Here is a 50,854-nt window from a genome sequence, read left to right on the forward strand (position 1 = left end):
TCTTTAAACTCTGGAAAATCTTCTAATTTATTATTTATATATTCAATTAGATTTGGTCTTAAAAAATTCTTAAAATATTTTCTTTTTATTTTTAAAAGATTTACATATCCACTTTTACCTTCTATTTCTGCGCCTGCAAAAAGGTTCTCAAGAATATCCCAAAATCTTTTTTCATAAATTTCTTTTTGTTCCATAAATTTATTATATTATATGGAACTGATATAAGTTTCCCTTCTATATCTACCAAATCTTGCATAGAATACAGGTTTCCTTAATTTTTGCGGCTATTGTCTTATCTCTTTTTATTAACTGTCCTGTGCTTTTAAGTATCCTGAAAATGTAATTTTTCAAAAACAGAACATTTTAAAATAAACTAAGCAGCAATAGGATAATCTTTATAAAGTTCTTCTGCCTGCTTGTAGATAAAATTAACTAATTTTGATGTTGCTTTAAATTTGTGTTTCCTTAATATTCTTTTTATTGCAGTTCTTACTTTTGCTTTATGTTGCTCACTTTTTGTCCAGTCAATAATAAGCTGTGATTTTATTTTTTCTGTTAGTTCCTTTGCTACATTTATAATTCTTTCATCATATTTACAGTCTGAAGTTCCAATTAAAAGGTCATAAAAAGCTTCTTCTTCCTCTGAAAGTCCTAATTTTTCTCTACATGCGTTTATATTTTTAAGCTCTTTTGCTAAATCCTGAAGTTGATTTATTACTTCTTCTACCGTTAGTATTCTGTTGTTATATTTTTTTATCAGTTCATCAATTCTTTCTTGAAATGATTTTCTTTTAGCTTTATTCCTTTTTAATCTTACTTTTATCTGGTCTTTTAAAAGACTTTCAAAAACTTTTATTCTCGCTTCTTTATTAGAAATATTATTTAGATATTTAATAAAATCAGGATCAAAAATTGAAACCTCTTCCTGCGTAGTATCTATTCCAAATATATTTTTTATCTTTGAAGCTTTAACTGATTTATCTACAAGATGTTTAACTGCATTTTCTATTTCATCTGAAATATCCAGTTCTTTATGGGGATTATATTTTCTTATTATTCTTGCTACATTCTGGAAAAACTCTAAATCATCTTTTATCTCTATTGCTTCTTTTTCTGTGCTAACCAGAGCAAAGGCTTTGGTTAATGCTGAAACTTGTTTTAAAAACTCTTTCATTTCGTTGGGGTCTTTTGTGATTTTAGTATATATTTCTTGAAGAAGTCTTGCTTGTTCAGTATTTGATAGCTTTTTCCAGTTTTCAAAATTTATTCTCCCAAGGTAAGACTTTACAATTTCATACTTTTCCAGCATTAGTTTTACAGCATCTTCTATTGGAATAACTGCATCCTTGATAATATCCTGTGTATAGACTGATAAGGATTTCTTTAAGTCATCTGTTATTCCTATGTAGTCAACTATAAGACCACCTGTTTTACCGGGATAAACTCTGTTTACTCTGGCTATTGCCTGTAAAAGAGAATGATTTTTCATAGGTTTGTCTATATACATTGTAGAAACAACAGGAGCATCAAAACCTGTTAACCACATATCAACGACAATTACTATTTTTAACGGGTCATCTGGATTTTTAAATCTTGTTGCAAGTTCTTTTATCTCTTGCTGGCTTCTTGTGTGCGGCCAAAATTCCTGCGGGTCATGGCTTTTGCTTCCTGACATAACAACAGCTATTTCTGGGCAGTTTGGTTGTTTTTTCATAAGATTATACATCTCTACTGCTGCCGCTCTACTTACGCAAACAACCATAGCCTTTGTATCAAGTTCTAATGAGTTAAAATGCCTGACTATATCTTTTGCTATTTTTTCCAATCTGTCTGGATTTCTTATAAGCATTTCAAGGGTTGAAAATCTTTTCTTCAGTCCTTCTTTTTTCTCTTCCTCAATGGCTTTTGTAATATCTTCAAACTCAAGGTCTAAAAAATGCTCTGCAAGGTGTAGCTCTGTAAATCTTGCCTCATAGTAAATGGGAACTATAGTTCCATCTTCAACGGCATTTTTAATCGTATAAACTCCTGCATAATCTCCAAAGACGGCAGTTGTTGACCTGTCATCTGTTTCTATAGGTGTTCCTGTAAATCCTATAAACATAGCATTTGGAAGGGCAAGTCTTACATTCTGGGCAAATTTTTTATACTGTGAGCGGTGGGCTTCGTCTGCAATTATAATTATGTTTTCCCTTTCTGATATGGTAGGAAATTTTTTGCCTTCTTTTCTTTCTTCATCTGTTAGCTGGAATTTTTGGATTGTTGTAAATATTATTCCACCGGATTTTTTATCTAATTTTTCCCTTAAATCTTTTATACTGTCTGCTATTTCTACATACTCTTTTAGCTCGGTTTTTAAAAATGTTTTTGATAGCTGGTCGTCAAGTTCTGTTCTATCTGTTAGCATCACAACTGTCGGGTTTTTTAGCTCTTTAGACTTAATAGCTTTCCTGACATAAAAAACCATAGACAAAGACTTTCCGCTTCCCTGTGTATGCCAGAAAGTTCCTATTCTTTTGTCAGTGGAATTTAAAGCTTTTAATGTATTTTTAATTGCTTTTCTTACATCGTAAAATTGATGATACATAGCAATTTTTTTAATGATAGTTTCTCCGTCTTTCTCAAATACTACAAAATCCTTTATGTATTCTAAAAGCCTTTCTTTATTAAATAATCCTTTTATTAAAACTTCTAAAGATGGTATTGTATCTTCTTGATAATCGTATTTATCTTTAATCCCTCTCCATTTTGAAAATCTATCGTAAGAAGCTGTTAGACTTCCTATTCTTGTTTCAAGTAGATTACTGATTACTAAAATTTCGTTGTAATAAAAGATTTGAGGTGCAAGTTCTTTATAGTTTTGTATTTGTCTGTAAGCTTCTTTTAAGGATCTATCAAGATTTTTTAATTCAAACAAAGCTATCGGAAGACCATTTATAAACAAAACAATATCAAATCTAACTCCATCTTTATTAACTTCTTTAACTACAAACTGATTAGCTACTAAGAACTGGTTATTTTCAGGGTTTTTAAAATCTATTAGTTTTACGATGTCTGTTTTTATGTTTCCCTTACTGTCTTTATACTCAACAGGAACGCCATTTATAAGTAATTTGTGGAAATTTAAATTTGTATGTTCTAAACTTGGCTGAGCTATTGATAAAAGTCTTTTGTAAACCTCTTCTAATGTAGTTTCTGGTATATGTGGATTTATTTTTTTTAGGCTTTCTAAAAATCTATTTTTCAGTATTACGCTTGATAGGTTTTCTCTTTCTTGATTTTCAGGAATTAACTGGCTTCCATGAATATAATCCCAACCTTCCCCTTCTAACCAATCTAAAGCTGGTTGTTCTACTAACTTGTCTTCTGTTATATTGCTCATATTAGTTTCTCTATAAAATCTTTTGTGCTTATCTTTTTTATATCCGATGAGTAAAAATTATCATCGTTAGATAAAATTAAATCACACTCATTTTCTTTCTAAAAGAAGAGTATTTTCTAAATCTTTAAAGTTTTTGTCTTTTTGCATTATTTCTATTGCTTTTTCTGAATATTCGCTAATTACATTACCATCTACAAATACTCTTTTATAGTTCACTTCCCATTTGCTCCTTGATTTTTTGAATAATGAGATTTGGGTCTATTCCTTTAAAATACTTTCTTCTTTCTTTTATTCTTTTTAAAGCTTCTAACTTTTTCTTTTTTTCTATTTCTTTATAGACATTTTCTATAAGCTCTTATATTATCTTGCTTTGTGATTTATTCTCTATTTTTGCAAGTTCTTTTAGTTTTTCTTCAGTTTCTTTGAATAAAGTTATATTTTTTCTAACTTTGCTTTGTTTTTTACTTTTTAGTTTTATCTTTGCACCTTTTAAATTTTTGTTATACGCATAAATTTATACATAAACTAAATTGCGTCAACTTGGATTTATAGGCTTTGATATTTTTCAAAACTATCAATTAATATTTTTTTGTTTGCTATAAATTCGTTAAACAGTTTAAGTTGCTTTTCGTTTAATTTTCTTCCATATTTTACTTCAATAAGAGTTTTATCATCTGTTAGAAAATCAAGTTCTATGCCATCTTGTAAAACATAACAAGGATTTTTATTTTTGATTTTTAGAAAAACTAAATTCTCAAAGACTGCTCCTAAATCCCTAAACCCTGTAATAACATTTCTTATTCCAACATCTCCAGCATATATTTTTTTGGGAGATTTTAGCCTTTCATTCAGTTTTCCACATCTTTCTATTGCATATATAATGTATGTGTCTAAAAAATATTCAAAAAATCTTTTTGCTGTATCTGGGCTTATGTCTAACACTTTTGATATTTTATTTAAACTTATCTGTTTCCCCGCTCTTTCCATTAGTAAGAAGAAAAATTCTTTTAAAGCTGTTTTTTCTTTTATGTTGTGCATAGCTATTATATCTTTATAAAGGATATCATCAATAAGCCGTTTTACGTATTCTAAATCCTCTGTTAAAACATATTCTGGAATTCCTCCAATTTTCATATAATCCTCAAAATAAGCTTTTAATAAGTGTTTATCTGCTTTTTTAATTTTTATTCCTTTAAAGTTTAAGAATTCGTAAAAATCAAGTGGCAAAATTTCTGTAATTTTTTCTCTTCCTGTTAAAAAAGCTTTTTTGTCTTTTAGAACAGATGCTGAAGATGAAGAAACAAATATTTTTGCATTGTAAAGGTCGTATAGATTTTTTAACTGCACTGAAAAATCTTTTTTATATGTAATTTCATCTAAAAACAGATAAATTTTTTCTGAAAAAGGTATTTTTTGAAGCTTTAAATACTCTTCTATAATGTCTAATATGCTTAAATTTTCTAACTTATAGAAATCCAATGATATAAAGAATATACAATTTGGTAATACATTTTTTTCTTTTATCAATTTACTTATAAGTATTTTCATTATTGATGTTTTACCTATACGGCGAAGTCCTGTAATTATTTCAATAGATGGATTATCTATAGATGATATTAAAGGTATTGTATATTTAGGTCTATCAATGAAATCTGTTTTAAATTCTCCTTCCCACCATGGATTAAATCTGTAAAAAATCTCTTCCAATTTATTTGTCCTTAGCTTAATAATTTATGTATAAATATACGACACCATCGTATATAAATCAAGAATTTTATACGATACTATCGTATAGTTTAAACTTTAACTCTGATTTGTCCTGTTATTAGCTTTGGTAGTAGTGTGTCTCGCAATTGGGTTAGAGTTTGGATTTGATTGTTTTGTTTTTTATTCATAATATTTTTAGCAAAATTTGAAAATTTATTTTGTAATTCTTTGGGCGGAATATAAATTTTAAATGTTTTTAAAAAAGATTTTAATTGAAAATTACTAATTCCTGTGCTTTCTGTTTGATAATTAGCCATAACTCCTTTTGAGTAAAGATATTTCCAATAAAAATAAATAAATTCTGGTCTCGCACTTTTATTTACTATTAACTTACGGCAAAAATTGGAAAATACTAAAGGATATGTGGAGTTTTCTATTATGGATTTAGAAACATAAAAAATTCTACCTGTTGGTTGACCTTTAGTCCCGCCAGATAACTCAATCAAAAGTTCTCCTTCTTTTAACTTCCTTTTTTCTAAAGATGATGACTTTATATATCTTATTGGAAGGTTATCATACAACCCTATATCCAAATTTTTAAAATCTGTTCCTCTTATAGCATATACTTTTTTATTAAATTTACCTTTTACAGTTTCTTTTCCCCAATCTCCACCGATTGTATCTTTAATTAGCTCCCCAAAAGTTCCAACTCTCCATCCTTTAGGGATTTTTCCAAGTTCACTGTCTATAAATTCACCACCACTTGATTTATAGGGTTTTCCCTCTTCATTTGGAAACTCAAAATCTATAAACCATCTCTTAAAAATAGTTTTTGCTATTTCTTCAAGGGTTTTATTTTGCTCCATTAAATTTTCTATCTGGTCGTCTATACTTCCTAAAATATCTGCAATTTTTTCTTGTTCGGGTATAGGTGGGAGGAATATTTCCAATTGTTTTAAAGCAGAACCTGAAACTTCTTTAAAAGTTGAACCAGACGCTATACTTTCTAATTTAGGTTTATTTAGTTTTAACCAATAATATAAAAATTCATTGTTAAGCTTATTCTTTTCTTTAATAATAAAAGAACGAAATCCTTGATTTGTAGCTAATTCCTTACCCGCAATAGCAACATAACCAATAGGTGCTCTTGAAGATAATAAAACTGTTCCTCTAGGTAAAAGTTTAGCTGATGATTTTTTTAATCCAAGTTCTGTGATATTTTTACTTCCCCTATAGATATATCTATATCGAAAATTTGATAAATCTTTAGGGGTTATCCAAGATATATTTCCATTCCAATATTTAGGATTTTTTGTTGAAGGAGTTCCACCACCTACAATTTCTGCAATCTCCCCCAACTTCCTAATTTCCCAACCTTCAGGGATTTTTATATTCATTATTTCCATCTATATATTCAATGTTTGGTTTATCCTTTCCTAAAATCACAAATAAAGCAAGTTTATATCTGTATTTTCCATTAGGATTTATAAAATCTTTTAGTTTCCTAATATCATCTTTAAACTGTTTTTTATCACTCCACCATGTTTTAAATTCAATTGCTAACAAATTATATTCATTGCTTCCTCTTTTATGCAAAATAATATCTGGGTATGTTCCATTAACAGAATGCTCTGTTCTTTTAACATCATCAAAATTTCTGTTGTATTCAAAATCCAAATCATAACCTTTAAACTCAGAATTTTTTAAAAGCTCATAAAAATAAATACCAAACCAAAAAACAATACTTCTTTCATGAACTCTATTTTCTATAAGATATTTTTGTTCCTGATAAACTTTATCCAAAGCTTTTTTTACAAGTTCAATTAAATTTTCATTCAATCTTAAACCCCAGCTCTGCCAAATTTTGTTTTATCTTTTCCTCAAGCTCCCTTGACTTTTTAAATTGCTCTGATAATTCTTTTGTTAACCTTGCCATTTTTTCTTCAAAAGGTTCGCTGTCTTCTTCTATTTCTGCAATTCCAACATAACGACCGGGAGTTAATATATAATCATGTTCTTTAATTTCATCTATCGTTGCAACTTTACAAAAGCCTTCTATATCTTTATACTCTGGATAGCCTTTTTCTCCTCTGTAGCTTCTATAAGTGCTTGCTATTTTCTGAATATGTTCATCTGTAAACTCATTTAAATTTCTTGACACTGGATTATAAAGCTCCCTTGCATCTATAAATAGAGTTTCCCCTTTTCTGTTCCTAAATCTTTTATCTGCTTTATTTTTTGTTAAAATCCATATACAAGCTGGAATTTGCACGGTATAAAACATTTTAGGTGGCAGGGCAATTATACAATCTACAAGGTCATCTTCAATGATAGCTTTTCTTATTTCTCCTTCTTTTCCACCGGCAGATAAAGAACCATTAGCCATAACTGTTGCACAAATTCCGTTATCTGCTAAATGATAAATAAAATGCTGTATCCATAAAAAATTAGCATTTCCACTTTTTGCTTTGTTAGGGTCTTTAGGAACTACTCCATATTTAAATCTTACATCTCCTTCAAGCTCTTGTGAGTTGTAGTTGTTATAGTTAAAAGGTGGATTAGTCAATATATAATCAGCTTTTAATGCTTTGTGTAAATCATTTGCTAAAGTATCACCTTGTTTGATATTTTCAAAAGGTAATCCATGAATAGCAAGGTTCATTTTACATATTCTAACTGTTGCAGGGTTGCTTTCCTGTCCATATATACTTAAAGGTTTTCCTTTATGCCTTTTTACAAATTTTGCACTTTGAACAAACATTCCACCACTTCCACAGGCAGGGTCATAAATCCTTCCTTCCATAGGCTCTATAAGTTCAACCATCAGTTTAACTATGCTTTCAGGTGTAAAAAATTCACCGCCTTTTTGCCCAAGTTTCTGTGAAAACTTACGCATAAAATATCCATAAATAGTTCCGAATACATCACCAATGCTCTCATCTTTGTTTTCTATATATTCTTCATAATGGATATTATTAAAAATATTTAATAGCCTTCCTAATTTTTCAGGTGGTATTTCAGAGCGGACAAACTCTTTAGGTAAAACACCTTTTAAGGAAGGATTTTCATTTTCTATTTCAATCATAGCTTCATCTAAAAGCTTTGGTATATCCTCAGAAGTTGCATTGTTTATTAGATATTCCCATCTTGCCTTTTCCGGAATATAAAAAATCCCTTGTGATATATACTCGTCTTTATCCTCTAAAATTTCTTTTTTTTCTTTTTCATCTTCAGTGAAATACTCACTTTCAGGGTCTTGTATTTCTTCTAATAACTGCTTTCTTCTTTTTTCAAAAGCATCAGAAACATACTTCAAAAATAAAATTCCCAAAACAATATCTTTATACTTTGCTGGATCTATACTCCCCCATAACTCTGTTGCACTTTCCCAGAGTTTATTTTCAAGTTCTTTAAGTTTTTCCACTTTGGGCATATTATTCTCCATATAAAAAATTAGGGAAAATTGAACAAGGACTGGATTTAGTATTAATGCCCGAGGCGGGAGTCGAACCCGCACGCCCTTGCGGGCAGGGGATTTTGAGTCCCCCGCGTCTGCCAATTCCGCCACTCGGGCTCTTACATTATTATATTATGAAATTGGCAGACAGGGATATAAGCTTTCCGCTTTACCGTCTAATTTTCTTCCCCCTTCCTCAAGGAAATATCTAATCATTCCCTTTGGAGTTCCTTCTATTTTTATTGAGTAGCCATTACCATCTTTATATATTTTGTCTGTTTTTAGATTAATTACCATTTCTCCTGCTTTATTATCATTTTCATCAAAAACTTCAATTAACATATGTTCTTTTCCCAGCTGATAAACCATTACACAGCCATTTTGGATATCTGGATATTCTTTTTTGACCAGTTCTTTTACAAATTCCGGAATGTTTTCTATCTTCTTCATGGCCGCTCTCCTTTAGATATTGTATTTTTCTTTTATTAACTGCCTTATTATTGATTTCAAAACCTTTTCTGCCTCTATATTTGTCAATATAAATTCTTTTTTTAGTTTTTCTATAGCTTTTTTCTGGAGAGCCTTTTTTTCCTCAGTTGGCATCTGTTTCCACAGATAGTTAATGACTTTTGTTTCTATGGCTATTTCTTGTAGTTCTTCTGGAATGTTTTCTATGTTTAATACTTCTTCTGGAATATTCAGCCTGTAAACTATTTCTTGCCAGTTTTTCTGTAGAGTATTTACAGTTTTAAGTGTTTCTTCTTTTGGTTTAACAGGTTTCTTAATATATTCTCTTAAAAAGGATAAATTCATTTTTTTCCTTTTTTCCGGAGGATATCTGGAAGCCTCTTTCCTTATAAGTTCCTTTAAGGTCTCAATAGGTATCTCTTTTTTTATACATTCTTTTAAGATTTGTTTATCTGTAGCTGAAAGGGAAATATTATAACCAGTTACCCTTTTGATAAAGTTAGAGACTTTTCTAATATAAGCTGTTTCTGAAAGTTTTTGAGCCATAAGATTTTTTCGGATTAAAGGCAATAAAGCTAAATATTTGATAAATCAAAACCTATAACAGAAATACCGTATTTTTGGGCTAATTTTTTAAATTCTTCCCTTTCCACTAAAAATGTTTTCCCTGCCTCTATGGCAAGAAGTTTTGCCTTAGCTTTTTTCATAGATTTAAGGGTTTTAGTTCCAATAACAGGAACATCATATCTCATATCTTGATTTTTCCTTGCGACTTTACAAACGACTGTGTTTTCTCCTGCAAGCTCTCCGCCTCTTATTATGCACTTGTCTGTGCCTTCTAATCCCTCTACAGCAACTACTATTTTGTCTTTGACAACAACCGTCTGGCCAATATCAAGCTCTGCCACTTCTTTTGCTATTTTTAAACCAAATTCTGCATCTTCTATAAAGTGTTTTTCCGGATATTCTCCTGCAATTAAGCCTTCAGGAACCAAAAGGGAAGATAGATACGGCGTTGGGTCAATTGGATTAAATCCTTCTTTCTGAAGCTCTTTTAAAACTGCCTCAAGGATAGATTTTGCTCTTTTGTCCATTAATTGATTAAAAAATGTTCGTGCCCTTTTATCAAATCTGTGGATAGATTTTATAAGGTGAAAATGCTCTATTTTTCCCAGCATTACAACATCAGATATATTATCTGCTTTCATACTGTCTATTAGCTTTTGACCTTCACCTAAATAAAGCCATTGAGTTGGTGCTATATTCTGAATTTTTTTGTCTGTAATTCCTTTGATTGCATAGATTTTTAAGGATTTGCCTTGATTTACAGCTGACTTTGCAAATTCTACAGGAAGTTCTCCTGCACCTGCTATGAGACCAATTTTGCTCATTTCTTTTTCTTGGATGCTTCCGGAGCTATTCCTCTTTTTGAGGTTTTAATAAAATCAAGTAGCATTTTTATTTCTGGAGTTTGAGGAAGTTTTTGTTCTACTTCTTTGATACCTTCCTCCAGTGTTGGTGCTGTTCTGAATATTATTCTATAGGCTTCTTTAATCAATTTAATCTGTTCAGGGGTAAATCCCCTTCTTTTGAGCCCAACCAGATTTAATCCATATAACATAGCGTGGTTTTTTGAAGCTCTTGTAAAAGGTGGAATATCTTTATCTACTGCTGATGCCCCGCCTACCATTGCATAATCACCAACTCTGCAGAACTGATGAATTGGTGTAAGTCCACCTATAAAAACATAGTTACCAATTTTCACATGACCTGCGAGGGTTACAGCATTTGCAAGTATAGTATCATGACCAACTTTGCAATCATGGGCTATATGGACATAAGCCATAAGATAAGTATTATCTCCTATTCTTGTTATACCATCATCAAAGGAAGTTCCTCTATGAATAGTGGTATATTCTCTTATAGTTACATTATTACCTATTTCCACATAGGTTTCTTCCCCTTTAAATCCAAGGTGCTGGGGAATACCTCCTATGACAACTCCTTCAGAAATATTACAATTTTCACCGATTGTAGTGAAATTTTTGATTTTTACATTTGAAGAAATTTCTGTGTTATCACCAATCTTTACATGATCTTCAATAATAGAAAAGGGGCCAACTTTTACGTTGACCCCTAATTCTGCTTTATCTGAAACAATTGCTGTTGGATGGATTTCTACGCTCAATTATCCACCTTATACAAGGAGACTTTTAAGAACTTCTTTAGGTTGAACACCTACTTTTGTATCAACAACCTGTCCGTTTTTGAATACCATAATTGTTGGTATAGCTCTAATACCATATTTCATGGCAATATTTGGATTTTCATCTGTGTTAAGTTTACAAATCTTAGCTTTTCCTTCTAACTCTTCAGCTAATTCCTCAATTACAGGTGCAATTAATCTACATGGTCCACACCATGGAGCCCAGAAATCAACTAATACTGGTAAATCAGAATTTAAAACCTCCTGTTCCCAGTTAGATTCGTTAACTATGCATACTTTGCCAGCCATATTTTATTCCTCCTTTAGTAGTAGCTTATATATTTCCAGCGCTTTTTTGTTCTTTATATAGTAACAAACAATAGAACCCTGTCTTTTATATCCTAATATACCCTTATTTCTTAAAACAGACAAGTGTTGTGATACATTAGGTTGTGGTAAATCCAGTGCTTCCCAGATATGTTTTACACATTTTTTTCCGGAGCTTAAAAATCCTATGATTTTTAGTCTATTTGGATGGGCAAGAGCTTTTAAAAGCTCAGCATTTTCTTCTAAGAACTCTTCGTCTTTCCATCTTTCTTTCTCATCATAAACAATTTCTTCCATGATATTCCCCACCTATATACGTAATGATATTAGAATAATTATATATCAATTTGTGGTATAAATAAAGATGTTTTTGATATGTTTGATTAAATAAAAAAAAAGAGGGCATTAATGCCCTCTTTTTTATGCTACTTTTCTGATAATATTTTCAGTTGATATAACGTGCTTATTAAGACCAAGTTCTTCCGGTTTTAGACCTATTGCAAGGCCTATCATTTGAGGAAGGTGCAATACAGGCATTCCTATAGTAACACCAATTCTTTCTTCTGCTTCTTCTTGCATCGCATCAAGCTGTGTATGGCAAAGTGGACAAGGTGTTACCATAAAGTCTGCTTTTTCTTCTTTTGCAGATTCTGCATCCATTGCTGTCAGTTTCAGAGTTACTTTATCTTCAGCTGACCAGAAAGAGTGGAATCCACAACAAGCAAGTCTTGCTGTGTGGTCAACTGGATTTCCACCGAGTGCTTCTATAACCATCTCTATTGATTTTGGATTATCAGGGTCTTCATATCCGATGAGATATGGAGGTCTTATGATGTGGCAGCCATAAAATGGTGCTATATTAAAGTCTTTAAGTGGTCTTACAACCATTTCTTTGAGTTTATCCAGACCAACACCATCAATCACTTCCCATAAAAAGTGAGTAACTTCTGAAGTTCCTTTGTACTCAAGGCCTGCTTCTCTGAGGACTTCGTTAACTGCTTCTCTAAGTTCAGGGTCATTATCAAGTTTAAACTTAGCTTCCCTGAGCATAAGTGTGCAGGTATTACAGATAGTAAGCATATCAAGTCCAAGTTCTTCGGCAAGTGCAAGGTTCCTTGCATTTATTGTAAGAGCAAGAAATTCATCTTTTTCCTGAACAGCTCCGGCACCGCAGCATGTTGCAGCTTCCAATTCTATAAGTTCCATTCCAAGCTTTTCTGCAACTAATTTAGTAGATTCGTAAAGCTCGGGAGCTACACCCTTTGCAGAACATCCTGTATAAAAGGCGTATTTTAATTCAGCCATTACTCATTACCTCCAGTTTCTGCATAGTTAAGTCTTTTTCTTGTTTTTCTTTTATCCTCATAAATAACACCCATAATTTGTGGAAGTCTAATTTTGACTTCTTTTTCTTTTTGTTTTGCAACTTCATATATTTTTTGAACTTCATCAAGTCTTTTTATTTTATGACCACCGAAGAAATCAGCATAATTAACTTTCCCTTTGAACATCATTTTAATTCCAAATGGTGCCCTTTTAATAGCACCAAGAATTCCTTCCTGTCTCATTGGAAGAAGCATCTCGTTTAAGAGACCCCTGTTGTATATATCCTGTTCAAATATTTCTGCGTGGATTTCGCCGGGAGTTTTATATCCGGCTTCAGCAGCCATTATTCTCAGTCTGATTATGTTTTCATAAGGCTGGACTTCTTTTGGACACCTGGTTGTGCATTCCATACATCTGACACACCATTCAAGGTTGAAATCTTCTAATATTGCTTCAAATCTTGCTTTTTTCTCACCATCTCTTGTATCTGCTATAAATCTGTAAGCCTTTGAATGAACCATAGGACCTAAGAAATCTTTATTAGCTTTTAATGCATTACAGTCTGACATACAGGAAGCACAAAGAATACAGTCTGAAGCAAAATCTATTCTGTGGTGGTCATAAGGGTCTTGTCTATATTCTGTTCCATCTTTTGGAGGGGGAGCTTTTGGGATAAACCATGGTTTAACTTTTTTCAGTTTATCAATAAGCCAGTCCATATCATAGATTAGGTCTTTAAGTGGTCTTACATTTCCTATAGGCTCAACTGTAATTGTATCTGTTTGATATTTTTCAAGAAGATGTGTTATCTGGACTTTACAGGCCAATGTTGCGTGACCGTTTATTCTCATAGCACAGGAACCACAAATAGCAGCACGGCAGTTATAACGGAAGGATATTGTCGGGTCTTGTTCTTCCTTTGCCTTGAAAAGTGCAGCAAGAACTGTCATTCCTTTTTCAACAGGAAGTTCATAGGTCTTGTAATAAGGCTCTGTATCTTTAGTAGGGTCGTATCTGAAAACTCTAAGTTTAAACTTTTCCATCGTCCCACCTCTTCCTTTTGAAATAAGCACTGGTTGTTTAATTTTAAAAGGTTTTTCTGGAAAAATCAAAGTTTTTATAATCAAATATATTTTTATATATAAGGGTGGCATAAATATATGCTTTGCATATTTTATTAAGATATGAACTATACAGGTATCACCATACAACCTTATTATCCTGAAGATAATTTTGATAAGGAAACTTTAACAAAAAGATTAGAGGATGTATTCTATCTACCTGTTAAATGGCTACCTCCTGCAGAAGTTCCACAGATTGCCTATAATCCGGCCAGAAACCAGTTTATTGGTGATTATTTCTTAAGGGAACTTATTAATGTAAAAGACAATAAAGAAATTGCCCTTGGTATTGTTTCTGTGGATTTATATGAGCCTGAACTAAATTTTGTATTTGGGGTGGCTTCTGCAGTTACAAAGACTGCTGTTATATCAACTTACCGTTTACATAACACTTTTTACGGACTTCCGGAAAATAAACAAATTTTTATTGACAGAATAACGAAAGAAGCAGTTCATGAAATAGGGCATACCCTTGGCCTTGGACATTGCCCTAATCCTGAATGTGTTATGCATTTTTCCAATTCTATAGTAGATACAGACCGTAAAAGCTATCTATTCTGTCCTTCATGTTATCAAAAAGTCCAAGCTGCAATTGGTTTATAATTTTGTTAAAACATCTCCGGAGGAGAAAACTTGTCTGAGATAAAAAAAATCAGAGGATTTCAGGATATATACGGAGAAAATGCAAAAAAATATAGATATGTTGTTGATACTGCCAGAAAAATATTTGAGAAATATAATTTCAGCGAAATAATTCTTCCTTATGTTGAAGATGTTTCTTTATTTGTAAGGTCTGTAGGAGAAGCCACAGATATTGTCCAGAAAGAGATGTATGTATTTGAAGACAAAGGAGGCAGAAAGGTAGCCCTTAGACCTGAAGGAACGGCAAGTGCAGTCAGAGCTTATATTGAGGAAAGAATGTATGCACAAGGAGGATACCATAAGCTATTTTATGAAGGTGCTATGTTTAGACATGAAAGACCTCAGGCAGGAAGATACAGACAGTTTCACCAGATTGGTGCAGAGATTTTCGGGGTTTCTTCCCCTATGGCAGATGCAGAACTGATTAAAATGGTCAGTGATATCCTGAAAAACCTTGGAATTTCTACAAGACTTGAAATTAACACCCTCGGAGATTTTGAAAGTAGAAAAAAGTATATGGAAGTGCTCAGAGAATTTTTAGAAAGTAAAAGGGAGTTTTTATGTAAAGACTGTCAAAGTAGAATAGAGAGAAATCCCCTTAGAGTTTTAGACTGCAAAGTTGAAGGCTGTAAAGAAATCACAAAGGAAGCACCGGCTCTTATAGATTTCTTATCTGAAGAAAGCCTTAAAAGATATGAAGAATTAAAAGAGTATTTAAAAGCTTTAAATATAGAATTTGTTGAAAATCCAAGACTGGTTAGGGGCTTGGACTATTACACTGATACGGTCTTTGAGTTTATCACAGATAAAATCGGTGCACAGGGGACTGTTGCTGCAGGCGGGAGATACGATACATTGGTGAAACAGCTTGGAGGTCCTGACACTCCGGCACTGGGATTTGCAGCAGGAGTAGAGAGATTAATGCTTCTGGTGGAAAATTTACCAGAGGATAAACCTCTTGTGGTTGTGATACCTGTTGTTTCTGAATTTAATATTCAGGCATTAAAAGCAGCAGAAAAGCTGAGAAAAAACGGTATGAGAACAGAACTACTTCTTAAAGAAGGAAGTCTAAAATCAAAGATGAAAACAGCAAACAAACTTGGCGGTAAATTTGTTGTTTTTATATCAGAAAAACCTGAGCTAAAGGATATGGAAACAGGGGAACAGGAAATATTTGAGAATATAGATGACCTTATAGATGTTTTGAAAGACAAAATTCAGGTTTGATTGTTTAATTTTTTATAAAACTCAGCATATTTTCTGTCTGTTTTGGCTATATGATTTAAAAGCCAGGACAAAGATAAGGCTACAAGTTCATTTAAAGCTTTTTTATCCCCGCTTAAATACCTTTCTTTTTCTTCCTTATACAGCTTTATAAACATATCATGAACCTTTTTATGATTTTCAAAATTATCAAATCCCATCTGCTGCATAAATTCTTCCTCAAATTTAAGATGTAAAATTAGATATTTTTCTAAATCATTAAAGAAATGTTTTATCGCCTCATCTCTATCAACATTACCGGCTAATTCTGTGTAAAAACTATTTAAGATATCCACCAATTTTTTATGTTGTTGGTCTATTTCCGGAATTCCCAGCTCAAATTCTTTCCCCCATTTTAAGATTTCCATCTTCCCCCTCCTTATTTTTTGTTATAAATCTATAGTTGACTTTGATAAAAATCAAGTTATATACAATTAACGGAATGTTCTTAAGATATTTTAGTTTGATAACAGTAAACTATATTGAGTATCTTATATTTTCATAGATTTTTTCAGGAGGAATAAAGCTGTTTAGATTTGAACTTATAAAAAAAGACAACAATGCACGGCTTGGGAAAATTTATACTCCACATGGAGAGATAGAAACCCCTGTTTTTATGCCGGTCGGAACACAGGGAACGGTAAAAGCAGTAACAAAAGACCAGCTTCTATCAACAAAACCCCAGATAGTTTTGGGAAATACATATCATCTGTATCTCAGGCCGGGAACAGAGGTTTTGAAACATTTTGGTGGTTTGCACAGATTTATGAACTGGCAGAAGCCTATTTTAACAGATAGCGGTGGATTTCAGGTATTTTCACTGGCAAAAGAAAAAAACAAACCGGGAAAGCACAAAGCCGAAGTAATACTCACAGAAGAAGGTGTAAAATTCAAATCCCATTTAGATGGCTCATGGCATTTTTTCACACCTGAACTGGTTATTCAAATTCAGGAAATCATCGGCAGTGATATTATGATGCCTCTTGATGTCTGCCCCCCTTATCCTGTAAGCCACACAGTAGCAAGGGACGCCGTTGAAAAAACAATAAGATGGCTTATTCGCTCTAAAAAAGCAAAAACAAATCCACAGCAGGCATTATTCGGCATTATCCAAGGCTCAACCTATGAGGATTTAAGAAGGGAAAGTGCCCTTAAAACTGTTGAACTTGATATGGATGGTTATTCTATAGGTGGTCTTTCTGTCGGTGAACCTGCTGAATATATGTATGCTATGACTGAAGTTGTAGTTCCTTATATTCCGGAAAATAAACCAAGATATCTTATGGGGGTTGGAACACCGGAGAACATAATAGAAAGTGTTGAACGGGGCATAGATATGTTTGATTGTGTAATGCCAACCAGAAATGCAAGGAATGGAACCCTTTTTACCACTTACGGTAGGTTAAATATAAAAGCTGCCAAATACAAATTTTCTGAGGAGCCCGTAGACCCTGAATGTGATTGTTACACTTGCAAAAATTTCTCACGGGGATATATAAGACATCTGTTTAATGCTGAAGAAATCACAGGAATGATACTTGCAACTATTCACAACCTCAGATTTTATAATAAATTAATGGAAGATATCCGTCAGGCAATCAAAGAAAACAGATTTTTACAGTTCAAAAAAGATTTTTATGAAAAATACTTCAGTCAGGGGCAGTAGGCGGAAAAATGATAGGATTACTGAGAAAAAAGAAAAAAAAGGATGTAAAAATAGTTTACAGATATCCTAATGAAAGGGTTGCAATATTTATAGATGGCGGAAATATGTTCCATGCCATTAACGCAATGAAGATTAAGATAAATTATAAAAAACTGGTTGATATATTAAAAAAGGACAGATGGTTACTGAGGGCTTATTTTTATACAGGGGTGCCTTCTGGAGATTTACCTAAAGAAATAAGGGAGCAACTAAAAAAACAACAGGGATTTTTAAATGAACTGCAAAATCTGGGAATAAAAGTAAAAACTATTCCCCTTAAAAAAACCCCAGAAGGATATATAGAAAAAGGAATAGATATCTTAATTGCAACAGATATGATAAGCCTTGCTTTCAAGGATGGCTACGATACGGCTATTCTGGTAAGCGGGGATAGTGATTTTGTCCCTGTTGTTGAAAAAATACAGGAGCTTGGCAAAAGGGTAGAAACAGCAGCATTCAAAAAAACAAGCTCCTATGAGCTTAGAAGGGTGAGTGATGAGTTTATTCTGCTTGATAATATAAAACATAAATTTTCTGTGCCTTTATATCAGGAGAAAAAACAAGAGCCTGAAAGATTTATTGATAGACTTAAAAAATTCTTTGAAAAGCTTTTCAAAAGGAGTAAAAAATGAGAAAGGTGGGATATATATACGATCCTATTTATCTTAAACATGATACAGGTGAAGGGCATCCTGAAAACCGCCATAGACTTGAGGCAATTAATGAGTATGTAGATTTAATAAAGGATAAGCTAATTCATATAAAACCCAGAAAAGCCACAGCAAAAGATATTGCAATGGTTCATGACCCGTATTATCCACAGGAGATTATGGATTTATGCTCTGCAGGGGGAACTTATTTAGACCCTGATACAAGATGTTCAATTTTTAGCTATGAAGCTGCAATGTATGCAGCAGGGGCAGGGCTGGAAGCAGTAGATAGGATAAAAAATGGAGAGGTTGAAAGGGTTTTTGCCGCTGTTAGACCACCGGGACATCACGCTGAGTATGCCAAGGCAATGGGATTTTGTATATTCAACAATATAGCAATTGCTGCCAGATATGCACAAAAACAGGGATTTGAAAAGGTTTTTATAGTTGATTTTGATGCTCACCACGGAAATGGAACCCAGAAAGCCTTTTATGAAGATGATACTGTCTTTTATTTCTCAACCCATCAATACCCATTTTATCCAGGAACAGGCTCAAAAGAGGAAAAAGGAAAAGGGAAAGGATACGGATATACTTATAATGTGCCTCTACCGGCAGGAACAGGGGATGATGTTTATTTAAAGGTTTATTCAGAAGAACTGCCACCTCTGGTAAAAGAGTTTAACCCGGATATCATACTGGTGTCTGCCGGATATGACCTTCATATAGATGACCCATTAACACTTCTTGAGGTTTCTACAGAAGGAATAGGAAAGATTGTTGAGAATATCTTAAAAACTGCAGATGTTCCATTTTTATTTATGTTAGAAGGTGGATACAACATCATAGCCTTAGGGGAGAGTGTGAAGCTGACAATTGAGAAGATGTTAGAGATTTAACATATTCTTCTATCTGTGGTAAAAACTGCCAGAAATCCTGTTCAAATTGGTTGTAATTTTTCCTGAAAATAGGGTAGCAATGGCTTAAGCTGCTATCCCTTTTAAATCTGTTTGATATTCTTTTAAAAACAAAATCTATATATTCAGGTTCCCTGTATCTGTAAAGCCAGTTTTCACTTTTTAGAAAAGGAAATATATCTTTTAGCCTTCCGGGTTTTGGCTCAATCGGTGAAAGGAGCTCATAAAATCTCTGGGTAAATTCAAGTAAATCCTCCCCTGCAATCTTAGAAAAATGTTTGGCTAAAAAATGATCATATATCACATCAACGGCTATTCCTGAATATCTTTTTATTTCCTTTGGAAATCTGTTTTTACTATTTTTGAAAGTGCTGTTTTTCATTGAAAAGGCATCTATTTTCCGGTGGAGAAAAATTCCTTTTCTTATGTTTTCTGGAAAAATATCTTCCTGACCGGCCTTTACAAAATCCCCTAAAAAATTTCCTATCATTTCTTCAGGATCATTTTTCGAAAGGTAGATATGAAATAGAAAATTCATAAATTTTCCTAAATATTTTTTAGAATAATTATGCCATGAATAAGAGACTAGAAGAAATTTTTGAAGAAAAGCAGATTTTTTATAAGGGAAATGATAAGCCTTTTTTATCTCTGGAAAATAATTCCCGGAATGTAAAGGAAGGCTCTGTATTTTTTGCAATAAAAGGAACAACTGCCGATGGGCACAGATTTATCCCAGATGCTATAAAAAAAGGAGCTACCACAGTTGTTGTTCAGGATAAAGGAATTGCACAAAGCCTTAAAAACGAGTATCCACAGATAAATATTATTCTGGTGGAAAATACCAGAATAGCTCAGGCTGAAGCTGCACGGAAATTTTATAATTATCCGGATAAAAAACTAAAAATCATCGGGATAACAGGAACAAACGGTAAAACAACAACTTCCCATGTAATAGCCCAGTTTTTAGAAGCTTATGGGAAAAAAACAGGGATTATAGGGACAACAGGCTATAAGATTGGAAATAAAATCATCTCAGAAGGTAGAACCACCCCTGATGCTATTCAGTGGTTTGGTTTGCTAGACAAATTTAGAAAAGAAGGTGCAGAATTTGTTGTTGCAGAAGTATCTTCACATGCCTTAGACCAGTATAGAGTATATGGCACTGAGTTTGATGCTGCAGTTTTTACAAATCTTTCCCATGACCATCTTGATTACCACAAAACACTGGAAGAATATTTTCTTGCAAAAAAAAGATTATTTGAACAGTTATCTATTGAAAAACCTGCTGTTATAAATGCAGATGATAAATATGGCAAAAGGCTAATTAAAGAGTTTAAAAATGCAGTTTCCTATGGCAAAGTCACTCAAGCAAATTTAAGAATAATTAGTTATAAACCATGTGATAGCCAGACCTGTATATATTTTGAATATAAGGGAAAAAGATTTGGTATAAAAACATCTCTCCTTGGGGATTTTAATGTCTACAACATGGCAGCTGCACTGCTGACTCTTATAAAAATAGGAGTGCCGCTGGAATTTCTGATTGAAAAAGCTCCGATTATAAAACCTGTAAGGGGTAGATTTGAGGTTATAGAAAAAGATGGGATAAAAGTTATTATTGATTATGCCCATACCCCGGATGCTCTGGAAAATGTCTTAAAAAGTATAAACAAAATAAAAGAAAAAAGAATTATCACAGTTTTTGGTGCAGGTGGAGACAGGGACAGGGAAAAAAGGCCATTAATGGGACAGGTGGCACAAAAGCTATCAGATATAGTAATCATAACCTCAGATAATCCCCGCTCAGAAGACCCTATGGATATTATCAAAGATATAAGGTCAGGATTAATTTCTGAGAAAGATGTTTTTGTGGAAATTAACAGGGAAAGGGCTATAAAAAAAGCAATTAATATGGCAGAAAAAGGGGATATTATTCTAATTGCAGGGAAAGGACATGAAACATACCAGATAATCGGAGATAAAGTTCTACATTTTGATGATAAAGAGGTGGCCGAAAAATATTTAAAAAAAGCAGCAGCACAGGCTGCTGCACAGGAAAAGTGCTAAGCTCAGGCTTACAGCAGGTCGGCAATTGCCGCATCTATTCGGGATTCCAATTCTTTTACAGCTTTTATCACTTCAGGATGGGATGTACCTTTTAATAGCAGATGGGATTTTGTTCTAACAATGTAGCTGTAATCATCATCTTCATACTGGTATACAGATACTACCCAGGGGGACAGAACCATAGCATTAGGGTCAACGGTAAAAATTTTATAAAGGGTTGTTATACTTGTAACCAGTATATTCTGGATATAGGAAACTTTTAATTTGTCAAAATCCGGGAATATCTTAACATTATTATTTAATGGGGCAGATGGGTCTGTTATGTCCACTACCGTTAGCTGGTGGGCTTTTAGATTTTCCATCAAAATCTGGATGGCCTCATCTGCATCCATCTCCACCTTATAGATTACAAATCCTTCCCCGGAACTGACCTTCTGGGGAGGGGATTTTTTTGTATTTTTATCTGCTGCTAAAGCTATCAGATTTAAACTTATCAAAAGTAAGAAAATAGTAAAAAATTTTTTCATCTTTTAGCCTCCAGAAATTTTAAATTTTGAACTGGAATCCAAGACCTACATAAGAAGCTTTAGCATCCTGTCCACTTCTATAATTTTCAACTTTTCCTGAAGTGTAATGAAGAATTACCTTTGCCCTTTGTTTCTGGATATACCAGTTAATACCGACATCCCAGTTTGTATTTTTCTTTTTCTTGTAAATAGAATTTCCATTGTCATCTGGATCAAATACACCGTAAGAAACAGCAGGTTGAATTATCTGTCCATTGCCCAGTTTAAAGTTATAGGCTGCTTTCACTTCCCATACCTTGTCTGTATAATCTGTGCCGTCTGACCAGTCCCTTTTGAGAATATCATACTCGGCTACAAAATCTACAGGACCGTAATTTGCAAGTATATCTGCACCATACATTTCATTTTTGTCAAATTCCTTTCCGCTACTGCCAACTTTTCTATCAATACCTTCTCCCTGATGCGCATAGTTTAAGCCCAAGGTAATACCGTGTCTTCTACCGAAATATGTCTGTTTATAGCCTAATTTGTATTTTTTCATTTCCGGGTCTCCGATTGAAACAGCAACTCTGGCAGATACTAAAGGTGACCAATTTTTAGAGTCTGTGTAATTCTGGTCATCACCTACACCAAGGTTCCAGTTAAGACTCCATCCATGAGATTTATAGAGACCACCCCAGTTAACAAGGAATATTCTTCCGTTTCCTGAAGAAAATCCTGAATTTCCAGTGTCTGGTTTTCCAATAATATGCCTTCTCACATAAAAGTTTGGAAGTCCTTTTTCAAAAGAAATAACAGCAAAACCTGATGTGATACTTTCTTTTCCTATCTGTGGTCTGAAGTATCCCAGAGAGAAATTTGCCCATGTTTTGTCATAAGACCATGTGAAATAAGCATCCCATACCTCAAATTTTGAGTAGTTTAAACCTCCTGTTTTAACAGCACCCCTTGCAATATCAACAGGATTTAAGTCATCTCTACCAAGGTTGTCATGTGCAAACCATATCTTCCAGGACAGATTTTTCATAAGATGTCCTTTAAATCCAAATCTACCTCTTCTGATGTATATATCTCCTTTGTTTTCTTTTAGTCCTGTTGCACCGGGTACATCAACATTTGTTCCGTAAATGCCCCATATCTGTCCCATAAGGAAAATCTCCAGGTCTTTACCTTCTCCAAAGTAGAACTTAGGACCGGCATTTGCTGTCCCTGTTATTAATGCCGCTGCTGTTAATGATGCCACTGTTAAACCAACTTTTTTCATCTCTCTAAACCTCCTTATTATTTAGAAGTAATTTCATCTATGATTTTTTTTAGCTGCAAATCATGTTTTTTAAGGATTTGTATTGCCTTAAGGTCAGGATTTCCCATATATCTGATGGCTATTGATGGTTTTACCATTCCTATAACCAGAAGGCCATCTTTATTTCTGTATGTGTAAAGCCTGTATGGACAAAATCCTACAAGCTGGGGATTATGCCTGAGAACAAAATAACCATCTGATAATTTGCATATCAGATATATATTCATATCCTTCCAAAAATCCTTTCTTCCCTGCTCTTCCATACCTTTTGTCACATGGGAAACTTTAATAATTTTGAAATTTGCTTCTTCAAGGGCAGATTTTATAAGGAGGTCTGCCTCTTCCATATTCATATTAACTGTGGATTCATATATATCTGGAATTTCCCCCTCTTCTTCGTCAACAGGAGCAGGGTTGTATCCCCTATGGTTTTTGTTTTTAGATGTTTTCTGAGGTTTTTCTTTTGTCGCAACCACTTTTTTAGGTGGTATATATTCATCATCATCCTCATCTCTGGTAGACCATTCCATAGCTGTCACACAGCCTGTAAGGTTCAACAGTAGTCCTATTAGCAAAACCATAGAGAATACTTTTTTAATCAAGTGCATATACCTCCTTTTTGGGGACATCCACATTTCACATCCAGCACTTTAACGTTTGACTGGAGTGGTGGGTTAACTGTTTTATGCCTTTTTAAATAGTCAATTACAATATCATAAACAGGTCTGTGCCCTGGTCTTACCTTAGTTCCTGCTTTGTAAAGATTTCCGCCCCATGCTGATATTACATAAGACCTTTTTGGGTCTAAATCTTTACCGTTTACCTTAATATTCCTGAGTCTTTTACCTGCAGGTGCTCCCAATTTAATCTCATACTCAACCCCTAATAGCCTGCTCATATCTCCACCTTGCTGATAAAGGGGATTTTTGTTAAATACGTTGTCTGCAACATCTTCCAAAATCATTTTCAGTTTTTCACCAGTCATCTCAAATGTGTAAACATCCGGATATGTAATGGCTGTCATTTCGTAAACATTATCAACTGTTATATCTTCTCCCGGTAAGATTGTTGTTCCCCAGCGATATCCTGGAGTAAACACTATCTCCGCATCTGTTTCTTCTTTGATTGCTTCGCTAATCACCCTGTCAAATGTTGAGTAGAATGTGTCTCTCTTGTATAGGATTTGTTCTGTTTTTGCCAGTTTTTGTGAAAGTTTTTTCTCATAAGGCTTGTATATAGACTCAACGAGTTTTTGCATATCAGGGTCAGGTTTTATAAAGTTAGAAGCTATAGGTATCAGTTTGTAATTCCACTTCCTAATCTTGCCGTTTTTTACATCAAGGTCTAATCTGCCTAAATATTTACCGTGTGACCCAGCAATAACAATCATCGTGTTGTTTACAAAAATTGGTTTTGGAGATGGGTCATGGGTATGGCCACTGAATATTATGTCTATTCCTTTTACCATTTTTGCTAATGCCTGGTCTAATGCGAAACCATCATGGGAAAGTAAAACAACAAGGTCAACTTTTTTCTGGTTTCTAAGCTCATCTACAAACTGCTGGAGTCTTTCTGGCTGAATACCGAAAGTCCAGCCTTCTGTAAACTGTTTAGGATTTGCAATTGGTGTGTATGGAAAAGCATTCCCGATAATTCCTATTTTTACACCGCCAACCTCTTTTATTACATAAGGAGAAAATACTAATTCTTCCCACATCTGGTCAGAAATATTCTGGGCTATAAAATCAGCTTTAAGGTGGTTTTCAACAAGTTCCTGAACCCTTTCTTTACCGTATGTAAACTCCCAGTGCCCTACCATAACATCTATTCCAAGGGCATTCTGGACATCTACTATTGCCTTTGCCTTTGTAAAAAGTGCAACAGCTGTGCCCTGCCATGTATCTCCTGAATCCATAAACAGAACTTTATCTTTCCCTCTTTCTGCAATTATCTGTTTTACCAGTGTTGCCATATAGGCAACACCACCCATTTTTCCGTATTTATGGGCAAGTTCAGGAAAATCAATATAGGTATCAAAATAGGCTCGTAGTGTTCCCGGCTTTATACCGTAGTATTTCAGATAAGCCTCACCGCATAAAAATCCGGGATTTCCTACAAGGGATGGATGGGATAAAAGGGTTGATGGTTCTCTCCAGTATAATGGCTTAAGATGGGCATGCATGTCGCATATATGCAGCAGTGTTACATTACCTACAGGTTTAAATTCCATTAATTTTTCAGGTGAAAGTTTGCTCAGCTGGGCAAGGGCATTACCACTTGCCAGTGATAAACCGGCTATTGCAGCAAGTTCAAGGAAATCTCTTCTTGTTAAATTCATCTTAGCCTCCCTATCTCCTTAGCCCAGGAGTTTTAAGTTCTGCTCCGTTTGAAAGTGATTTTACGTATAGTTCAAGGGCAACCATTTCTTTTGAACCGAGGGGTAACTTTTTCTGACCACCCTGTTTCTGACATCCCTGAAATCTTTGTTGAAGTGTCTGAACTTTGTTTTTAGTCATTCTGAAAGCAGGCCAGTGGTCTGCTGCTGTTGTTCCCTTTATTCCGTTATATTCAAATCCAAGGGGTTTTAAGTGTTGCATTCTAAGAACTTTTCCTGCTGCAAATTCATGGCATACCTGACAGGAAAGATTTCTTACACCTCTTTTCAAAGTAAATATGTATCTGCCGTATTTCAGATATTCCTTTGCTATAGGAGATTTTGTATCAACATTGATTTTTGTTCCCTGTGCCAGATAGTAGAGATATGTTGTAAGGGCTGTATTTTCTTTACTTTTTAGAGAGAAAGGTTTCATATCCATATATTTGCTCTGGCATATCTGTATTCTCTGTTCCAGATTGATTATCATGCCGGCATCCTTGTCATATTTAGGATAATAAGCTGCTGCCGTAGCTACCCTGTCTTCCACTGAACCATTTTTTGTGTGGCAGGATGCACAGGATATTTTTTTAGGCCCCATTGGCTTTTCAAATAGACTTCCTCCAACTTCCTCTGCAAAAACTTCTCCCGGGTTAATACCTTCCTGATATAGTTTCCAGTCTTCCTCAGATATTGCCTGACCAGCCTCCTCTGCTATAACACCAGAGGTAAGGCCTATACATAAGCCAAGCATACCAATATATTTGAGTTTCATTTTTAAACCTCCTATTGTGGTTTAATCTGGATTGTTTTCTCTGTAACTTCTCCTTTGTTGTCTTTCCATACCATTTTTAATGGAGCTGCTTTATCTGCTTTCAGATAAAAGGAAAAGTATGGGTTTGCACTTACAGAGGCATTAACATCAATTGTTGTGACAAGGTCATTTCCGTAATAAACTTCCACCTTGTTTATATAGTGGGCGGGGATGATTTTCCCTGTTTTTTTGTCCTTTACCAGACCTGTATGCATAGGATGCATAATCACAGAATCTATTCTGATTATGTCTCCTTTTTTATATCTTCTTGGTTTTACTTTGATTAATGCTGTTCTACCCATTTTTATTTCCTCCTTTTATTTTTTATCCACATCCACCGATTGTTACTTTGATTGGCTTTTTAGCCATGATAAATGAGCCATCTTTAAGCTCAGCAACAGCATAAACATTCATCGTTTTGGCCAGTCTTATCCTTGTTGCAAAATAAGGTTTCCCATTTTGTGGTGTGAAATGGATACTACATGACCACGGGTCATGGTTTTTGTCTGCGAAAATATGAATTGCTTTTACATCTTCTATTGGTTTTGCTACCTCAACTTTAATTGGAACTACTGCACCGTTCTCTGCAATTGATGGTGCTATGAGCTTTACTTCTTTGGATTCTACAGGTGTTTTACCTTTTGTAATTTCTTTTAGGGCTTCCTCAAAACTTCTTTTCCTCAGCTCAGCTTTAGCCTGAAAACTATCCACCATCACCGAAGGACTTACCAGTATAACTGCTCCGGTGGCAGCAGCCACTTTAAGAAAATCTCTCCTTTTCATCTTTGACCTCCTTTATTTTTCTTCTGTAAAAAATTCATTCATGGATTTTTGTTTGTATGCTCCGGAGTAGAAATATCTGAGTATTTTTAGAAACTCTTCTTTACTCCATGCTCCAAAAAGACTCTTTATTTTTGTGCCGTCAGGTTTAACAAAATGGAATGTTGGAGTTCCCAGATATCCGTATTCTTCCTTTACAAATGCCCCATCTTCACTACACTTACGGACTTTCACAGGAATAAAATATCTATTCACTATTTCCTGCACTTCAGAGGATTTAAACGTGGTTGCTTCCATTTTTTTGCAGTAATGGCATTTTGGGGAGTAAATATAGATTAGAATTATCTTTTTCTCCTTTTGGGCTCTGGAAAATCCATCTTCCAGAGATAACCACTTTATATCTGCGTAAGAAATCCCTGCCATTAAAAAAAACAGAAGAACCACTTTTCTCATCTTTTACTCCAGAGAGAGGATAAATGCAGCAAGTGCACATACATCATCGTATGTAAGCTTTCCGGTTGTAAGATTAACTGTCATTATGTTGTAATAAGGTTCCTTTTTATATTCAGGCGGAATTTGAACTCTGTAGTCTGCTATTCTCTGATAAAGCCATGAGATTGTCTTTTTCTGTCCTCCAAGATAAGGTGCCTTCATAAGTGTGTTTTTGTAATGGGCAAGGTTTGGTCCTATATTTCCACAACCTACAGAACCGGGTGCACAGTGACATGCAACACAGTTTGCAGCTTTTTTGTTGTTAAACAACTTTTTACCGATAGGTGCCATCTTTTTAATGAACTTAGGATTGTCCAGTTTACAGTTAGACGGAACTGCATAATGTCTGGGTCCCGGGGGAATATCTTTTAGCATGATTTCTTTTGCATCAGGATGCTCAAACTGAATCTGTCCAGCTTTGGAATCTGTTGAAAAAACAGATATTGTCAGGATACCTGATAAAAGCAGGTATAGATACTTCATCTGCACAACCTCCTTTTTTCTTCTTTTAAATAGCAACAGATGTGCCAAAATTGATTAAACCGGTAAGTAATTGATGTTTAAGGAATTTTTCAGATGTAAAGGACAGGCTGATAGATTTCTGTCCCAAACGGAACAATTTATAAAAAAGGGACTGTCCCAAATGGGACAATCAGGCTTGGAGCAGACCGAAATTTTTCATCTTTGTTCTAAGTTGTTTTCTTGATATCCCCAGTTTTTGAGCTGCTTTTGTCTGATTCCAGTTTGTTTCTTCAAGGACTTTTAGTATTACCCTTTTTTCAAGTTCAAGGAGATTTAGTTCTCCGGATATTTCCGGTGCCGAAGTTGAGGTTGTTTTATTTTTAGTTATCCTTGGAGGAAGATGCTCAGTTGTAATTACATCATACTGACACATAACAACTGCTCTTTCTATGGCATTTTCAAGCTCCCTGACATTACCTTTCCATTCATAATTCATAAGAACTTCCATTGCATCTTTATCAATATCAACAATATTTTTCCTGTTTATCTGACTGTATTTTTTTAGAAAATGTTTTGCCAGTAATGGAATGTCCTCTTTTCTTTCTCTGAGGGGAGGAACTTTTAGATGAACTACATTTATTCTGTAAAATAAATCCTCTCTAAATCTCCCTTCTGAGACCATCTTTTCAAGGTCTCTGTTAGTAGCTGCAATAACTCTACATCTTACAGGAACAGTATTTGTTCCTCCAAGTCTGTAAAATTCTTTTTCCTGCAAAACCCTCAAAAGCTTAGCCTGTGAGATTGGGTCTAACTCTCCAACTTCATCTAAAAATAATGTTCCATCTGCAGCCAGTTCTATTTTACCTTTTGCATTACCTGTTGCACCGGTATAAGCTCCTTTTTCATGGCCAAATAGTTCATTTTCAAAAAGTTCCACCGGAATTGCAGAACAGTTCAGGGCAACAAATGGTTTGTCCTTTCTGGAGGATAATTTATGTATTGCTTTTGCCACAAGTTCCTTTCCTGTTCCGCTTTCTCCTTCTATTAGCACTGTTGATTCGCTTTTACTTACAATATCTATCTCTTTAAAAAGTTCTTTCATAAGCGGGGATTTTCCTATTATCCCTGCAAACTCTTCTATATTTTCAAAACCATTTTTCTCGGTTTTTTCTATAAGAAAATGAATAATCTTCAAGAGATTTTCTGCATCTATAGGCTTTGATATATAATGGGATGCTCGTTTTCTCATTGCCTCAACGGCACCATCTATTGAGCCATAGGCGGTTATCATAACAAAGGGAGTTTCCTTGTCCTTTTCCCTAAAATACTGAAGAATCTCCATTCCTGTTCCATCTGGTAATCTGTAATCACTCAAGATAATATCAAATCTACCGGCTGCAATATGTTTTAAAGCTTCCTTTTTGTTCTCGGCAGTTGTTACCTGAAAATTCTGGTCTTCAAGGAACTTTTTAATTACTTTAAGAATGCTTTGCTCATCATCAATTAATAAAACTCTGTAACCCATGGTCTGCTCCTTATTAATTTTTATAATAATTATAAAAATTGACACTACAATATGTAAATATATTTTTTATATTAAACATAATTCAATTTACAGGAGGTTGCCATGAAAAAATTAGTTTTATTGGTTTTTCTGCTGATTATTTCTTTTTCTAAAGGAGAAGAGCAGGATGTGGCAAAGATAGTAATAGACTTTCGTTCAGGGGATTTACATATATTTGAAAACTATCTGATAAACGGTCTTGCAAACAATATCCAGTATTATAGGGACAACCTTAAGGAGTTAAAAGTCGTAGTAGTGGTACATGGAGATGGGTATAAATTTTTCATAAAAAATTTAGACAAATCACCTTATAAGGATGAAGTTCAACTTAAGAAAAAACAGAAGGAGTTAAAGGAAAGATTAGAAAATCTGGTGAAATTTTATGGAGTGAGATTTGAGATGTGTAAGGCAGGAATGAAGGCAAGGGGAATATCTGAGGATAATATCTATCCATTTGTGAAACCTGTTTATTCAGCACTTGTTGGGCTTGTTAACTGGCAAAACAAAGGATATGCATACATGGTTTTCCAGTAAGGAGGATTTAAAATGAGAGTGTTAATTGCTTTTATGGTCTTTGTTTTTATGGTTTTTGCAGCAGAAAAAGGTGCAAAGCTGGAAATATCTGACAGCACATATCCTTCTTTGAAAGTGGTTTACGACTGGAATCTATCCAGACCTGAAGATGTAGATAAGGCCTTAAATTTTATCAGCAACCATATAAAAGCATATAACCAGTATGCACCATTGGAAGAGGTCGAGATAGTTGTTGTTAGTCACGGTGCAGAAGTTCCTGTTTTTGCTAAACAGAATGAAAAATATTTCAAAAAAATAGTTGAGAGGATTAAAAACTTTCATGACTCTTATGGTGTAAAGTTCTACATCTGCTATAACGCTGCAAGGGCTTTCGGTTTTGATAAGGAAGATTTTCCCTCTTATGTGATACTCACACCTGCTGGGGTTGCAAAACTGGCAGCACTGCAGGAAGAAGGATATCGTCTTGTTCCGGCTGTAGTTCATGATTTTGAACCTATAAAAAAGAAATATGGTAAGCAAAAATGAGACCTGCTGCCGCTTTCCTTTTGTTTTTTTCCTTGTTTTTTTCCTCCTTAGCTTCTGAACGGCTGCTTCTGGCCGTTCTTTCTTCAGGAAGTCCTGTTCAGGAATATAAAAAATTCAAAAATTTGTCTGCTTACCTTGAGGAAAAACTGAATAAAAAAGTTGAGCTTAAAATATTTGGCAATTATGAGAATCTATTGAGATATTACGATGAGCATTTTGTAGATGTTTCTATAGTATGCCCTGTTGTTTACTACAAAATACTTGAAAAACATAAAGTTGATGCAGCTGCAGTAGTTAAGATTAAAGGGGATATTATGGAAGCAGGGGTAATTGTTGCAAGGAAAAATGGAGATATATCCTCCATAAAAGATTTAAAAGGTAAAAAGATAACCCTTGGCAGTAGTATATGTGCCAGTAACTGTATAATGCCCCTCTATGTTCTAAGCAAAAATGGCATTAAATACACAGATATATCTGATATGTGGAGTTCTGGAAGCGATAGGGCAGCAATACTTGCCGTCATCTCAGGTCTGGCAGATGCAGCAGGAGTCAAGGAAGAAAGTGCTTATAAATTTTTAGGAAGGGGCATAAAAATAATTGCCAAATCCCCCTCTGTCCCAAGATATATTGTAGTAATCAACAAAGCTTTACCTGAAAAAGAACAAAAACAGATAAAAAATGCTCTCTTTTCTTTGAAAGAAAAAAATCTACTTGGAAAAATAGGTATTGACGGATTTGAAAGACCAAGTCCTGAAATGTTCAGTATAGTTAAGGATTATAATGATATACTATCTCAATACCCATTACTGAAGTAAAGTATGAGACTAAATTTTATTAAAAAACTATCTATAAGATGGAAAGTAGCCCTTGCCACATCATTTTATATACTACTTGTTCTTTTAGGGGCAATTTTTTTCACAGCCTTTAGCTTTGAGCAAAAACTACTCAAAGAAAAAAATCAGAGCATTGTTGAAAATATCAAAAACATAATAGAAAGCTATAAAGATAGCTTCGTCCTGAAAAATCTTGACAGAATTGATGAAATGACCCGGAAAATTGACAATCTACCCTCTGTATTTTTTGTCAGAGTGCTGGACGCAGAAGGAAGGGTTATAGGAGATACAGACCTGTCAAATCTTGGAACTATAAAAAAGGAGCTCCTGAAAAATATTAAAGGCAAGCCCCAGATTAAAAAGAAAGAAAATATAGTTTCATTTTACTATCCGGTCAAAGTAGATTCAGATACTATAGGCTATGTGCTAACAAAATACGACCTGAATATACTCAAAGCAACTATAGACAGGGAAATTTTTAAGATACTTGTTCAAACCTTTGTAATTGCTGCCATGGTTATCGGTGCCTCATTTTTAGGTGTTTTTCTAATATCAGGACATATGGTTAAGCCCCTTATAGACCTGAAAAATAAAATATCCGGAATTACAACATCCTATATAGACAGTTCAAAACTTGACCTTAAACCTGTTATATATACAAAAGATAAGAACTGTGTAAAATCCCTTTCCGGAGAATGCTGGCTTGTTTCAGAAAAAGGCAGTGAGATACTTCTTGATTTAGGGGATATCGCTCTCAAAGAATGTTCAACCTGTGAAAAATTTAAACAGCTTTCAGGGGACGAGATACAGCAGTTAAACTACTCATTTTATATGATGGTCGCATCTTTAAAGGATTATCTTAGAAAATTAGATGAAGCCCATAGAGAACGGGAAACTCTCAATTGTATGGCAACTATGGGAGAAATGAGTGCAAAAATAGCCCATGAAGTAAAAAATGCCCTGTATGCTATAGGAAATGCGGCAAATTACCTGAGAAACAATATAGACAATGAACTGGTTAAAGAGTTTTCAGGGGTCATAAAGGACGAAGTTAACAGACTTAACAAAATGACAGTATCATTCCTGAACTTTTCAAAACTGATAGAGCCACAATTCCAGCCTGGAAACATAAACCAAGAGATTAAAAATTCAGCTATGCTTCTAAAACCGGATATGGATGATGAAGGAATTCAGCTCATTATAGAAACAGACCCAAATATGCCGGAATTTGAGTTTGATAAAAATCTTATTAAGCAGATGCTTTTTAATCTGATATTAAACAGTATAGATGCCCTGAAAAACAAAAAAGGTGATAAATTTATAAAAATAAAAACCGAATATATAAAACTAAGGGACAGGGATATAGCAAGAATAATTATTGAGGATAATGGAGAGGGAATTTCCCGGGAAAATAGGGAAAAAATATTTAAGCCCTTCTTCACCACAAAACAAAAAGGAACGGGACTGGGACTGCCTATGGTTTATAAAATTGTTTTCAGCCATAATGGAACAATAAGCATGGATTCAGAAGAAGGAAAAGGCACAATATTTACTATAGATTTAAGGATAAAATGAAAAAGATAATTTTAGCGTTTATTTTACTATTTAATATTTCTTTTGCCTTTGAACAATGCCTGAAGTTATTCAAAAATGAAGAATTCCTAAAAGCCCAGCAATGTTTTTCACAGGTAAAATATACAGACCCTTTATATCCCTATGCTCTCTATTACCTGCTTAAAACCAAAGTTTATACAGGGGAAAATTATGCTGATTTACTACCCCAAATGGAAAAATTTAAAAACACTGCTGTTTATAGCTATTTTTATTTATATCTTGCTTCTATAAACAGGTATAAAAACCCTCAGCTTGCCTTTGAATACTGGTCAAAAATAGACAAGGATGCACTTTTTAAGGATGATATTCCGTTTTACTACTACCTGAAATACCGGATTGATAAGGCTTTAAAAGTAGACCCTATAGAAGACGCAAAAGATATATCTCTTTATTTTCCTTATGACAGGTTTTACGGCTATCCGGTGGTTTTTGAAAATATAAATTCTTTATCTGAAAATGAAAAATTTAATGTTTTAGACAGACTTGCAGCAAAAAGAATGTTCACAAAGGCAATATATCTGCTTCCATATATTAAAGATGGTCAAAAAAAATATCTTTATAGCGCCGTTTTATATATGAAAAATAGGAAATATACTCAGGCCGAATATTTTATTTCTTTACTTGAAGGTAAATACAGAGCTTCTGCAATCTATTCATACATATTTTTTCAGAGAAAAATGTCAGAGAAAAAAAGATATTTTAAAGAGCTGCTAAAATACAATGACAAAAAGTTAGTCCAAAAAGCAGCAAACTATCTGATGAAAAAGAGTTTTTACCGCCAAAACTACAAGGATTTCTTTTACTATGCACAATTTATCCCCCGAAAAAGCGGATATTACTCAAATAGACTATGGTTTTTGTTCCTTTACTACTACATACACGGCAAAAAATACAAAGCAGCAAAAATACTTGAAAAAAATACAAGATATTTTTCAGAAAAACCTAAAATCTACTACTGGCTGTATTTGTCTTACAAAGATACAAATAGGGCTAAAGCATACAAATATTTAAGGAAAGCTGCAGGGATAAAACTGTTAGATTTCTATGTTATCCGAGCCAGAGAAAAATTAGGACTACCGTTATTTGAAGGAAAACCTATGTTCCTGAAGTTCTACCAGAACAAAAACCTTGATATGATTGCAAAGCTAAAACCTATAGATTACAAAGCTGCCTATATAGAAGCCAGATATTTTATGAAAAAGCATGGAGTAGAATCTATAGTCAATGTATTTCCAGAGCTGGCAGCTAGAAAATTAGCAGATAAAAAATACCTTGTTCGTTACTCATACCCAAAACCATTTACACAATATACAAAAGATAATTTTGTCTATGCCATAATGAGACAAGAAAGCTTCTTTGATCCTTATGTAATTTCCTTTGCTAATGCTGTTGGGCTTATGCAGATAATCCCCTCAACTGCAAAATGGATAGCAAAACAGAAAAAAGATAAAAATTTTGATGTTGTTCAGTTATTTATTCCCCAGAAAAATATTGATTATGGTGTATGGTATATAAACTACTTAAAAAATATTTTTAAGGATAATTTATTCTATGTCGCTGCTGCTTACAACGGAGGTGAAGGGACTGTAAGAAGGACACTTAAAAGATATAAAATTAGAAATATAGAAGAATTTATTGAGCTTTTACCTTACAGAGAAACAAGGTATTATGTAAAATATGTTTATAGGCATTTCCAAGCCTATAATACGCTTTATAGGAAAAAATAATGTTTACCGGACTAATTGAAGAAATAGGAAAGATACAGGAAATAAAACCTAAAACAAACGGAATAGAGATTAAAGTTTCAGCCCGAAAAGTTCTTGAAGATTCCCAGATCGGAGATAGCATAGCTATAAATGGTGTGTGCCTAACCATAACAGAACTTGGGAATGATTATTTTAAATTTGATGTATCGCAGGAAACCCTTGACAGGTCAACATTTAAATATCTAAAAAAAGGAGATTATGTTAATCTGGAAAGGGCGTTAAGGCCTTCTGACAGGCTGGGAGGTCATATTGTTCAGGGTCATGTAGATACTGTAGGAGAAATCAAAAGTATTATTCCTAAAGGGGAGCATACGGAATTTGTGTTTACATTTCCTTCTAAATATTCAAATCTTATTGTGGAAAAGGGTTCAATTGCAATAGATGGTATTAGTCTAACCATTAATTATATTCAGGACAATAGTTTTTCTATTAATATAATCCCCCATACAATACAAAACACAAATCTCCAGTATAAAAAAATAGGGGATAAGGTTAATATAGAGTTTGATATACTCGGCAAATATGTAAACAGAATACTTGGTAAAACTACAGAAAATAACCTTGAAAAACTACTTGAGAATTTTTAAAAATGGCAAAAAAAAAGAAAAAACAAAAACCATACGGAAACGTAAAACCTAAAAACTACAGAGCAATATATGAGGAAAAGTTTTATAACATTCTCTTCCAGCTAAGATATCCTTTAATGACTGTTATTTTCTTTACAACCTTAGGCGTTTTAATGCTTATGATTTTAAACAACAAAAGCGATGGAGAAAGTGTTCTTAATTACTTTTTCCATACAATAATCACATTTTCCACCGTCGGATATACAGAAGGATACGATGTTGACCCTCAGCATCTTATGATAAATAGATTTTTCACAAGTATTTTTATTATTATCACTCTGCCTCTTGTTTATATGTATGGCCTTGTAATGACTGTTAATGTGTTTTTGACAAATAATATTGATGAAATCTTTAGATACTGGAGGATGTATAAAAGGATGGAAAAATTAAAAGACCACTATATAATCTGCCATTTTAATGGAATTACAAAGGAGGTTATGAAAAACCTTAAAAGAAGAAAAATCAAATATGTCCTAATTGAACCTGACCCTGCCAAAGAAAAGGAAATAATTGAGTTCGGAACAGAGTTTTATGTGATTGATGAACCTCATAAAAGGTCGGTTCTCCTTGGTGTAGGGATAGAAAAAGCCAAAGGATTAATCACAGCATTTGAGGAAAACACACAGGATATATCCGTAATAGTTACTGCAAGGCTAATCAGACCTGATAAGGATAACTTCTATGTATTCTCTACTGCTACAACCGAGGGTGCAGCTGAGAAGATGAAATTACTTGGTGCCAATGAAGTTATTGTGCCGGACGTTGCTGTTGGAAGAAGAATAACTTCTTTTGTTCTACATCCACCATCTCCTGTGCTTTCAGGTTTCCTTGAAAAGATTGCTTATGGAGAGAGAACAGATATTGACATCATGGAAATAAGGGTTGAACCAAATTCTGACCTGATAGGCAAAAAACTCAAGGATATCCATATGAGACAGGAAACAGGGGCAACGATTGTAGCAATTATCAGGGAAGATGGAAAGATGAAAATAGCCCCTTCAGGAGATACACAGATAAAAGAAGGAGATACCCTAATCGTTTTAGGACACCCTAAAGCTCTCAAAAGGGCTGAAGTTTTCTTTGAAGAACATACACAGGAAGAAAATGAAAAAGAAGAGGTAAAGGCAAATGATTAATTGGGGAAAGGTATGGTCAGACTTTTTTATATTTCTTGCTCTTACCAGTAATGTTGGTTTTATATTCAGTCATGACCCTTATCAACTTGTTATTGCAATAGGTGTTAACTTACTTGCTACTGTTTTAAAATTTGGAGCTAAGAAAATACTTGCAGCAGAACTACTGGCAACTGCGTTTGTTGCAGATTTACACTTGATACCTGCAACTATTCTTTATTTTACAGGAACACACGTTCCACTTGCTATCGGTCTCGCGATTGGGGCAGCTGTTGCTAACGTAATTTCAATAATAATGCTAATTATAGAAGTGATATTTGAATACAAACGAGAAGAAGAAGAGTAATTACAGTATTAACATCGCATCTCCATAAGAAAAAAAACGATATTTTTGCTGGATTGCTTCATTATAAGCTTTAAAAATAAATTCTTTACCTGCAAAGGCAGATACAAGAAGTATCAATGTAGATTTAGGAAGATGAAAGTTAGTTATTAGAGCATCTACCATTTTGAATTGATATGGAGGGTATATGAATATATCGCTGAACCCCTCCTTTTTTCCTGTTTGTGCATAAGTTTCCAGAGTTCTAACAACTGTTGTTCCAACAGCTATAACCCTTTTGCCTTTTTCTTTTGTTTCCCTAATTGCTTGTAGAGTTTCCTCAGGTATTTGGTAAAACTCCTCATGCATTTTATGTTTTGTTATATCTTCTGTTTGTATAGGTCTGAATGTTCCCAGCCCCACATGGAGAGTGCAAAAAGCTTTTTTAATTCCTTTTTTTTCAAGTTTCTTTAAGAGCTCCTGTGTAAAATGTAGTCCAGCCGTCGGAGATGCTACAGCCCCTTCCTTTCTGGCAAAAACAGTCTGATAGGTTTCTTTATCTCTTTCCTCGTCTTCCCTTTCTATATAAGGAGGCAGAGGGATATGGCCGTATTTGTTTATAAGCTTTTTTATATTATCCCCGATTAGTTTTACTCTGGCTTTTCCTTCCTGATATTTTTCCAGTAGAACAGCTTTAAAATCCTCTCCAATTATTACTTCCTGTCCGGGCTTTAATCTTTTTATATTTTTGATTAAAACTTCCCATTCATTGTCTGTGTAAGGTCTAAGGAGAAGGATTTCTATTTTGGCACCTGTGGTTTTTCTGCCTATCAATCTTGCAGGTATAACCTTTGTATCATTTAAGACCAGTAAATCTCCCTCTTCCAGATAATCTACAATATCCCTGAATATCCGATGTTCTATTTTCTGGGTTTTCCTGTCCAGAACCATAAGTCTGCAGCTATCTCTTGGCTCTACAGGATACTTTGCTATAAGCTCTTCTGGAAGATAGTAATCGTAATCTGATAGTTTTATCATCGCGATATTTTTGATAGTAGTATGAATATTAAGGATAAAACAATACTTATTAGAATTGATGTGGTAATCGGGAAGTAAAACACAAAATTATCCCTTTTTATATAAATATCCCCCGGTAGTTTCCCGAGTCCAAAGGGTAGTTTTTCAAAAAACATAATGATTAGCCCTAAAACCACTATAAAAAGCCCTATGATAACAAGTGTTTTTCCTATACCTTCCATTTTTCCTTCTTTAAGTTAGTTTCTTAGCGAATTAAAAAATATACTTTATTTTTTCTGTTTCAACAAAGTTTTTTCACAATATTTCACATAGCTTTCAGGGATATATAACTCTTCCTTTCCATTTTTTATAACCATTTTTATATGGGTTTTATGGGTTTGGACATAATTTGCAAGACATTTAATCATTTTTTTGTCTTTTATAGAGCTTAGTTTTACTGTTTTTTCTTCGGCCACTACTGGTAAAGCTATCAGTAAAATCCCAGCTAATATCTTCTTCATTGTCCACCCCTTAAAACTTCTTTATAAGCTTATTTTATAACTAAAAATTGTTAAATATATCAACAAAATAATGTTGTCATTGTTATTTTCTGATTTTAGTTTTAAAATTATTGCTCAAAGTTGTTAATAAAAAATTAGTAATAAATAAATTATCAATTGGGGGTAAGTCAAGATGAAAAAAAGAAAATTATTAGGTGCTGTTTTACTGGGGGGAAGTTTATTCTTCCTTGGAAATAGTGCCGATGCTCAGGACATTTCCCATTATCAAAAAGTCGCACTGATGAATTGTTGTGATGGTGATTTAGACGGCGATGGTGTTGATGATTATGGAGACCTTTGTCCTGGAACACCAAAAGGTGCTCCGGTAAATGAATACGGTTGTCCAAAAGATAGTGATAAAGATGGTGTTCCAGATTACAGAGATAAATGTCCACACACACCAAAAGGTCTGAAAGTTGATACAAACGGATGTGCACCTGATAGTGATAAAGATGGGGTTCCAGATGCACTTGACAAATGTCCGGGAACACCTGCAGGCGTTAAGGTAGATGAAAAAGGCTGCCCTGTGGATAGCGATAAGGATGGTGTAACAGACGACAAAGACAAATGTCCAAATACACCGGCAGGTGTTAAGGTTGATGCAAACGGATGTGCTTTAGACAGTGACCATGATGGAGTTGCTGATTATAAGGACAAATGTCCTGACACTCCAGCAGGAGTAAAAGTTGACGCAAATGGTTGTCCATTAGATAGCGATGGAGATGGAGTTGCAGATACACAGGACAAATGTCCAAATACACCAGCCGGTGTTAAAGTTGATGCTACAGGATGTCCACTGGACAGCGATCATGACGGTGTTGCTGATTACATGGACAAATGTCCAAACACTCCTGCCGGTGCCAAAGTAGATGCAAACGGTTGTATGATGGAAGTAAGACTTGAAATACACTTTGATACAGATAAGGCTGTGGTAAAACCTGTTTATTATCCTGAGATAGAAAAAGTTGCAAAATATCTTAAAGAACATCCAGATGTAAAAATTGAAATTCAAGGACATACAGACAGCACAGGCTCAGCTAAATATAACCTCAGACTTTCTCAAAAAAGAGCAGAAGCAGTTAAGGAAATCCTCGTTAAGAAATACGGTATTTCCCCTGACAGAATAATTGCAAAAGGATACGGGGAAGCTATGCCAATAGCTCCAAATAATACACCAGAAGGAAGGGCTAAGAACAGAAGGGTTGTAGTTAAAATAATAAAATAAGCTTTTTAGGGGACGGTCAGTCCCCTTTTTCTCTTATGTATTACTTTTTTATCTATGCCTTTTTCTCTCTGATTTCAGGCATTCTCCTGTCCACCTTATATTCATTTAGCATTCCGGTTTATATCCCTCTATCTTTACTACTTATCTCATTTTTTATAGATTTACGAATTTCTAAAGTCATTATTTTCGTTTCTATATTCTTGCTGGGAATTGCTTTAAACAAATCTCCAAAAATACAGGATACTTACATAAATCCGGCCTTTATTCAGTGTAAGGTTTCTTCTATACCTTATTTTTCTGAGAGATTTACGGTTTTTCCCTGTTATGTGTTTAACAGCGATAAAAATTTTTTGAAAAACCAAAAGATTACTGTTTATCTAAAAGAGGAAAACAGACAGATATTCCTTTTTTCACAGGTAAGCTTTTTTGGTAAAGTTTTGATTGAAAATAAAGAAATCAAAGCTATGGCCTATAAAAATTTTATTCAAGTTAGAAATAACAACTTTTATCTTTTTGCAAAACTAAAAAACTTTCTAATAAACAGATATAGCTTGTCTTCTTTGAATAGCAGGACTTATAATCTCGGACTTGCACTTATATTTGGAGAAAAAGGATATCTAAGTTACAAAGAGAAAAACAGATTTATTAATGCAGGAACATCACATCTACTTGCAATTTCAGGAATGCATATCGGAATTATCCTATCCTTGATACTTTTCTTATTTTCATTTAACCGGAGATTGTCTTACGGTATAGGAATTGGGCTGCTCTCAGTATATCCATTCTTCACAGGTCTTCATATTCCGGTAATCAGAGCATCAATAATGGGTGTGCTTTATTTAGTGTCCAAAATAAAGTATCTGAAAGTAGAACCTATTAATATTCTCTTTTTTGTTGGTTTTGTTGTTTTGATATTCTCTCCGAAAGCTATATACCAGCCGGGTTTTCAGCTTTCTTTTATTGCTGTTTTGGGAATTATTCTCTATCTAGAATTGATACTAAAAAATTTTAAAAACAGATATATCACCTGGATTTATCAGTCTATTATGCTTTCCATTATTGCTACAATTTTCACTGCTCCTGTGGTTATGTATCATTTTGGTAAATTTTCTATTGCAACAATTCTGGCAACACCTGTGCTTATACTAATCTTATTTCCCTATTTGTTTTTCTCAATCATAAACCTTTTTACTTTTTTTAGCATTGCTCTCCTTGTAAAAATAATGGATTTAATTGGGTATTTATTCTTAAAAACTAATGATTTCTTTGCAGGGCTGGGACTTTCTCAAAATGGCTTTGCTCCATCGCTTTTAATGGTGATTATTTTTCTCTTACTTGCAACAGGAATTAGATTTTTGAAAATACCTGCTTTAATAAAGGCTATACTGCTTATTTTTTCATTTTTAATATTTGTGGATTTAAGCTACGTCAGGGATAATTCTTACAGAATTTTTGTTTTCAAAAAACTAAAAAGGCCTGACTGGATAGTTATTTCCCCTTATGGTGAATGTTTTGTAAGTAAAAAATCCGATGCTATTCTTTCTGTTGCCAATAAAAATGGCTGTAAAAAAGTATATTCCCGTAGATTTTTAAAATTTGCTGAAACTACAACAGATATAAAAGTGATTAAGAATATAGTAGAAATAAATGGCAAATTAATAAAGCTGAAAAATGAGAATTATTCGGTAAAAGTCCAGCCTAATGATAATTAGTAAAGTATAAATATCCAAAATATATTGCCGCTATTAGAGCAAGGAAGAATATCAACTTAGAGAAAAATCTAAGTGTCATTCCTGCAAATCTAAGAAATAAAATAAATATCATTATTGCTATTGCTATTAGTGTGTAACTACCTTCAGGTGTATCCACCATTTTATTTGCAGGTGGAGGAAGTATCTTTTTTACATACTCTTTGAAGTCTTTTTTCTTTTCTTCCACAAAACCGCTGAAAGCTTTTTTTAAGTGCTTTTTATCCCCATAAATATCAAGTGGATCCATTAACTATAGGAACCTCCCTTTTTATAATTTTATAATTCTAATATAAAAAATTGTTTTACAAAAATTAAATTATATAATTATTAAACATCCTCAAACCAAAAGCGAGGTTAAAGATGGCTACAATATCTTATCGGATAGATGAAATTTTTGAAAAAGTTCTAAATAAAGAAAGGATTTCTAATGAAGAAGCTCTTTTTCTTTTAAAAGAGGCTGACCTTTTGACACTTGGTAAACTGGCAAACTATGTTCGGAAAGAAAAACATCCTGATGATGTTGTTACATTTGTTGTTGATAGAAATGTAAATTACACAAATGTATGTGTTGCAGGATGTAAATTCTGCGCATTCCAGACAAAAAGGAATGCCCCTGATGCTTATCTTCTGGACTTAGATGAGATTTTTGCAAAGATACAGGAGCTTGTGGACTGGGGCGGGACAACTCTACTGATGCAAGGAGGACTTAATCCAGACTTAAAACTGGATTTCTATGTGGAAATGTTCAGTAGAATTAAAGAAAAATTCCCGCAAATACAGGTTCATTCCTTATCTGCAGCTGAGATTTTATACATATCAAAGCTGGAAAAAATGACCACTAAAGAAGTGTTAAAAATCTTACATGAAGCCGGCCTTGATAGCCTTCCAGGAGGTGGTGCAGAAATACTTTCAGATGAAATAAGACAGCAGATATCATACGGTAAAGTATCTGCAAAACAATGGCTTCAGGTTCATAGAGAAGCCCATGAACTTGGGATGAAAACCACAGCAACAATGATGTTTGGGCATATAGAAAAACCGGAACATATAATTGAGCATTTAAGCTACATAAGGGAATTACAGGATGAATCTTTAAAAAATAACAAAGGTTATTTTACAGCATTTATCCCATGGACATTCCAGAAAGGAGGAACACAACTTGACCATATAGATACTGCCACAACAGTTTATTATCTAAAGGTTTTGGCAGTTTCAAGGATATATCTGGATAATTTTGAGAATATCCAATCATCACACGTAACTCAAACAATGAAAATAGGACCTGTAGGACTACACTTTGGCGCAAATGATTTAGGTAGCACAATGATTGAGGAGAATGTGGTGGCTTCTACCGGATGGAAAGTTGCAGCACCGAGACCTGAAAAAATGGCGGATATCATAAAAAAGGCCGGTTTCAAACCTGCCCAGAGGGATACATATTACAACATTGTTAAATATTTCTAACAATTTCTATATAAGAAACAAAGACAACAGAAGCAAATATAAGAGCGTCTATTCTGTCTAAAATCCCGCCATGTCCGGGGATAAGGTGGGATGAATCTTTTTCTCCCACCTGTCTTTTTATAAAACTTTCAAATAAATCTCCTATCTGCATAAAAATAGCTGCCAGAATAACAGGAATAATAAAGCTTATCAAACCAAAAAAATAAGCAACCAGCCCACCGGCAACAACTGAACCTATAAAACTACCTATAGCACCTTCCCATGTCTTTTTAGGAGAAAGTCTTGGGGCAAGTTTATGTTTTCCTATAGCTTTTCCCACAAAATAAGCCATCGTATCTCCAGCCCATACAGTCGCAAACAAAACGAATATCAGATATCTGTTCTCTTGATGGAGTATTGCTATAGCAGAGATAAAAAAAACAGCATATATAAGGCCTGTTATTGAAGCACCAAGAGTTTCCAGTTTATAAAATTTATTTGCCACGTAAAATCCATAAAGAAAAATGATAAACAGAGATAAATAAGCAGAAACAAAAAGTAAAGCAATTGAAGATAAAAATCCGATAACAGCGGCTTCAACAGGGTTTAATTCAGAATATTTCTTTGATAAAAGGTGAAAAACTTCCCATGTGCCAATTGAAGCAATCACAGCAATAGCTATTTTAAAAGCCCAGACAGGCAAATATAAAACGGCTGCAATTGCAATTGCAGCCAGAATAATACCGGATATGGTTCTTACAGCTAAATCACCCATTAAGTCAGAACCTTTCCAAACCTTCTCTCTCTACTTTGATATTCATAAAGTGCCTTTAAAAATTCTTCCCTATTAAAATCAGGCCAGAGTGTTTCCGTAAAGTAAAACTCTGTATATGCAGTCTGCCAGAGCATAAAATTGGATATTCTTTCTTCACCGCTTGTTCTTATTAATAAATCCGGTTCCGGCATTTCAGGTATATATAAAAACTGTTTAAAATCTTCCTCTGTTATATTCTGTTTTCCACTTTTTATAGCCTTATTCACCGCATCAATTATTTCTGCCTTTCCACTGTAATTAAGGGCAACAACAAAATTCATTGAACCACATTCTTTTGTAGCTTCTTCCCCTTCCTCAACAGATTTTTTAATCATCTCCGGAAGCTCATCAATTCTTCCCATAAAACGCAGTCTGATATCCCTTTTTATAAGCTCCGGAACTTTTTTATTTATATACTCAACAAGCAAAGACATTATCGCCTCAACTTCTTCTTTAGGCCTGCCCCAGTTCTCTGTTGAAAATGCAAAGACTGTCAGCCATTTTATTCCAACATCTCTGGCAAAATCTATAACTTCTTCAACCCTTTTGGCACCCTCCCTGTGCCCAAAAACCCGTGGTAATCCCCTTCGTCTCGCCCATCTTCCATTTCCATCCATTATAATGGCAACATGCTCAGGGATTTTATACAAGTTTTCCATTTTACTGGATTACCTCTAATTTTTTACGTGCCAGTTCTGCTTCTTCTGTATCAGGAAACTTTTGGATAATCTTCTGATAAAGCTTTATAGCCTTATCTATTTCTCCTAATTTTTCAAGGGAAAATCCTTTTTTAAGCATTGCAGCAGGAAGTTTATTACAATCTTTGATTTCTCCTGTTTCACACCCTTTGATAAGTTCATCAAATTTTTTAATAGCTTCTTCATACTTTCCTTCAACATAATAGGTTTGACCTACCCAGAAAAGAGCATTATCATACAGTTCTGAATCTTTATATTTTTTAACAAACTCCTGAAATGCTTCCCGTGCTTCTTTTATCTTTCCTTTGTAGTAGTTATCTAAACCATATTTATATAATTCCTCCGGATTTTGAGGAAATTTGACTTTTTCCTCCCCTTCACGTGGAAGGTTTTCAATAGGTGCACCTGTTGGTTTTTCAAAGGTTTTCATTTTTTGTATTTCTATAGCATTCTGAGATGCTACTTTTGAAACTTCATCAACTCTTCTGGAAAGATTAGAAATATCAGATTCCATTTTAGATTGCTTCTCTTTAAGCTGAGAAACCTCCTGCTTAACTTCTATCAATTCCCTTTGAAGGGTGTCTATCTCTTCCTTGTTTGCACATCCTGCAACAATCACAGCTGCAGCAGGCAGTAAAACCAAATATTTTTTCATTTTTACCTCCCTCTTAAATACAATATATGCAATTTTTTTTCGGCAAATATCATAATCTGGTTAGAAATTTAGTGTATAGTTTATATATTTTACAGAAAAATGATTAGCTGGAGGTTACAACATTTTGAAAATAGGAGTAATCAGTCTTGGCTGTCCTAAGAATCTGGTTGATACAGAGCTTGTTTTAGGAAAATTAAATGCATCTAAGGTTGAAATAACACCGAATTTAAAAGAAGCAGATGTAATTCTTATAAATACCTGTGGATTTATAGATGCAGCAAAGGAAGAGTCTATAAACACAATTCTTGAAGTAGCACAGCTAAAGGAAAAAGGAAATAAAAAAATAATTGTTACAGGATGCCTTGTTGAAAGATACAAAAATGAACTGGAAAAAGAAATTCCGGAAGTTGATATGTTTATAGACCTTAAAGAAGAATTAATGATTCCGGAAAAATTAGGATTAAAACCTGAGAAAAATATAGACCTGTATCAAAACAGATTAATAACCACACCTTCTCACACAGCATACCTGAAAATATCAGAAGGATGTGACCATACCTGCGCTTTCTGTGCAATCCCTTCAATAAGGGGAAAACACAGAAGCCGTTCAATAGAAAGTATAGTTGAAGAAGCAAAGGCTTTAGCAGACAAAGGAGTAAAAGAGATTAATATCGTGTCCCAAGATACCAGCTTTTATGGAATTGACCTGTATGGGAAACCAATGTTATGGGAGCTTATATCTAAGCTTGAAAAAATAGAAGATATAAAATGGATAAGACTTTATTACCTTTATCCTACAACTGTAAACGAAGAGTTTTTCAAAAAAATGGCAGATAGTGACAAAGTCGTTAAATACCTTGAAATGCCTATCCAGCATACAGAAGACAAACTTCTAAAAGACATGATGAGAGGATACAGAAAAAACAGAATAGAAAAAATTCTTGAATGGAAAGAAAAATACATACCGGAAGCGGCAATAAGAACTGCTGTTATAGTCGGATTTCCAACAGAAACAGAAAAAGATTTTGAAAATATGAAAAGATTTATACAGGAAGCTAAATTTGACTGGCTTGGGGTCTTTACATATTCACATGAAGAAGGAACACCTGCTTATAAACAATTTGAGGATATAATCCCTGAAGAAGAAAAAATAAGAAGGAAAAATGAGATAAATCTTGTGCAAGAAAAAATAACAGAAGAAAAAAATAGACAGCTTATCGGAAAAGAAATGGAAATCCTTGTTGATGGATTTTCTGAAGAGTGGGAAACTCTCCCTGTAGGAAGGACTTACAGGTCTGCATTTGATATAGATGGAATTACATATATTGAAACCACAGAGCCTATAAAACCTGGAGAATTTGTAAAAGCCAAAATAAAGGATGTTGTTGATATCGTTGATACTGTAGGAGAGGTTATAGATTGATATCTATTTTCAAAAAATGTAAAATTTTCAGCGGATTTTAGATATTTCAGGAGGAATTATTGAGAAGGATAAAAGACCTTAGACCTATAAAATTTGAAAACGATACTCTTTATGCTATAAATCAACTACTTCTTCCTGAAGAGCTTAAATGGGAAGAACTTAAAACCTATCAGGATGTAGCAAAAGCGATTAAAGATATGATTATCAGAGGGGCTCCATTAATTGGAATAGTGGGGGCTTATGGTTTTGCAATTGGAATAAAGCAATTAGTGGATGAAAGAAAAGATTTTTCAGAGGCTCAAAAAATCCTTGATACCCTAAAAAACACACGGCCAACTGCTGTAAATCTCTTCTGGGCACTGGATAGGATCTGGAATAAGTTTGAAAAGTATTTAAATCAAAATAAATCTCCAGAAGAAATCGTAAAACTCCTATTTAAAGAAGCAAATAGAATAGAACTTGAAGATTACCATGCCAATAAATCAATAGGAGGGTACGGACAGGTATTGCTTCCACAAAAGGCAAATGTCCTAACCCACTGCAACACCGGTGCTCTTGCAACGTCTGGCTGGGGAACGGCACTGGGAGTAATAAGAAGTGCCTATGAAGAAGGAAAAGATATTACCGTTTTTGTTGATGAGACAAGACCATATCTACAAGGGGCAAGGCTAACAGCATGGGAATTAGTTTATGAAGAAATTCCCCATTATTTAATTACAGATAATTCTGCCGGTTTTTTAATGGCAATGGGAAAAATAGATGCAATTATCGTAGGTGCAGATAGAATAACCAGGAATGGAGATGTAGCCAATAAAATCGGAACATACTCACTTTCCGTTTTAGCAAAGGAACATAACATTCCATTTTATGTTGCTGCACCAACTTCAACATTTGACCTTGAAACAGCCTCAGGAAAGGATATAGTTATAGAAGAAAGGTCAGAAGATGAAGTTAAAAAATGTGGAGGATGTGATATAGCTCCAGAAGAGACAAAAGCCATTAATTATTCCTTTGATATCACCCCTGCAGCTAACATTTCTGCAATAATTACCGAAAAAGGAATAATATCCCACATAGATGAAGAGCATATTACAAAATTCTTAAAGTTTAGAGGTTAACTATGAAGGTAGTAGCCATAGGTGGTGGGACAGGATTATCTTCACTACTTAGAGGAATAAAACATCTGGTTCCGGATACAATACAGGAGCTTTCTGCAATAGTAACAGTTGCAGATAACGGTGGAAGCTCTGGAAGACTCAGAGAAGAAATGCAAATACCTGCCCCAGGAGATATAAGAAACTGCATTGTAGCCCTTGCCGAAGATGAGGATATTCTGGCAAAGGTTTTTCAATATAGATTTTCTGAAGGAGAAGGTCTAAAAGGACATAGTTTTGGAAACCTGTTTTTATCTGTTTTAACTAAGATAACAGGAGATTTCCTTGAAGCTGTTGAAATCACATCTGATATCCTTAAGATTAAAGGTAAAATTATCCCATCTACAGACCAAATTGTTGATATAGTTGCAGAGTTTACAGATGGCGCTGTAATAAAAGGAGAAACCCAGATTACAGAATACGGCAAAAAGCTAAAAGGCAAGATTAAAAAAATCTGGATGGAACCTTCCGACGTAAAAGCCCCTGAAGAAGCAATTAAAGAAATCAAAAATGCCGATGTGATAATTCTGGGACCCGGTAGTTTGTTCACAAGTATAATCCCAAACCTGCTGGTAAAAGATATTAAAGATGCAATATTAGAAAGTAAAGCATACAAAATTTATATCTGTAACGTTATGACCCAGTATGGGGAAACTGACCAGTTCACAGCTTCAGACCATATAAAAGCTATCCATAAAGTTGTAGGGAAACCATTTATAAATGCTGCAATAATTAACACCAAAATTCCACCGGATAAACTGCTTAAAAAATATTTGAAAGAAAATGCTGAACCGGTCACAGCAGATGCCGGGAATATATCCAGAATGGGAATAACAGTATACGCTGAAGATTTACTGAATGTCGGAGACTATGTAAGACATGACCCTGAAAAATTAACCGCTGTTCTTGTTAAAATATTTAATCAGATAAAACATAAAAGCATTGTTTAATGGATAGATACCTTTCAGAATTTGATACAAAAACACTACCAGAAATAAAAACAGATACGGTAATAGTAGGAGCAGGTCTGGCAGGGCTAACAGTTGCATATCAACTTTTACGTCTTGGAATAAAACCTCTGATTATAACCAAAAAACCTCCGGATATATCAAACTCATTTCTTGCACAGGGCGGTATAGCCGCTGCTATTGGCAAAGACGATGATCCTGAATACCATTATATAGATACAATTAAAGCAGGAAAGGGACTATGTATTGAAAAAAATGTCAGAGTCCTGGTTGAAGAGGGATTAGAAAGGGTTATAGACCTTATAAATTTAGGTGTCCCTTTTGATAGATATAACGGGGAAATCCTACTTACTAGAGAAGGAGCCCATTCCCATAGACGGGTTTTACATATAAAAGATAAAACAGGTGCACAGATAAGCTCAACAATATATAACCTTGTTAAAGACCAAATTAATCTTTATACAGGATACTATCTTGAAGAAATTCTTACTGCAGATGATATATACACAGGAATAATAATCAGCAACGGAAAGGAAAAAAAATTAATAAGAAGCAAATCCTTGGTTCTCGCAACAGGAGGCTACAGTCCTATATACAAAAGAAACACATCGGCATATAACATATCAGGGGATAGTATATCTGCTGCCTATAGGGCAGGATGTATTCTCAGAGACCTTGAGTTTATTCAGTTCCATCCTACAGCACTTTATGTTGAAGGGTATCCTGCATACCTCCTAACAGAAGCACTTAGAGGAGAAGGAGCACTACTTATAAATGAAAAAGGGGAAAGATTTGTAAATGAGATGAAACCCCGTGATGAAGTTTCAAGGGCAATTTTTAACCAGTATAAACAGGGGCACAAAGTATTTTTAGACCTGAACCCTCTTAAAGAAAAAGGAATAAGTATAGCAAAAAGATTTCCAACAATATATGCCCTTATTACAGAATTTGGTTTTCAAGACAGTTTAAAGATTCCTGTAAGTCCAGCAGCACATTATTCAATAGGAGGAATAAAAGCTACAGCAAACGGAAAAACAAACATTCAAGGATTTTTTGCTGTCGGCGAGGTATCCTGCACCGGCATTCACGGAGCAAACAGACTGGCAAGTAATTCTCTCCTTGAATGTGTTACATTTGGATACAAAACAGCATATTCAGTTTATACTTATAATCTGTATTCCGAAATAAAAAATGTTCATATTAAGAGTAGCTTAGGCTTAGATAGAGAAATGTCCCATAAACAAAAACTTGAAATCTTGGCAAAAATCAAAGAAATAATGTGGGAAAATGTAGGCCTTGAAAGGTCTGAAGACACTTTAAAAACGGCACTTGAAGAAATCAAAGAAATTCAGGAACAACTAAAAAAATTCTCAAACGTTAGATATTTACTTGATTTGACATATTTATCAGAGGGTATAATATTATCAGCATTAAGCAGAAAAGAAAGCAGAGGAACACATTACAGAATAGATTTTCCTGAAGAAAAAGAGGAATACAGAAAACATACAACAACTTATAATAATTTAAAAATAAAACTGGAGGTAGATTAGTCATTCAGGAGTTAAGAATTAATAACCAGATTAGAGCAAAAGAAGTAAGGCTCATTGACGAGAAAGGGCAGAACTTGGGAATTGTTCCTATTGAAGAAGCACTTAGACTGGCAGAAGAGAAGAACCTTGACCTTGTAGAAGTATCTCCAAATGCAAATCCCCCTGTATGCAAGATAATGGATTACGGGAAATACAAGTTCGAACAGAAGAAAAAAGAAAAAGAAGCCAAGAAAAAGCAGAAAGCCAAAATGCAAAATGTCAAAGAGATTAAATTTAGGATAAAAATTGAAGACCACGATTATCAAACAAAAGTAAGACACATTAGAGAATTTATTGAGCATGGAGACAAGGTCAAGGTATGGATATGGTTCAGAGGAAGGGAGAATGTTCATCCAGAATTAGGAGAAAAACTCGCCAACAGAATTATTGAAGATGTTTCTGACATAGCCAAAGTAGAAAAACCACCTAAAAAAGAAGGGAGAAACATGCTGTTTACCCTTGTTCCAAAAACAAATAAATAGACATAGATTGCCCTGACATTTGTCAGGGCAGAGTTTTACAATAGATAAATGGCAAAATTTGATAGAACTTTAAGAGATATAATCCAAAACATACCCCAAAAGTTTATAAGCATTCTAACAGGTAAAAAAGGCTCTAAAATCCTTGATAATACTTTTCCCTCCACTAAA

General features: G+C 34.1%; 56 protein-coding genes and 1 tRNA gene. 22 read left to right on the top strand and 35 right to left on the bottom strand.

Features of this window, described 5'->3' with window-relative positions:
- The 16 genes from MVE07_RS01540 to MVE07_RS01615 form a co-directional block, all read right to left on the bottom strand.
- Window positions 1–194: hypothetical protein (locus MVE07_RS01540; protein WP_297453097.1), on the bottom strand; the 194-nt coding region annotated here is incomplete at its 3' end.
- A gap of 179 nt (window positions 195–373) precedes the next feature.
- Entirely contained in the window at window positions 374–3,382 is a 3,009-nt protein-coding gene (locus tag MVE07_RS01545) for a type I restriction endonuclease subunit R (RefSeq protein ID WP_297453099.1), read from the bottom strand.
- Window positions 3,383–3,469: 87 nt separating this feature from the next.
- On the bottom strand, window positions 3,470–3,598 hold the full coding sequence (locus MVE07_RS01550; protein ID WP_297453100.1) for a hypothetical protein: 129 nt from the start codon (window positions 3,596–3,598) through the stop codon (window positions 3,470–3,472).
- Between the two features lie 330 nt (window positions 3,599–3,928).
- Complete coding sequence (locus MVE07_RS01555) at window positions 3,929–5,089, bottom strand: ATP-binding protein (RefSeq protein ID WP_297453102.1); 1,161 nt, start codon at window positions 5,087–5,089, stop codon at window positions 3,929–3,931.
- A gap of 89 nt (window positions 5,090–5,178) precedes the next feature.
- Window positions 5,179–6,486: a restriction endonuclease subunit S gene (locus tag MVE07_RS01560; RefSeq protein ID WP_297453104.1), complete on the bottom strand. Its 1,308-nt coding sequence runs from the start codon at window positions 6,484–6,486 to the stop codon at window positions 5,179–5,181.
- Complete coding sequence (locus MVE07_RS01565) at window positions 6,467–6,928, bottom strand: hypothetical protein (protein ID WP_297453106.1); 462 nt, start codon at window positions 6,926–6,928, stop codon at window positions 6,467–6,469. Before MVE07_RS01565 ends, MVE07_RS01560 begins: the two co-directional genes overlap by 20 nt.
- Window positions 6,921–8,522: a class I SAM-dependent DNA methyltransferase gene (locus tag MVE07_RS01570; RefSeq protein ID WP_297453108.1), complete on the bottom strand. Its 1,602-nt coding sequence runs from the start codon at window positions 8,520–8,522 to the stop codon at window positions 6,921–6,923. Before MVE07_RS01570 ends, MVE07_RS01565 begins: the two co-directional genes overlap by 8 nt.
- A 57-nt stretch (window positions 8,523–8,579) precedes the next feature.
- A tRNA-Leu gene (locus tag MVE07_RS01575) sits at window positions 8,580–8,663 on the bottom strand.
- A 15-nt stretch (window positions 8,664–8,678) separates the two neighbouring features.
- Window positions 8,679–8,996, bottom strand: coding sequence for a hypothetical protein (locus MVE07_RS01580; RefSeq protein WP_297453110.1), 318 nt, complete (start codon window positions 8,994–8,996; stop codon window positions 8,679–8,681).
- 12 nt (window positions 8,997–9,008) lie between these two features.
- A complete protein-coding gene (locus MVE07_RS01585) occupies window positions 9,009–9,560 on the bottom strand; it encodes a hypothetical protein (RefSeq protein WP_297453112.1) in 552 nt (183 codons plus the stop codon).
- A gap of 29 nt (window positions 9,561–9,589) precedes the next feature.
- Window positions 9,590–10,405, bottom strand: a complete 816-nt coding sequence (gene lpxI / locus MVE07_RS01590; protein WP_297453114.1) for a UDP-2,3-diacylglucosamine diphosphatase LpxI — start codon at window positions 10,403–10,405, stop codon at window positions 9,590–9,592.
- The gene (lpxA, locus tag MVE07_RS01595; protein WP_297453116.1) at window positions 10,402–11,202 is read right to left on the bottom strand and encodes an acyl-ACP--UDP-N-acetylglucosamine O-acyltransferase; all 801 of its coding nucleotides are present in this window, start codon (window positions 11,200–11,202) and stop codon (window positions 10,402–10,404) included. Before lpxA ends, lpxI begins: the two co-directional genes overlap by 4 nt.
- A gap of 9 nt (window positions 11,203–11,211) precedes the next feature.
- On the bottom strand, window positions 11,212–11,529 hold the full coding sequence (trxA, locus tag MVE07_RS01600; RefSeq protein WP_293444744.1) for a thioredoxin: 318 nt from the start codon (window positions 11,527–11,529) through the stop codon (window positions 11,212–11,214).
- A 3-nt stretch (window positions 11,530–11,532) separates the two neighbouring features.
- Window positions 11,533–11,844 carry a metalloregulator ArsR/SmtB family transcription factor gene (locus MVE07_RS01605; protein ID WP_297453119.1) on the bottom strand — a complete coding sequence of 104 codons (312 nt, stop codon included), beginning with the start codon at window positions 11,842–11,844 and terminating at the stop codon, window positions 11,533–11,535.
- A gap of 123 nt (window positions 11,845–11,967) precedes the next feature.
- Entirely contained in the window at window positions 11,968–12,852 is an 885-nt protein-coding gene (locus MVE07_RS01610; RefSeq protein WP_297453121.1) for a CoB--CoM heterodisulfide reductase iron-sulfur subunit B family protein, read from the bottom strand.
- Window positions 12,852–13,916, bottom strand: coding sequence for a succinate dehydrogenase/fumarate reductase iron-sulfur subunit (locus tag MVE07_RS01615; protein ID WP_297453123.1), 1,065 nt, complete (start codon window positions 13,914–13,916; stop codon window positions 12,852–12,854). Before MVE07_RS01615 ends, MVE07_RS01610 begins: the two co-directional genes overlap by 1 nt.
- Window positions 13,917–14,057: 141 nt before the next feature.
- Between MVE07_RS01615 and MVE07_RS01620 the strand changes: the two genes are divergently transcribed.
- Both MVE07_RS01620 and hisS read left to right on the top strand, forming a co-directional pair.
- The gene (locus MVE07_RS01620; protein WP_297453125.1) at window positions 14,058–14,597 is read left to right on the top strand and encodes an archaemetzincin family Zn-dependent metalloprotease; all 540 of its coding nucleotides are present in this window, start codon (window positions 14,058–14,060) and stop codon (window positions 14,595–14,597) included.
- Window positions 14,598–14,627: 30 nt separating this feature from the next.
- A complete protein-coding gene (gene hisS / locus MVE07_RS01625) occupies window positions 14,628–15,863 on the top strand; it encodes a histidine--tRNA ligase (protein WP_297453127.1) in 1,236 nt (411 codons plus the stop codon).
- Here hisS and MVE07_RS01630 read toward each other — a convergent pair.
- Window positions 15,854–16,267: a bacteriohemerythrin gene (locus tag MVE07_RS01630; protein ID WP_297453129.1), complete on the bottom strand. Its 414-nt coding sequence runs from the start codon at window positions 16,265–16,267 to the stop codon at window positions 15,854–15,856. The genes hisS and MVE07_RS01630 overlap by 10 nt on opposite strands.
- 158 nt (window positions 16,268–16,425) lie before the next feature.
- Here MVE07_RS01630 and tgt point away from each other — a divergent pair, with 158 nt between their 5' ends.
- Genes tgt through MVE07_RS01645 form a run of 3 tightly spaced genes read left to right on the top strand, consistent with a single transcriptional unit; the run spans window position 16,426 to window position 19,153 of the window.
- Window positions 16,426–17,565: a tRNA guanosine(34) transglycosylase Tgt gene (gene tgt, locus MVE07_RS01635; RefSeq protein ID WP_297453197.1), complete on the top strand. Its 1,140-nt coding sequence runs from the start codon at window positions 16,426–16,428 to the stop codon at window positions 17,563–17,565.
- An 8-nt stretch (window positions 17,566–17,573) separates the two neighbouring features.
- Window positions 17,574–18,236 carry an NYN domain-containing protein gene (locus MVE07_RS01640; RefSeq protein ID WP_297453131.1) on the top strand — a complete coding sequence of 221 codons (663 nt, stop codon included), beginning with the start codon at window positions 17,574–17,576 and terminating at the stop codon, window positions 18,234–18,236.
- Window positions 18,233–19,153: a histone deacetylase gene (locus MVE07_RS01645; RefSeq protein WP_297453133.1), complete on the top strand. Its 921-nt coding sequence runs from the start codon at window positions 18,233–18,235 to the stop codon at window positions 19,151–19,153. The genes MVE07_RS01640 and MVE07_RS01645 overlap by 4 nt, the downstream gene beginning before the upstream one ends.
- On the opposite strand, the gene MVE07_RS01650 is transcribed toward MVE07_RS01645, so the two are convergent.
- Window positions 19,098–19,709 carry an ACP phosphodiesterase gene (locus MVE07_RS01650; protein ID WP_297453135.1) on the bottom strand — a complete coding sequence of 204 codons (612 nt, stop codon included), beginning with the start codon at window positions 19,707–19,709 and terminating at the stop codon, window positions 19,098–19,100. The genes MVE07_RS01645 and MVE07_RS01650 overlap by 56 nt on opposite strands.
- A 35-nt stretch (window positions 19,710–19,744) precedes the next feature.
- On the opposite strand from MVE07_RS01650, the gene MVE07_RS01655 reads away from it, so the two are divergent.
- Entirely contained in the window at window positions 19,745–21,238 is a 1,494-nt protein-coding gene (locus MVE07_RS01655) for a UDP-N-acetylmuramoyl-L-alanyl-D-glutamate--2,6-diaminopimelate ligase (protein ID WP_297453136.1), read from the top strand.
- 8 nt (window positions 21,239–21,246) lie between these two features.
- Here MVE07_RS01655 and MVE07_RS01660 read toward each other — a convergent pair whose 3' ends face one another.
- The 10 genes from MVE07_RS01660 to MVE07_RS01705 form a co-directional block, all read right to left on the bottom strand.
- Complete coding sequence (locus tag MVE07_RS01660) at window positions 21,247–21,765, bottom strand: hypothetical protein (RefSeq protein WP_297453138.1); 519 nt, start codon at window positions 21,763–21,765, stop codon at window positions 21,247–21,249.
- Between the two features lie 19 nt (window positions 21,766–21,784).
- Window positions 21,785–23,029, bottom strand: a complete 1,245-nt coding sequence (locus tag MVE07_RS01665; protein WP_297453140.1) for a porin — start codon at window positions 23,027–23,029, stop codon at window positions 21,785–21,787.
- A 17-nt stretch (window positions 23,030–23,046) separates the two neighbouring features.
- Window positions 23,047–23,670 (bottom strand): DUF302 domain-containing protein, encoded by a 624-nt coding sequence (locus MVE07_RS01670; protein WP_297453142.1) that lies wholly within the window; start codon window positions 23,668–23,670, stop codon window positions 23,047–23,049.
- The gene (soxB, locus tag MVE07_RS01675) at window positions 23,667–25,406 is read right to left on the bottom strand and encodes a thiosulfohydrolase SoxB (protein WP_297453144.1); all 1,740 of its coding nucleotides are present in this window, start codon (window positions 25,404–25,406) and stop codon (window positions 23,667–23,669) included. The genes MVE07_RS01670 and soxB overlap by 4 nt, the downstream gene beginning before the upstream one ends.
- A gap of 10 nt (window positions 25,407–25,416) precedes the next feature.
- The gene (gene soxA / locus MVE07_RS01680; protein ID WP_297453146.1) at window positions 25,417–26,217 is read right to left on the bottom strand and encodes a sulfur oxidation c-type cytochrome SoxA; all 801 of its coding nucleotides are present in this window, start codon (window positions 26,215–26,217) and stop codon (window positions 25,417–25,419) included.
- 11 nt (window positions 26,218–26,228) lie between these two features.
- Complete coding sequence (gene soxZ, locus MVE07_RS01685) at window positions 26,229–26,558, bottom strand: thiosulfate oxidation carrier complex protein SoxZ (protein WP_029522981.1); 330 nt, start codon at window positions 26,556–26,558, stop codon at window positions 26,229–26,231.
- A 22-nt stretch (window positions 26,559–26,580) separates the two neighbouring features.
- Entirely contained in the window at window positions 26,581–27,039 is a 459-nt protein-coding gene (soxY, locus tag MVE07_RS01690) for a thiosulfate oxidation carrier protein SoxY (protein ID WP_297453149.1), read from the bottom strand.
- A gap of 12 nt (window positions 27,040–27,051) precedes the next feature.
- Window positions 27,052–27,489 carry a thioredoxin fold domain-containing protein gene (locus tag MVE07_RS01695; RefSeq protein ID WP_008289453.1) on the bottom strand — a complete coding sequence of 146 codons (438 nt, stop codon included), beginning with the start codon at window positions 27,487–27,489 and terminating at the stop codon, window positions 27,052–27,054.
- 3 nt (window positions 27,490–27,492) lie between these two features.
- Window positions 27,493–28,011 (bottom strand): sulfur oxidation c-type cytochrome SoxX, encoded by a 519-nt coding sequence (gene soxX, locus MVE07_RS01700; protein WP_008289454.1) that lies wholly within the window; start codon window positions 28,009–28,011, stop codon window positions 27,493–27,495.
- A 169-nt stretch (window positions 28,012–28,180) separates the two neighbouring features.
- The gene (locus tag MVE07_RS01705; protein ID WP_297453154.1) at window positions 28,181–29,515 is read right to left on the bottom strand and encodes a sigma-54 dependent transcriptional regulator; all 1,335 of its coding nucleotides are present in this window, start codon (window positions 29,513–29,515) and stop codon (window positions 28,181–28,183) included.
- Window positions 29,516–29,617: 102 nt separating this feature from the next.
- On the opposite strand from MVE07_RS01705, the gene MVE07_RS01710 reads away from it, so the two are divergent.
- Genes MVE07_RS01710 through MVE07_RS01745 form a run of 8 tightly spaced genes read left to right on the top strand, consistent with a single transcriptional unit; the run spans window position 29,618 to window position 36,931 of the window.
- The gene (locus MVE07_RS01710; RefSeq protein ID WP_297453156.1) at window positions 29,618–30,088 is read left to right on the top strand and encodes a DsrE family protein; all 471 of its coding nucleotides are present in this window, start codon (window positions 29,618–29,620) and stop codon (window positions 30,086–30,088) included.
- Between the two features lie 12 nt (window positions 30,089–30,100).
- Window positions 30,101–30,613 carry a DsrE family protein gene (locus tag MVE07_RS01715; RefSeq protein ID WP_297453158.1) on the top strand — a complete coding sequence of 171 codons (513 nt, stop codon included), beginning with the start codon at window positions 30,101–30,103 and terminating at the stop codon, window positions 30,611–30,613.
- Window positions 30,610–31,428: a phosphate/phosphite/phosphonate ABC transporter substrate-binding protein gene (locus tag MVE07_RS01720; RefSeq protein ID WP_297453160.1), complete on the top strand. Its 819-nt coding sequence runs from the start codon at window positions 30,610–30,612 to the stop codon at window positions 31,426–31,428. Before MVE07_RS01715 ends, MVE07_RS01720 begins: the two co-directional genes overlap by 4 nt.
- A 3-nt stretch (window positions 31,429–31,431) precedes the next feature.
- On the top strand, window positions 31,432–33,021 hold the full coding sequence (locus MVE07_RS01725; protein ID WP_297453162.1) for an ATP-binding protein: 1,590 nt from the start codon (window positions 31,432–31,434) through the stop codon (window positions 33,019–33,021).
- Window positions 33,018–34,787, top strand: coding sequence for a lytic transglycosylase domain-containing protein (locus tag MVE07_RS01730; RefSeq protein WP_297453164.1), 1,770 nt, complete (start codon window positions 33,018–33,020; stop codon window positions 34,785–34,787). The genes MVE07_RS01725 and MVE07_RS01730 overlap by 4 nt, the downstream gene beginning before the upstream one ends.
- Entirely contained in the window at window positions 34,787–35,413 is a 627-nt protein-coding gene (locus tag MVE07_RS01735; RefSeq protein ID WP_297453166.1) for a riboflavin synthase, read from the top strand. Before MVE07_RS01730 ends, MVE07_RS01735 begins: the two co-directional genes overlap by 1 nt.
- A gap of 2 nt (window positions 35,414–35,415) precedes the next feature.
- Window positions 35,416–36,588 (top strand): potassium channel protein, encoded by a 1,173-nt coding sequence (locus MVE07_RS01740; RefSeq protein WP_297453168.1) that lies wholly within the window; start codon window positions 35,416–35,418, stop codon window positions 36,586–36,588.
- Complete coding sequence (locus MVE07_RS01745; RefSeq protein ID WP_297453170.1) at window positions 36,581–36,931, top strand: DUF6394 family protein; 351 nt, start codon at window positions 36,581–36,583, stop codon at window positions 36,929–36,931. The genes MVE07_RS01740 and MVE07_RS01745 overlap by 8 nt, the downstream gene beginning before the upstream one ends.
- Here the strand turns inward: MVE07_RS01745 and queA are convergent, their stop codons facing one another.
- The 3 genes from queA to MVE07_RS01760 are packed head-to-tail and all read right to left on the bottom strand — an operon-like array spanning window position 36,932 to window position 38,445.
- On the bottom strand, window positions 36,932–37,942 hold the full coding sequence (gene queA, locus MVE07_RS01750) for a tRNA preQ1(34) S-adenosylmethionine ribosyltransferase-isomerase QueA (RefSeq protein WP_297453199.1): 1,011 nt from the start codon (window positions 37,940–37,942) through the stop codon (window positions 36,932–36,934).
- Complete coding sequence (locus MVE07_RS01755) at window positions 37,942–38,166, bottom strand: DUF2905 domain-containing protein (protein WP_297453172.1); 225 nt, start codon at window positions 38,164–38,166, stop codon at window positions 37,942–37,944. The genes queA and MVE07_RS01755 overlap by 1 nt, the downstream gene beginning before the upstream one ends.
- 45 nt (window positions 38,167–38,211) lie before the next feature.
- Window positions 38,212–38,445, bottom strand: coding sequence for a hypothetical protein (locus tag MVE07_RS01760; protein WP_297453174.1), 234 nt, complete (start codon window positions 38,443–38,445; stop codon window positions 38,212–38,214).
- 172 nt (window positions 38,446–38,617) lie between these two features.
- On the opposite strand from MVE07_RS01760, the gene MVE07_RS01765 reads away from it, so the two are divergent.
- Entirely contained in the window at window positions 38,618–39,709 is a 1,092-nt protein-coding gene (locus MVE07_RS01765) for an OmpA family protein (RefSeq protein WP_297453176.1), read from the top strand.
- 35 nt (window positions 39,710–39,744) lie between these two features.
- Window positions 39,745–41,421 carry a ComEC/Rec2 family competence protein gene (locus tag MVE07_RS01770; protein WP_297453178.1) on the top strand — a complete coding sequence of 559 codons (1,677 nt, stop codon included), beginning with the start codon at window positions 39,745–39,747 and terminating at the stop codon, window positions 41,419–41,421.
- Here MVE07_RS01770 and MVE07_RS01775 read toward each other — a convergent pair.
- Complete coding sequence (locus MVE07_RS01775) at window positions 41,408–41,707, bottom strand: hypothetical protein (RefSeq protein WP_297453180.1); 300 nt, start codon at window positions 41,705–41,707, stop codon at window positions 41,408–41,410. The genes MVE07_RS01770 and MVE07_RS01775 overlap by 14 nt on opposite strands.
- 113 nt (window positions 41,708–41,820) lie before the next feature.
- Between MVE07_RS01775 and mqnC the strand changes: the two genes are divergently transcribed.
- Window positions 41,821–42,924 carry a cyclic dehypoxanthinyl futalosine synthase gene (mqnC, locus tag MVE07_RS01780; RefSeq protein WP_297453182.1) on the top strand — a complete coding sequence of 368 codons (1,104 nt, stop codon included), beginning with the start codon at window positions 41,821–41,823 and terminating at the stop codon, window positions 42,922–42,924.
- Here the strand turns inward: mqnC and MVE07_RS01785 are convergent.
- The 3 genes from MVE07_RS01785 to ybgF are packed head-to-tail and all read right to left on the bottom strand — an operon-like array spanning window position 42,911 to window position 45,070.
- A complete protein-coding gene (locus tag MVE07_RS01785; RefSeq protein WP_297453184.1) occupies window positions 42,911–43,678 on the bottom strand; it encodes a phosphatidate cytidylyltransferase in 768 nt (255 codons plus the stop codon). The genes mqnC and MVE07_RS01785 overlap by 14 nt on opposite strands.
- Window positions 43,678–44,376, bottom strand: coding sequence for an isoprenyl transferase (locus MVE07_RS01790; protein ID WP_297453186.1), 699 nt, complete (start codon window positions 44,374–44,376; stop codon window positions 43,678–43,680). Before MVE07_RS01790 ends, MVE07_RS01785 begins: the two co-directional genes overlap by 1 nt.
- Window position 44,377: 1 nt before the next feature.
- On the bottom strand, window positions 44,378–45,070 hold the full coding sequence (gene ybgF, locus MVE07_RS01795; protein WP_297453188.1) for a tol-pal system protein YbgF: 693 nt from the start codon (window positions 45,068–45,070) through the stop codon (window positions 44,378–44,380).
- A 124-nt stretch (window positions 45,071–45,194) separates the two neighbouring features.
- On the opposite strand from ybgF, the gene rimO reads away from it, so the two are divergent.
- From rimO to infC, 5 genes are read left to right on the top strand one after another with little or no spacing between them, the layout of a single operon-like run.
- On the top strand, window positions 45,195–46,493 hold the full coding sequence (gene rimO / locus MVE07_RS01800; protein ID WP_297453190.1) for a 30S ribosomal protein S12 methylthiotransferase RimO: 1,299 nt from the start codon (window positions 45,195–45,197) through the stop codon (window positions 46,491–46,493).
- A 59-nt stretch (window positions 46,494–46,552) separates the two neighbouring features.
- Window positions 46,553–47,611, top strand: coding sequence for an S-methyl-5-thioribose-1-phosphate isomerase (mtnA, locus tag MVE07_RS01805; protein WP_297453192.1), 1,059 nt, complete (start codon window positions 46,553–46,555; stop codon window positions 47,609–47,611).
- A 2-nt stretch (window positions 47,612–47,613) separates the two neighbouring features.
- Window positions 47,614–48,597 (top strand): YvcK family protein, encoded by a 984-nt coding sequence (locus MVE07_RS01810; protein WP_297453194.1) that lies wholly within the window; start codon window positions 47,614–47,616, stop codon window positions 48,595–48,597.
- Window positions 48,597–50,165 carry an L-aspartate oxidase gene (gene nadB, locus MVE07_RS01815; RefSeq protein WP_297453195.1) on the top strand — a complete coding sequence of 523 codons (1,569 nt, stop codon included), beginning with the start codon at window positions 48,597–48,599 and terminating at the stop codon, window positions 50,163–50,165. Before MVE07_RS01810 ends, nadB begins: the two co-directional genes overlap by 1 nt.
- Window positions 50,166–50,167: 2 nt before the next feature.
- A complete protein-coding gene (gene infC, locus MVE07_RS01820) occupies window positions 50,168–50,686 on the top strand; it encodes a translation initiation factor IF-3 (RefSeq protein ID WP_297453201.1) in 519 nt (172 codons plus the stop codon).
- The last annotated feature ends 168 nt before the right edge of the window (window positions 50,687–50,854 follow it).

Origin of the sequence: Persephonella sp. (genome assembly GCF_027023985.1) — a bacterium.
Lineage (GTDB): Bacteria > Aquificota > Aquificia > Aquificales > Hydrogenothermaceae > Persephonella_A.

Bases quoted from the DNA above. Each gene is read 5' to 3' on its own strand.
- MVE07_RS01545 (WP_297453099.1), bottom strand. From the start codon at position 3,382: ATGAGCAATATAACAGAAGACAAGTTAGTAGAACAACCAGCTTTAGAT.
- MVE07_RS01560 (WP_297453104.1), bottom strand. From the start codon at position 6,486: ATGAATATAAAAATCCCTGAAGGTTGGGAAATTAGGAAGTTGGGGGAG.
- MVE07_RS01570 (WP_297453108.1), bottom strand. From the start codon at position 8,522: ATGCCCAAAGTGGAAAAACTTAAAGAACTTGAAAATAAACTCTGGGAA.
- MVE07_RS01580 (WP_297453110.1), bottom strand. From the start codon at position 8,996: ATGAAGAAGATAGAAAACATTCCGGAATTTGTAAAAGAACTGGTCAAA.
- MVE07_RS01585 (WP_297453112.1), bottom strand. From the start codon at position 9,560: ATGGCTCAAAAACTTTCAGAAACAGCTTATATTAGAAAAGTCTCTAAC.
- lpxI (WP_297453114.1), bottom strand. From the start codon at position 10,405: ATGAGCAAAATTGGTCTCATAGCAGGTGCAGGAGAACTTCCTGTAGAA.
- trxA (WP_293444744.1), bottom strand. From the start codon at position 11,529: ATGGCTGGCAAAGTATGCATAGTTAACGAATCTAACTGGGAACAGGAG.
- MVE07_RS01605 (WP_297453119.1), bottom strand. From the start codon at position 11,844: ATGGAAGAAATTGTTTATGATGAGAAAGAAAGATGGAAAGACGAAGAG.
- MVE07_RS01610 (WP_297453121.1), bottom strand. From the start codon at position 12,852: ATGGCTGAATTAAAATACGCCTTTTATACAGGATGTTCTGCAAAGGGT.
- MVE07_RS01615 (WP_297453123.1), bottom strand. From the start codon at position 13,916: ATGGAAAAGTTTAAACTTAGAGTTTTCAGATACGACCCTACTAAAGAT.
- MVE07_RS01620 (WP_297453125.1), top strand. From the start codon at position 14,058: ATGAACTATACAGGTATCACCATACAACCTTATTATCCTGAAGATAAT.
- MVE07_RS01630 (WP_297453129.1), bottom strand. From the start codon at position 16,267: ATGGAAATCTTAAAATGGGGGAAAGAATTTGAGCTGGGAATTCCGGAA.
- MVE07_RS01640 (WP_297453131.1), top strand. From the start codon at position 17,574: ATGATAGGATTACTGAGAAAAAAGAAAAAAAAGGATGTAAAAATAGTT.
- MVE07_RS01645 (WP_297453133.1), top strand. From the start codon at position 18,233: ATGAGAAAGGTGGGATATATATACGATCCTATTTATCTTAAACATGAT.
- MVE07_RS01650 (WP_297453135.1), bottom strand. From the start codon at position 19,709: ATGAATTTTCTATTTCATATCTACCTTTCGAAAAATGATCCTGAAGAA.
- MVE07_RS01655 (WP_297453136.1), top strand. From the start codon at position 19,745: ATGAATAAGAGACTAGAAGAAATTTTTGAAGAAAAGCAGATTTTTTAT.
- MVE07_RS01660 (WP_297453138.1), bottom strand. From the start codon at position 21,765: ATGAAAAAATTTTTTACTATTTTCTTACTTTTGATAAGTTTAAATCTG.
- MVE07_RS01665 (WP_297453140.1), bottom strand. From the start codon at position 23,029: ATGAAAAAAGTTGGTTTAACAGTGGCATCATTAACAGCAGCGGCATTA.
- soxB (WP_297453144.1), bottom strand. From the start codon at position 25,406: ATGAATTTAACAAGAAGAGATTTCCTTGAACTTGCTGCAATAGCCGGT.
- soxA (WP_297453146.1), bottom strand. From the start codon at position 26,217: ATGAAACTCAAATATATTGGTATGCTTGGCTTATGTATAGGCCTTACC.
- soxZ (WP_029522981.1), bottom strand. From the start codon at position 26,558: ATGGGTAGAACAGCATTAATCAAAGTAAAACCAAGAAGATATAAAAAA.
- soxY (WP_297453149.1), bottom strand. From the start codon at position 27,039: ATGAAAAGGAGAGATTTTCTTAAAGTGGCTGCTGCCACCGGAGCAGTT.
- MVE07_RS01695 (WP_008289453.1), bottom strand. From the start codon at position 27,489: ATGAGAAAAGTGGTTCTTCTGTTTTTTTTAATGGCAGGGATTTCTTAC.
- soxX (WP_008289454.1), bottom strand. From the start codon at position 28,011: ATGAAGTATCTATACCTGCTTTTATCAGGTATCCTGACAATATCTGTT.
- MVE07_RS01705 (WP_297453154.1), bottom strand. From the start codon at position 29,515: ATGGGTTACAGAGTTTTATTAATTGATGATGAGCAAAGCATTCTTAAA.
- MVE07_RS01710 (WP_297453156.1), top strand. From the start codon at position 29,618: ATGAAAAAATTAGTTTTATTGGTTTTTCTGCTGATTATTTCTTTTTCT.
- MVE07_RS01715 (WP_297453158.1), top strand. From the start codon at position 30,101: ATGAGAGTGTTAATTGCTTTTATGGTCTTTGTTTTTATGGTTTTTGCA.
- MVE07_RS01720 (WP_297453160.1), top strand. From the start codon at position 30,610: ATGAGACCTGCTGCCGCTTTCCTTTTGTTTTTTTCCTTGTTTTTTTCC.
- MVE07_RS01725 (WP_297453162.1), top strand. From the start codon at position 31,432: ATGAGACTAAATTTTATTAAAAAACTATCTATAAGATGGAAAGTAGCC.
- MVE07_RS01730 (WP_297453164.1), top strand. From the start codon at position 33,018: ATGAAAAAGATAATTTTAGCGTTTATTTTACTATTTAATATTTCTTTT.
- MVE07_RS01735 (WP_297453166.1), top strand. From the start codon at position 34,787: ATGTTTACCGGACTAATTGAAGAAATAGGAAAGATACAGGAAATAAAA.
- MVE07_RS01740 (WP_297453168.1), top strand. From the start codon at position 35,416: ATGGCAAAAAAAAAGAAAAAACAAAAACCATACGGAAACGTAAAACCT.
- MVE07_RS01745 (WP_297453170.1), top strand. From the start codon at position 36,581: ATGATTAATTGGGGAAAGGTATGGTCAGACTTTTTTATATTTCTTGCT.
- MVE07_RS01755 (WP_297453172.1), bottom strand. From the start codon at position 38,166: ATGGAAGGTATAGGAAAAACACTTGTTATCATAGGGCTTTTTATAGTG.
- MVE07_RS01760 (WP_297453174.1), bottom strand. From the start codon at position 38,445: ATGAAGAAGATATTAGCTGGGATTTTACTGATAGCTTTACCAGTAGTG.
- MVE07_RS01765 (WP_297453176.1), top strand. From the start codon at position 38,618: ATGAAAAAAAGAAAATTATTAGGTGCTGTTTTACTGGGGGGAAGTTTA.
- MVE07_RS01770 (WP_297453178.1), top strand. From the start codon at position 39,745: ATGTATTACTTTTTTATCTATGCCTTTTTCTCTCTGATTTCAGGCATT.
- MVE07_RS01775 (WP_297453180.1), bottom strand. From the start codon at position 41,707: ATGGATCCACTTGATATTTATGGGGATAAAAAGCACTTAAAAAAAGCT.
- mqnC (WP_297453182.1), top strand. From the start codon at position 41,821: ATGGCTACAATATCTTATCGGATAGATGAAATTTTTGAAAAAGTTCTA.
- MVE07_RS01785 (WP_297453184.1), bottom strand. From the start codon at position 43,678: ATGGGTGATTTAGCTGTAAGAACCATATCCGGTATTATTCTGGCTGCA.
- MVE07_RS01790 (WP_297453186.1), bottom strand. From the start codon at position 44,376: ATGGAAAACTTGTATAAAATCCCTGAGCATGTTGCCATTATAATGGAT.
- ybgF (WP_297453188.1), bottom strand. From the start codon at position 45,070: ATGAAAAAATATTTGGTTTTACTGCCTGCTGCAGCTGTGATTGTTGCA.
- MVE07_RS01810 (WP_297453194.1), top strand. From the start codon at position 47,614: ATGAAGGTAGTAGCCATAGGTGGTGGGACAGGATTATCTTCACTACTT.
- nadB (WP_297453195.1), top strand. From the start codon at position 48,597: ATGGATAGATACCTTTCAGAATTTGATACAAAAACACTACCAGAAATA.